The sequence below is a fragment of the Pseudomonas sp. GD04015 genome (assembly GCF_029837675.1).
Taxonomy (GTDB): Bacteria; Pseudomonadota; Gammaproteobacteria; order Pseudomonadales; family Pseudomonadaceae; genus Aquipseudomonas; species Aquipseudomonas paralcaligenes.
On sequence record NZ_JAOEEE010000024.1, the window covers coordinates 1 to 57,671 of the forward strand.

Genomic DNA, 57,671 nt, shown 5'->3' on the forward strand with positions numbered 1-57,671 from the left:
GCAACGGCGCACAACGGTTATTCCGACAAGACTCAATGGGTCATAGCCAACGAAAAAGCCCCGCTTGATGCGGGGCTTTTCGTTTCCGGACTCGGATCAGCGGGCGATGGCTCGGTCGAGGGAGAAGCGGCCGGCGCCTTCTATGACCAGCACCAGGCCAATGAGGCCGAGGATCATGGCGTACTCGAAGCCGTTGTTGGTGATGAAGAAGCCGTTGGCCCAGTGCACCGTCGCGGCCGCCACAGCCATGGTGAACACCAGTACTGCCCCCGCCGGGCGCACCAGCAGACCGACCACCAGCGCCAGGCCACCGAAGAACTCGGCGCTGCCAGCCATCGCCGCCATCAGGTAGCCAGGGGTGATGCCGATGCTTTCCATCCATTGGCCCACGCCTTCCAGGCCGTAGCCGCCGAACCAGCCGAACAGTTTCTGCGAGCCGTGGGCCGCGAAGGTCAGGCCGGTGACCACGCGCAGCAGGGTGATGCCGTAGCCGGCGTTGGAAGACATCAGGGTTTTGATCAGCTTGTTCATGTGCGCCAGTTCCTTGAGGAGGTGTTTAAGTTGGGTGAGGCACATACTATTCGAATAATCGAATACGAAAAGCGCAATATTGCGCTTATCATAATCGACAAATCAGATCATTTCTTGACACTGAGCTTCTGCTTGCGAGGCTCGAGCGACAGACGCTCGCGATCATAGGCAAGGTAGTACTTGTTCACGCTGTTGACATAGCTCACCACGCCCATGCCCAGCTGCTCCATCGCCACCCGCTCCACCTGGAAGAACCAGCGATTAGGATTCAGCCCGCGACGGCGCGCCTCCGCGCGCAGGCTCTGCACCCGCTGCGGACCCAGGTTGTAGGCGGCCAGCACGAAGGCCATCCGCTCTTCCTCGGCGATCTGCCTGCTGGAGAAGAACTCCCGGCGCAGCCACGCCATGTAGAGGGTGGCGGCCTGCACGTTGTTTTCCAGGTTCTGGATGCTGCCGACTCCGACACTGCGCGCCGCCGCCGGAGTGATCTGCATCAGGCCGGTGGCCCCCGACGCGCCCCGGGCGGCCGGGTTCAAGGTGGACTCCTTGTAGGCCACGGCGGCCAGGTGCAGCCAGTCCATCTCCTGCTTCTCGCCGTGCTTCTGCAGCACGCTGCGCACCTTCTCCAGGCGCTGGCGATCCGCCGAGGACATGGGGTTGCGAACCTTGTAGGAGCGCCGGTAGAAGCGCTGGAAGGCCGAGTCCTGATCGCCGGGTGTCCGGTATTCGGCGAGGAAGCGGTCGATGCGGGCCCGCAGCATCGGCGACTCCCGTCGCACGAACCAGCTCATGTTGCCCTCGTTGCCCACCACCAGATGACGCTCTATACGCAGCCTCGGCATCACTTTCTGCCAGCGCTCGGCGATGGGCAGTTCGACGGCGGTCCAGGGGTAGATGCCCGCCTGCACCATCTCCAGCACATCCTCCACCGCCAGACTCGGATCGGCCCACTCCACCAGGATCGGCGGCTTGCCGCGCTGGCTCAGCTTCTGGTTGACCTCGCGCAGGGCATCGCTGACGGCGCTGCCCACCGGCAGCGTCAGAGTGCGCCCGGACATCTCTTCCAGCCGCTTGTAGTGCCGGTTCTTGCGGTTGCCGACCACCACCAGCGCCACGTTGCTGCGGATCGCGGCGCTGGCGCTGACCCCGAGGCCGGGGTGGGCATCCAGCAGCTCGCCCGGCGCGACCAGGTCGCCCTCGCCTTTCTGCAGCGCGGCGATCAGCTCGTTCTTGAGCTTGGGGATGATCTTCAGGCGCAGCTCATGGCCGTCGCGGGCGTTGCGGTTGAGGTACTGGTCGAAGGCGCGCAGCCGCTGATATTCGACGCCGATGGCCTCCCCCCGGATTTCGCCCGAACTGTTGCGGCTCTGGTTGACCAGCACACGCAGTTCGCCGCTCTTGCGGATCTCGGCCAGGTCGCGCTGGTGCGCGGCATGCGGCAGGTTGCCACCCAGCCCGCTCAGCCGCGCCTGGGCCGGCATGGCGGCCAGCAGACAGAGCAAAAGCAGCAGCGCCCGCGTCATCGATCCTCCGCCAGGGGCCACCGCCCGTCCGCACCAGGCCGGACGACGGATGGTCTTCGCCAAAAGGGGGCGGAGGTTGGCACAGCCACTTTCAATCTGCCAGCCCTGGCTGACGACGGGCATCAAAATGCATGTATAACCATCTGTAATTGCTGGGTTTATTGTCAGACGACAGGCTCTGCTATGCTGCCCGGCCCGGTCCGCGAGGTAGCACCATGCAACTCATCGATATCGGCGTCAATCTGACCCACCCGAGTCTTGCCCGGGAGCGTGACGCGGTACTCGCCAGGGCGGAGGCCGCCGGCGTCCGCCAGATGGTGCTGACCGGCACCAGCCTGGAAGAAAGCGAACAGGCGCTGAATTTCTGCCGCGAGCTGGACGAAGGTGGCAGCCGACTGTTCAGCACCGCCGGTATCCATCCCCACGACGCCAGCCAGTGGAATGCCGACAGCGCACGGCATCTGCGCGCCCTGCTGGCCGAGGCGCCGGTGCGCGCCGTGGGCGAGTGCGGGCTCGACTTCAACCGGGATTTCTCGCCGCGTCCGCAGCAGGAAAAGGCGCTGGAGGAACAGCTGGCCCTGGCCGTCGAACTGGGCATGCCGGTGTTCCTCCACGAACGCGAGGCCGGCGAGCGCCTGGTCGCCATCCTGCGCCAGTTCCGCGACCGGCTGCCGGCCGCCGTGGTGCACTGCTTCACCGGCGACAGGGCGACCCTGTACAGCTATCTCGACCTGGACCTGCACATCGGCATCACTGGCTGGATCTGCGACGAACGCCGGGGCACTCACCTGCATCCGCTGATGCGCGACATTCCTGCCGGGCGCCTGATGCTGGAGAGCGACGCACCCTATCTGCTGCCGCGCAGCCTCAGGCCGAAACCGAAAAGCGGCCACAACGAGCCGGCCTTCCTCACCGAGGTGCTGCGCGAGGTGGCCGTGCACCGGGGCGAGAGCCAGGAGGCGCTGGCGGCGCACACCACGGCCACGGCCCGGGCCTTCTTCGCCCTGCCCGCGCTCGACTAGTCAAAGACCGTGGTGGTCTGCCGGCTCAGCGCCAGCAGCTGGCCATCGGCGGTCCACAGGCGTGCGGCGATGTGGCCGTAGCCGTCGAGGGCATGCTCGATCTCGGCCCGGTACAGGCACCAGTCATGGGTGGTCAGGCTGGGGATGGGATGGACGAACTCGATGGTCCAGGTCAGCGAACTGCCGGGCGCCGGCTTGCTCAGATGCGACAGCACCGCCGGTGGCCAGGCGTCGACCAGCGCCAGCAGGTGGGCCTCGGTGACCCGGTCGTGGCTCACATCACTGCGCAGGCGAACCCAGCCGCCCATGTGACGCGACCGGTTGCCGGTGAACGGCATGCCGCCCTCGCCCCAGCGCATGGCCAGGAAGCGGGTGAACTCGGGGGTGACGCCACTCACGTAGGGCAGCTCCTGGCACTGCTCCGCTGGCGGCATGGCCGGAGCGGGCACCGCCTCCACCCGCGCCGCGGACTCGCGCGAGGCGCCGAAGCTGCCCTGGGCCATGGCCACGACCCCGCCGTTCTGCACCGCCCGCCCGACCACCTGGCTGACCGACTTGCCCTCGCGCAGAACCTCGACCTCGAAGGCCACCGGCTCGCCCATCAGCATCGGGCCGACGAAGGTGATCGACAGCGAGCGCACCGGCCGGCCGGGCTGCACCTTCAGGCGCATGGCCTCGAAGACCATGGCCGCGACGAGGCCGCCGAAGGTGGCGCGCCCCTGGCCCCAGAGGGCGGGGACGACAACGTGCTGCGGATGGGTATGCACCGCGTGGATCAGTTCAGCGAAGGTCATGCGCTATCTCCTGTATGCAGACTGAAGCTTAGAGAAAAGCGCGCCACGGCGGGAGAGCCCCGCCGGCCAATTCAGCGGCGATATCGGCGGCCATTCAGCTCTGCGCCGGGCCTTGCGGGTAGTGCTCGAGCAGCGCGGACAGCGCCTGGTCGGCCTCCCGCTCGGCTCGCGCCAGGTTCTCGCGCCAGAGAGTGGCGCAAGATTGCAGGTCCGGCTCGGTCTGCGCACGCTGCAGCCACTGCCAGTGGTCGTGCCAGTCGCCCAGGGCGCTCTGGGCCTTGCGTAGCGCCTTGAGTTCCACCTTGTCGACCGAGACGAGACTCGGCCAGGCCTCGGCGCAATAGCGCACGCGCTTGATCAGCAGCCTCAGCCGATGGCGGTCGTGGGCCGGATCGCACAACGCGTCGGCCAGCTTTTCCCGCTGCTTCTCCAGATACCTGGCCACTGCCCGGCCTCGTACCCGCCACTCGCCATCGCTCACGGCTCGACGCTGATCCTCGGGCCAGTCATCGAGCAGAATCCCCAGGCGCTGCATCGGCACGCCTCCAAGCAACCGGGCATAGCCTTCGGCCAGCCAGGCACGCCGGAGCCTGGCGGCCACCGGGTGGCCGCGTCTGTCCAGTTCGCTCGCCAGCACTTCCAGGTCCCGCAGCGGACCGCTGGCACTGCCCACAGCGGCGGCGGCCCGCTCCAGGGCCTCGCACAGCGTTTCCTTGCGCAGCGGACGCAACAGGCTGCGCAGTCGGCGCAGGGCGATGCGCAGGTCGTGCAGCGCCTCGTCATCGGTCTGCATCTGCAGCCTGGCGCTGCAGGCGTACAGGCGTACCTGCAGTTCGACGATGCGCTCGCGAAGCTCGCGCCTGAATCCAGCCATCACTGTTCCTCCCGTCGTGTACGCCAGGGCAGTTCGCGGCGCAGGCGCCGCAACAGACCGCGCAACTGCTCGGTCGATTGCGTCTGACCACCGTAGCGCTGGGCCTCGAAGGCCTGGGCGAAGTCGGCTATCGCCCGGGCCTGGTCCGGCATCAACACCATCGCTCTTTCAGCGAAGGCCCTCACGCCCTCGCCCCGGTTGCGGCGCAGGCCATGGCGGGCCAGCAGCGACTCGTAGCGGCGCAGCAAACGCTGCTGCGGATCACGCTCGCGCCGCCAGGGCTTGAACAGCCACAGGGCGAGCAAACCGAGCATCAGGCCGCCACCGCCGATGATCACCAGCGCCATGCGCGTCCAGTCGAGCGTACCGAACCAACGTTGCAGGAAATCCAGCTGCTGCTCGCCCCGATAGCCCAGCACCCAGCGCTGCCAGCTGTAGTTGAGATTCTCCCAGGCCATCCTCAGTCCGTTGATCCAGCCCACGTCGCGGTAGCGCAGCGGCGAGAAGGGCGAATCCTCGAGGAAGCTCTCATCGGCGGCGAAGGCGTCCTGCGCGCCTCGCTCGATCCGCTCCGGCGCCACCTGGAAAGTGGGGTCGACGCTGGTCCAGCCTCGACCTTCCTCCCAGTATTCCACCCAGGCATGGGCATCGAGTTGACGCACCGCAAGGTAGTTGCCGGATGCGTTCGCCTCCCCGCCCTGGTAGCCGGCTACCACCCGGGCAGGTATCCCGGCGGCCCGCAGGACGAAGACCATTGCCCCGGCGTAGTGGGCGCAGAAGCCCTTGCGCTGCACGAACAGGAAATCGTCGACGCTGTCGGCGCCCATGGTCGGCGGCTTCAGGGTGTAGCTGAACGGCTCGCGGTTGAAATGACGCAGCAGTGCATCGACCAAGGATCGATCGTCCGCATGTTCCTGCCTGAGTCGGGCGGCCCATTCCCTGGTTTGCGGATCGCCCTGCTGGGGGAGTTGCAAGGTGATGCGACGCACCATGGGCGGCAGGGCGGCCGGCTCGCGCAACGCCTGCGGCCAGGACTGCGCGCTATATAGCCAGCTCTGTGTCACCGGACGACGCGCCTGTAGGCGGAAATCGCTCATCTGGGCCACATTGGCTTCGTTGACCTGCCCCACGTCCAGAACGAACAGCCATGAGCGACCACTCGGCTGCATCACGACCTCGTAGCGCAACGCCTCGCCTCGGGGCGTCCACAGCGGCTTGCTCTTCTCCTGAGCACCCCAGGACTGGGACCAGCGCCGCCCATCGAAATGCTCCAGCGTCAGGGCACGCCAGTACAGATTTCGCCGATCCGGCGCCGGCCCCTCGAAGCTGACACGGAACGCCAGCGCCGAGGAGCGGCTGAGCTCCGCCACATCCCCAGGGCTCATGCTTTCGGAAAGTCCCGTGGTGCCCTTCTGCGGATCAGGCAGGCTCCACAGCGGGCCAAGGCGCGGAAAAAACAGAAACAGCAGCACCATCATCGGCACGGCCTGCAGCATCATTGAGGCCGCCAGCCTGGCGGTGGCCGCCGGTCGCTCGGCCAGGCCACTCTGTTGCATGCCGATCAGGGCGGCCAGCAGCGCCGTCACCGGCAACAGGCTGTAGAGGGCGGACAACAGGCCGTCGTCGAACAGGTAGCTGGTGACCACCACGAAGAAACCCAGGAAGATCAGCACCAGCGCATCGCGCCGGCTGCGCAGTTCCACCAGCTTGAGGATGAAGGCGCAGACCAGCAGCAGCACGCCCCCATCCAGACCGATGAGCGTTCCCCGGGAGAGGAAGACGGCGGCGGCAGTCGCCAGCAACAGGCCCGCCCGCTCCAGCCCGGACGGATAGCGCGCACGCATGCGGAATACCTGTACCCGCCAGCCGGCACAGAACAGCCAGAATCCGATGATCCACAGCGGCAGGTGCAGGAGGTGCGGCAGGATCACCAGCACCTGGGCGACCAGCAGCCAGGTCAGGGCGATGCGGGGAATCGGTTGCGGGGCGTTCATGACCGGTCACCATGGAGCGCCAGCGCACGAAGGCAGGCCTCGCGATGGGCCTCGCCAAAGTCGGGGGCCAGTTCGGTGCCAGGCAGGCGGAGGCCATAAGGTTGCTGGCGCGCATCCAGCTGCAGTACCCAGTAGCACAGCCGGGAAAGCCGCTCCTCGGCATCGCCGCCCAAGGCCAGGAAGTCCAGCCACAGATCATGGCCGGCCAGCGCGGCGAAATCCTTGACCAGCAGCCCCTGCCCGCGGGAGAACGCCTTCCAGTGCAATCGGCGCCTGGAATCCCCCGGCTGGTAGCTGCGCAGCCCCTGGTAGTCGTCGGCGCCCTGCCCTGCGGCTCGCCGACCTTCGTCGTTCTCGTCGGCAACACCATCCACGGCCAGCGGCAAATCGCCTTCCAGCGGGCGTGGATAGACCAGCACGGTCTGGTCCAGGTCGACCCAACTCCAGGCCACCAGGATGCCCAGCGGGAAGTGGCTTTCCACCCGCATCCGTTCCGGCCGCAACCAGCCACGGCGCAGGGCCGGCAGGCTCAACTCGCACTCGCGCTGCCCCAAGGGCGGCACATCCACGATCTGCAGCGGCTGCGGAGGCCAGCCCAGGCCCACCGCATGGTGAGCGCGACCGTCACTCTCCAGGCGCACCTTGAAACGCGCCTGTTCGCCGGCGAACACCGCACCACTGACCCCGGCCTTGAGAATCAGTCCCGAGAAGTTGCGATAGGTGTGCAGGATCGCGATCACGAACAGCGCGGTCAGCAGGAAGGTCAGGCCGTAGGCCAGGCTGTTCTCGTAGTTGATGCCCGCCAGCAGCATCAGCACCAGCACCACCGCGAACGCGGCACCGACTCGGTTGGGCATGATGAAGATGCGCCGCTGGTTCAGCTGCACCTGGGCTGCCGCGGGGATTCGTCGCATCACCCAGCGGCGCCAGCGTGCCTTGATCGACATCGGCGACCTCACACCGCCGACACTTCGCGCAGCAGCCACTGCACCAGCGCACCGCCGCCATGTCCGGCCGGGTCGGCGCGCTCGCGCAGGCGATGGCCGACCACCGACGGCAACACCGCCTGTACATCCTCGGGAATCACATAGTCGCGCTCGGCGAGGAAGGCCCAGGCCCGGGCCGCCACCAGCAGCGCCAGGCTGGCCCGCGGTGAAAGCCCCCAGGCGAACTGCGGCTCGCTGCGAGTCGCCTCCACCAGGCGCAAGACATAATCGATCAGCGCATCGCTGGTGCGCACCTGCGGGATCAGCGCCTGGATGGCCGCCAGCTCCGCATGGTCGAGAATCGGCTCCAACCGGGGCAGGATTTCCCGACGCGCCTCGCCCAGCAACAAGGCCTTCTCGGCGGCGCGCGCCGGGTAGCCCAGCGACAGGCGCATGAGAAAGCGGTCCAGTTGCGACTCCGGCAACGCGAAGGTGCCCCCGGAACTGACCGGATTCTGCGTGGCGATGACGAAGAACGGCTCCGGCAGCGGCCGGGTGGCGCCCTCGATGGTTACCTGCCCCTCCTCCATCGCCTCCAGCAGCGCGCTCTGGCTCTTCGGCGTGGCCCGGTTGATCTCGTCGGCCAGCACCAGCTCGGCGAAGATCGGGCCGGGGTGGAAGACGAACTGGCCGCTGTCCTTGTCGAACACCGAGGTGCCGAGAATGTCGCCCGGCAGCAGGTCGGACGTGAACTGGATACGCTGGAAGCTCAACCCCAGCACCCGCGCCAGGGCGTGGCTGAGGGTTGTCTTGCCCATCCCGGGCAGGTCCTCGACCAGGAGGTGCCCCCTCGCCAGCACACAGGTCAGGGCCAGGCGCACCTGCGGCTCCTTGCCCAGCAACACCTGGTTCACCTCATGCAGCACCGCTTCGAGTTTCGTCCGCATTCTTCGCTCCTGTTCCAGTCCGTCGATGCTACTGGGCGCTCCAGTCCGGGCAAAGCGTTGAGAAACAGTTGCTCACGAAACTGTGCGAAGGATCGAAGGCTCGACCTGATTGGACAACCCGATTCGTGGGAGCAAAAGGGCCACTCCGCGATGGGAAGCAGCAAGCCTCGCCTGACTATTGGACCGTCGAGGGCCGTGGCGTATTTCAGTTAAATCCTCGGTGGCTCAGGCTCCCGTCCTTCCCTGCCGATGAAGCCATGAAACACCCAAGAATGTAGCCACTTCTGCAGTCGACACTCGCCGCACCTCTAGATGAATGCAGCGCAAAAGCTGCCCAGCCGATTAGCGCTCATACCCGAGCCTTATTCGTCGAGCACCCCCACAGGGCTCAAGAAAGCCACCATGCAGTCACAAATTAGACTCTGTATAAAACATGCTGCCATAGACACTATCTCTGAGACCGAAACCAGCCCGACACACATTTAAAACCGGCAAAAAACGCACATTCAAAAAACAAAGACAAAAGAAACACATAGAGAGTCTCTATATCTGAAATTTTCTCTATTGAGCTCGGACCGAAATAATCAATAATAACATTACAAATATCACCCAATAGCTTTGGAAAAAAATCAGGATAAGTGTAAAAGAACCTTGTGATAAATGCCGCCCCAAGCAGCAAAAAAATCAGAACAAACAATATCTTGAAAAAATCACCCTTGGAGCAAACCAACCTCACATTAGCCTCCTCTCAAACTTACAGCCATTTCTTAATACGAGCATTATATTAATAGATGGAATACACAAACCCAGGTAAACATCCCCAATCAAGCAAAAAAGCAAACCATGCATAGTTACCTTTAGGATTATTTGGGAAAAAGAAGAAACCCCAAAAAAGGCATACTCCACCAAGCAAAGGAATCCATGACGGTGAATTTTCCCTCTTAACAAATCCCACATAAAAGCAGCGCCAATTCAAGAACGCTAACCACATACCAATCACAAGCACAAATACGCACAAAGCAGCTATCATTACAGCATCCAGCACATCAATATCGAAAAATAAGCAATTCCACCTTGCCACCCAAGCGAAACAACCCTGCTTTAAAGCCGCAGACACTATGCACGGCCAGCTCATAATAAAACAAATTTCTCCAATCGAGTTGAACTCACTATCCTTCAGCGACCACCAACTCAACCTACACAATCAATATAATAACGAACCTCTACATCCAAATACCCCCGATATATTTATCGCACCTTCCCCTGTCAACTTCACCACAGCCAATCCCTGACTCCTCAAAGATCATTCTTGTCATGCATTCTTTTTACCCATGGATTAATCCACCTGTAAAACAGAAAGCTGTGAGCAAACCCAGGAACACAACCAAAATCAAAGAAAAGAAACAACCACCAAAATGGATTTTGAAGAAGGTACAGCCCAAGCGCAGAGGCCCCTCCTCCAACAATCGGAATCCACGATATATTTTCTTTTCTTACAAAAATTCCGTAGAAAGCATAGCAATTAAAAACAATAAAAGGGACTCCTAAAATTATCAGCATCAGTCCCATCACGACTTGCATCAATTTCCCCAAAGACCATTTTTACACTGGACACTCAAAAAATTACCCAGAATTTAAGAAAGAAGAATAAAAAATCGTCAACCTGCCACATCACCACCATTTATCATCTTGAGATTCAATCCAAAACCAAAAAGCACCTAGCAGCCCAAAGTACAGCCACCATATCCAAACCATAAATCCTTCACTGGCTCTGGCCATAAAAGAAAAAAACAGAACCCCCGCAACAAGAGCACATACGGAAACCACCCTGCTCTGTCGATGAAACTTATAAATCAGAATAGCCACACTCAAGATGCTCAATAAACCTATCAGCCCCCACAAGAAGTTAAAGAGCATAAAAATCACTCCTTATTTTTCTTGTCAGGCAGCATCGAGTATACGCCGTCGGTAACGGAAGCCCCGTCAGAGAAAATCAACGCACTATTGCTGGTTTTATAGGCCCTCACCGTCTCCCAGTGATGAAATGCTGAGCCTTTGTACTTTTCAAGAACCACAGGAATCGTATTAGCGCGCACAACCGCAGCAATACTCACAGAGGCACGCGCGATGTCACCATAGGATCTATCGCCGGTATAAAACTCTGCGGCCGAACGATAGGCCTCGCCCACGAAATCATCCGCCACGCACTGTACGGCCGGGCCATGGAATGTCCTGCTGACATTGCACATGGCTCCCAGGTAAGTGGATGCTCCATCCACCATCAGGTATCGGCCCGCAATGGCTCCACCAGGTAGCTTGCTCAGCATCCACCCCGAATAGACGCTGGCCTCTCCAAGAAGCATGTACCCGGTGTTCTTACCCACTTCCATGAGGCTTTGGCCATACCCCCTCCAGAAATCTAGATCCCCTAAAGCATCCAGAAAAGAAGGTTCTTTGTAAGGCGGCGCACTCACCGGCCTGCTCTGGGCAGGCACACGATTCGCAGAGGGATGAGGCGCTATGGGCGGAGCACAGGTAGGCTGGTCGTCCCCCACTCCAAGCGGTCCTGGCCGGCGATAACAGGTCATGCTGCGTCTCCTTGGTGGCTATTGGCGAGATGCTCGCCTTTCCCTGATTGCGCTCTTTCGGTGGCGTGAAGCCTTCCCTACCCCTGCTCTACCCGAGCGGCAAACAGCTGCCCGAACAGCTCCACATCCGGTTGTCCTCGGTGGCTGATCTGCAGGAAGGGGCGGTCGTGGCGCAGCACTGCCCACCAGGCGGAACCGTTGCCCTGCGGCTGGAAGCGTTCGAGCACGGTCGGTCTCGAGGGCGGGATGTCGGGTGACCTCCAGGCCAGCTCGTTGAGCTGCTCGGCGAAGGCGTCCGGGGACGGCAGGTCCCTGAGTGCCGATGGCAGGAACTGGCTCAGCGCCCGCAGGTGCGCGCAGAGCCGGGGATGGTCTTTCGCCAGGTCGTCGTCCAGGTCGGCGAGCACCATCAGGGGAAAGTAGCGTCCCACCCGGTCGACGCTGGCCATGAGTGCGCCGCAGCAGGCCTGTTCGCCCCACAGGCCAGCCGGCACCGAGAAGCACCAGACGGGCGCGACCAGGTAAGCGCTCAGCCAGTCGGCCTCGCCCTGCTGCAAGGCACCGAGGCCTCGCTGGAACCAGCCGTCGACGACCTCTATCCGCGCCCTGTCGAGGCCTCGCGAGACGAAGTCGCCGACCGATGGCAGCTTGCCGAAGAAGCCGTACTTCGGCGCCGGCCGCTCCGCCACCGGTATCGGGAAATCCTCCATCAGATCTGTCCCGGGCAGGAGAAGCTGGCGAGCTCGGCCAGGCGGAACGGGTTCTGCACGCTTCCAGCGGTGACTTCCAGCACCACCTTGCGGCCCTGGACCATCAGGGTGCTGACGAAGCGCTCGGGCCCGGACACGGCCCGGTTCTCGCCCTCGTCGAACAGGCGCATGGCGGCCCAGGGACCGTTTTTCACCAGATAGCCACTTGGCGCACCGCTGTTCATCAGCTCCAGCCGCACCTGCTGGGTGCCCCGCGGCCCCGGCCACTTCACCTGCTGGGGCACTTGCGGGCCGTGGGCGTACTGGAAGACCTGGCCGTCGAAGTCCAGGCTCAGCTGGCTGATCGATGCATCCATTTCCAGTACCCGGATCGAGAAGGACATTTCCGGCGAGCGGGCTCCGTAGGGGAAGAACACGTCGCGAATCCGCGCCGCCCGCTGGAACGAGGTCAGCGGCACCTCGACGCCACCCGGCTGACGCAGCAGCCAGGTCCTGCCGGACATGTCGGCCAGCGGCGCGAGGTTGTCCTGGAAGAAGCTGTCGAACATGCCGCCGTAGGCGAACAGGCGGGAGAAATCGGCCAGGGTGACGTCCTTCTCCGACGAGCGCCGGAACGGATAACGACCGTTGATGGCCTGGCGACAGAAGGCCCCCAGCGAGCTGTCCAGCTTGCCCCCCAGCATGACCCGCATGCTGCCGCCCGCCTGGGCCGTGCCGGCGTCGGCCAGCGCCTCCAGCATGGTGCGCAGCGGCGCCGGCAGGTAGGCCGCCTCGGCGCGGATACGGTTCAGTTCCGTCAGTTGCGGTGTGCTGGCCAGCGCGGGTGATGCCCCGCTGCGCAGGGCCGAGTCGGCGCTGGAGAGGTTCATGTACATCTCGTTGAACAGGCGCAGCACGGCCTGTATCGGCGCGTTCCCGCCATCATTGGTGACGAGCCGGCGGATCGGCTCGAACCTGTCGTCGACGATTCTCTCCAACTGTTCCGCATTCGCGGCCGGCCGGGTGAGGCCGGACGGACCGAACACCCGCTCCAGATCGGCGGCCGCGGTCTTGACGCGCTTGCCGGCCTCCCCGACCACCGAATACTGGGAATCGGTCTTGGGATCGACCTTGAGCAAGGTGGTCTCCCGCGCCACCGCGCGCAGGAACTGGGCCAGCGGCGAGTCGGGGGCCGACAGGATGCGGGCCACTTCCATGCCCTGGGACATGGACGGCGTCTCGATCAGGCGCACGTCGGCCAGGTATTCGTCCCACAGGCGCACGTACTCGTGCAAGTAGAGGCGTTTGATGTCGCGCAGGGTGGCGCCGTCCACCAGACGCGTCGCCTGGTCCGTCAGCGGCCGTTGCGGGCGACCCAGCACCCAGTCCTCCTCACGCTCGAGCAGGCCCAGGATCGAACCGGCTTCCGGCAGGAAGACCTTGTGGTAACCGTCGTGGGTGAACAGCGCCGGGATGCCCTGGGTCAGCGGCTTGCCGCTGGCCCGGGTGAAGACCAGAGCAGACTGCGGCCCGCCCGCCTCCGCCACGGTGAAGTCGACGCGGCTGCCATCCATCAGGCGCAGCTTGAGGCGGCTGTAGGCACGATGGGCAAGGGAGAAGGTCGCCAGTTGCTCGCGCTTCTGCCGCACCAGTTCCTCGTCCTGCGGATAGGGCGAGGCGACGGATTTCTCCGCCAGCAGGTTGTGCAGGTGGCCGAACAGCTGTTCGCGCTGCTGCTGCGACACCGAAATCGGCAGGCTGCGCTCCCACTCCATGCGCACGAAGGCTTCCAGCGCCTCGCCATCGTAGTGCGACGGATCGTTGAGCATCAGGTAGGACTTGAGCACCTCATAGGTGAGTTCGAGGTTGTCCTCCGGCGTGGTCTGCAGCAGGAACTCCAGGCGCCGCACAATGCGCGGCAGCAGGGCCCGCTCCAGCGCGGCCTGGTAGGTGCGCTGGGCCGACGCATCGAGCTTGCCGCCCTGGTAGAGGCCGTAGGTGTAGCCGATCGGCGGCTCCGAGGCGGGGAAGTCGGGGCCGGCGGCCAGGCCGTTCAGCTCGGTGAGCACCGGCACCAGTTCCAGCAGGCTCTCGCCCTCGGAGGCGGCCAGGGTCTGCAACTGGCCGGCCATGCGCTCGGTGCGACCGTCCACCAGGTCGATGTAGCGGCTGTTGTTGCCGAAGCTCAGCGTCCAGGCGCCCAGCGCCAGGACCAGCAGCAGGGCGACGGCGCCATGGCCGGCGATGCCGAGCAGGCGCTCGCGCCGCTCGGCGCGCTGGTTGCGTCCGGCCAGGTGGGCCTCGGGGAAGATCACCTTGCGCAGCACGTCCTGCAGGAAGTAGCTCCTGCCCGTCCCGGCCGGCGAGGAGCGCAGGGCGACCCGGGCGTCGAAGCCCAGGCTGCGGCCCAGCCCGCCGAGCACGCGGTCGAACGGCGTGCCTTCCTGGGTGCCGCTGGTGAAGTACAGGCCCCGCATCATCGCCTGCCGGGCGAAACGGCTCTCGGCGAACACGTCCTGCAGCAGTTGCCGCAGCACCGGGATCAGGGCGTGGAAGTGCTGCGGCAGGGCGTAGGCACAAGCCCGGCGCGCGGTGTCGTGCTCGGCGAGCATCAGCTCGGGCATTTCGTCGAACAGGCGGTGGGCCAGCAGTTCCAGTTCGCCCTGCAGGGCCTGGCCGAGCGCCTCGCCCTGCAGGCCGCCATCGGGGCTATAGGGCAGCGTCACGCCCCAGACCTGGGCCCGCTCCTCCTTGCTCAGCGTGGCGAAGTATTCGTTGAAGCCGCCCAGCAGGTCGGCCTTGGTGACCAGCACATAGACCGGGAAGGAGATGCCGAGGGCGTCGTGCAGTTCGTTCAGGCGCGCGCGCAGGCGGGCGGCGTGCTTGCCCCTCTCCGCCTCGCTGGCGCCGAGCAGGTCGGAGACCGAGACAGTCAGCAGCGCGCCGTTGAGCGGTTGGCGCGGGCGGAATTTCTTCAGCAGGCCGAGGAAACCTTCCCACTCCGCCTTGTCCGCGGCGGCATCGCTTTCATGGGTGGTGTAGCGGCCGGCGGTGTCCAGCAGGACGGTCTCGTCGGAGAACCACCAGTCGCAGTTGCGCGTACCGCCCACGCCCTTGACGCTCTCGCGGCCGAACTCCTCGGCCAGGGGGAAGCGCAGGCCGCTGTTGATCAGCGCGGTGGTCTTGCCGGAACCGGGCGCGCCGATGAACACGTACCAGGGAATCTGGTAGACGTACTTCTGCCGCAGCCGGGCGAACCAGCCCTGCTCGCGGTCCTGGAAACGGACCTGCTTGAGCTTCTCCAGGGCCTGCTCGAAGTTGCCGCGCAGTTCTTCCAGGGCGGCGTCGGTCGGCTGCTCGGGCGTCGCCCCCGCGCGGGCATTGGCGATGGCGTTGAGCAGCCGGGCATTGACGTGCTGCCGGCGCCAGAACAGCACCAGCAGGCGCAGGGCGAGCAGCCCGAGGACGATGCCGATCGTCCACAGGCGGGCCGGCACCGGCTCCAGCGGGCGCCAGTCGGCGAAGGCGAACAGCGGCCCGAGGAACCAGATGACCAGCACCAGCGCGAGCAGGCCGAGCGCGATGAAGACGTAGCGGTTGAACAGCAGGGAGAACAGCCAGCGCATTTATCGGATCTCTTTCTGCAGGTCGGCGGCGGAGGCGAAAACCGTGATGTCGACGCGACGGTTGAGCGCACGGTTGGCCGGCGTGTCGTTCGGCGCGACCGGCTCGGCCGAGCCACGCCCCTGGGCGGACACGCGCCCGGGCTCGCGGATGTGCTCCTCGAGCATCGCCGAGACATTGCCGGCCCGCTCCATGGACAGGTGCCAGTTGGACGGGAAGCGCAGGGTGCGGATCGGCACGTTGTCGCTGTGGCCGACCACGGTCACCTTGCCGTTGACCTGGTCGATCTCCTCGCCGATACGGCGCAGGATGGCGTGGAAGCGCGGGCGGATGTTCGGGCTGCCGGAGTCGAACAGGCCGTCACCGAGGATGGAGACCGTGCTCTGCTCCGGCGCCTCGCGCACCGAGACCAGGCCGGCGCGGATTTCCGGTTCGAGGAAGCGCGAGAAGCGGATCGGCGGCTCGCTGCTGCGCGTCACTACCGGCATGTCGGGCAGCTTCAGCGCACCAATGGCAATGAAAGCGCTGTCGGAGCGGTCGGCCAGGTGGAAGGCGAGCAGCATGTAGACGCCGAAGCCGATCAGCAGCGCGGTCAGCGCCGACACCCACACCGGCAGCACGCGCCAGACCGCGGGCAGCTCGCGGGTGATGCCCTCCCAGTGCGGCGAGAGCGCCTTGAGCCGATCGCCGCGCACCTCGCGGATGATCTCCGCCAAACGCCGGCGCAGGCTTTCCAGCTGGCTCTGGCCGTTGTTGACGATGCGGTAGCGCCCCTCGAAGCCAAGGGAGATGCAGTAGTACATCAGCTCCAGCAGGTCGCAGTGCTGGCGCGGCGACTGGGCCAGCTTGCTGAGCAGCTGGAAGAACTTCTCGCCGCCCCAGGTCTCGTTGTGGAAGGTCACCAGCAGGCTGTGCCGCGACCACACCCCGGAGCCGCCCCAGGGCGTCTGCGCCGCGGTCTCGTCAAGCACCGTGCACAGGCAGTAGCGGGCGGCGATCAGGGTTTCGTGGGAGATGCCTTCGTGACGCGCGCGGGTCTCGAAGTTGCGCACTTCCTGGGCGAGGTGGTCGCGCAGGCGCTCCGGATCGGAGTTATGCACCAGGGTGCGGATCTGGTAGATCAGGTTGAGCAGCGGGTTGGCCGCCGCCACCAGCGGGTTGCTACCCGAGTGGATGTCGGGCAGGTCCGCCAGGGGCGCCGCCGCGTTCATGGCACCCATGGCGGGCGCCTCGCCGCCCGGATTCGGCATCACGAAGGTGCGATCTTCTCCGGACGAGGGGTTGAGTGCGTTCAGATTAACCATGAGTCATGCGCTTCTGATTGGGAGCGGGCTCAGCGACGAATCGCCCAGCATTCGAGCTCGATGTCGGGGAAGTCGCCGGCGATGTGCAGGGCCAGCGCGCCGGACGCCTGCAGCTGCGTCCACAGGTCGCCGACGGTGTCCATCTCGAAGTAGTGATAGCCGGCGTGGTACGGGATCTGCCGCGGCGCGATCGGCAGCGAGCGCAGCGCGATACCGGGCAGGTGCAGGTTCACCAGATCGCGGATGCGATCCACCGGGCCGATCTTCACCTGGCTGGGGAAGCGCGCTCGCAGGGTCTCGGGCGCGATGCTGGAATGCACCGCCAGCACGAACTGGGCGTTGCGCAGCAGCTCGCCATCGGCCACCTGGCCCACGCGGACGCCGTAGTTGCGGTCGATCAGTTCGATCTGCACGGCGTTCTGCTCCAGCACCGAGGACAACGCATTGCGCAGCGCCACCATCAGCGGCGGCAGGCAGCGCTGAAGATCGTCGTGGCTGTACTTCGGCCACTCCGGTGGGCGCCGGTCCCGCTCGGAGAAGGTCGCCAGCTCGCCCGCCAGTTGCGCCAGGGCGACGTAGAAGCGCTCGGGATGCACGCCCGGCGCCGCGAGCATGTGGGCCAGCAGCGGCTGCGCCCGGTTGAGCAGTTGCAGGAGGAGGAACTCGCCCACTTCGGAAACGCCGCCGCGCCCCGGCTGGGACAGGCGCTCGGCGAGCACGTCGGCCCGCTGGTTGACCAGCCCGTGGGCCTCGTTGAGCATCGATACCAGGCCATGGCTGGCATGGCAGGTCACCACGGGCGGCAGGTAATGGTTGTCCAGAACCAGTTGCCTGTCGCTGCGGCATTCGACGACGCGGGCCACGCCGACGCCCAGCCAGGCATCGGTCATGTCCCGCTCCAGCATCAGGCGCAGGCGCGGCTCGGCCAGCTGCAGCTCGGCCGGCTCGCCCGCCACCGAGTTGACGTCGCCGACCAGCGCATCGTGGACGGTGTAGCGGGCCAGCGAGCGGGGCCGCTCCTCGAACAGGACTTCCTCGGTGCCGGGCCGACGCAGCGGCAGCGCCAGGTAGACCATCTGCTCCACCACCCCCTCGGTGAAGTCCAGCGGCTCCGGGCATTCGCATTGCAGGGGGAACGAGAAGGGCGTGCCATCCGGCAGCAGGCCTTCCGCCTCGACGATGGCCAGCTTGCCCAGGGCGAGCGCCGCCAGGTCGAACTTGAGGACCCTCGCCCCCCAGAAATAGGGCTCTCCCGCCAGGTTTCGGCTGTGCGAGAAAAACTCCAGATAACGCTCTTGCTGCTGGAAGTGCTGCGGGCGGAGGAACATCCCCTCCGACCACACCACCCGTTGATAACCCTTGCTCATGTCCCCTCCTGGACCAGATTCCCTGACGGCCACCGCTACTGCGCGGCGGGCGCCGACAACTTCACCTCACTGGCCTCCAGGCGGATCGCGTAGTCCAGCGACTTGCGCGACCAGCGCAGGAATTCGGGCAGCTCGAACCAGGGCGCCTTCGGCTCCGGGATCGCCGCGACCTGGCGCCAGACGCTCGCTTCCAGGTCGCGATACCCCACCAGGACTGCCAGCGCGCGGCCGTCCAACTCGACCTGGTAATCACGGACCGCCGACTCGCCCGGGCTGATCATGAACGCCTCGCGGTGCAGCAGGTCGCCGGCCAGTACGGCCTCGTCACGCTCGGCGAGCGTGAAGTAGTCGGTCGAGGAGAAGGTCGCCGCGTCGCGCAGCCGGAACAGGCGCACGGCGACCGGCGAAGGCCGCCCGTTGATGTCCGGGTTGAGCGTCTCGGACGCGGAAAGCTCGACCCGGATGGACACCGGCTCGGGCGGCTTGGGCGTGGAGGAGCAACCGGCCAGGCTCAGGGCGGCGAGCGCCACGCAGGCGGCGCCCATGCACGCGGGCCTCGCGCGGCGAGCGCCCGGCCGGCGCGGTTCGATGGGCGATACGACGGATACTTTCATTCGACATCCATTGGCAGACAGCTGTGACTTGTTTCAGGACTCGCTCATGGCCGGGACATGCGCTTCCCAGCGCACGGTGATCTCGTTGGGGTTGCCGATCCACACCGCCAGCGCGCTGTAGTTGTCCTGGTCCGGCGAGCCCTGATCGACGATCAGCTTCTCCATCCGCACCAGCCACTCCTCCGCCGCGTTGGCGTGAAGCAGGGCCTCGCTCATCTCGTATTCGCGCACCGCTTCCCAGAAGCCGTCGGTACAGATCAGGAAGGCGTCCCCCTCCTCCACCTCGAACGGCGTGTCGAGTGCCTGGGCCGGCAGCTCGTCGCCCACGCCCAGCGCGGCGAACAGCAGGTTGCGCTCGGCGTGCCCGCGGACCATGTCCTCCTGCAGCACGCCGGCGTCGACGAAGCTCTGCACGACACTGTGGTCCTTGGTCAGCTGCCGGCAGCCCCGACGCCGAAACAGATACAGACGGGTGTCGCCGACGTGGACCCACTGGGCCTGGCGCGCGGCCTCGTCGAGAAACAGCGAAGTGACCGTGGCGCTCATGCGCCGCAGCGGGCTGGACAGGCCCTGTCCGTAACGGATGGCGGAGTCGGCCTGGGCCACCAGCCGCTCGATGCTGTCCCGCGTCAACGAGGGCGCCGAGGAATAGGCGCTGAGCATGGTCCGCACCGCCGTTTCCGAGGCCACCTCGCCGCCACCATGGCCACCCGCGCCATCGCACACCACGAAGCAGGCGCCGTTGGCGGAGGTCCAGTAGCCGCAGGCATCCTCGTTCTGCTCCCTGCGCCCCAGCCGGGACAGGGTAGCGAACTCCACGCGAGGACCACCGGCGGCCACGTAGACGGTCATTGCTCCCTCCCCGCGTAGATCTGTTCGATCTCCTGTTCGTAGGCGCGGGCGAAGGCGTTCTCCAGCAGGGTTTCCAGCTCCTCGCGGGCAGCGCCGGCGATCTCGGCGAAGTCGGCGGCGTACAGCGACCAGAGCCGCGAGCGGCGCAACGCCGGCAGCATCGACTCCAGCGCGGAGGGCTCGCTGCAGCGGCGCTCGATACGCTCGGGACTGAAACGCCCCACCAGTTCGTACATGGCGCTGCGGGAACCGGCCAGCAGCGCCACCTGGTGAGCGGCTAGGTCGTCGAAGGCATCCTCGATCGCCCGCTGCGGCGCCATGAAACCGGGGAAGCGGGTGCCCAGCAGATGGACGATCGCGGACTGCCCGTCGGGAGAGAACTTCAGCGGGTTGTTGCCCTGGGTGGCGATGATGGTGACGCCCGCGCGCATCTCGTGCTTGGCGGCGGAGCGGGCGTGGATGAGGCGTACCGTGCCGGCCGTCATCTCGGAAAAGAGCCGGCCCAGATTTTCCATGAACTCGGTGGAGACCGCGGGCAGCGACGAGGGGGCAACGCCACACCCCCTGGCGAAGGCGGCGCGCAGATCATCGTCGCCCGCTTCGGCAGCAGGCTCGTCCGGGCGCTCGACGGGGCGCGGTTTCACGAGTTGCACGGGTGTGCTTTTCTCGGGCTCGACCGGTGCCGGTTGCTCGACCATGGGCTCGGGCTTCGGCGGCTCACTGGCGACGGGCTCGATGACGAGTTGCGGGGCAGCCGGGCTGGGCACGGGCTGTTGTTCGGCAACGGGAATGACCACGGACGGCGCATGGAACAGCGCATCGACTTCCAGGCCGTGGTCGAGCGCCAGGCTGCCTTCGACCAGGGCCATATCGCCGACCTGCCCACCGAGCAGCACCAGCGGGTCGACGTTGCGCGAGGTGTCGAGCATCGGCGCCTGCTGTTTCGGGCTGGCCAGCGGATCGTCGATGGTGATCTCGCCGCGCAGCGGCAGCTCCGCGATCATCGACGGCGCATCGGCGGCGACGAAATCGGCCAGGGACAGTTCTTCGGGGGCATGGCTGCGCTCGTCCGGCCGCTGGGGCACGGCGAATACGTCGAAATCGGCGGGAATGGTCGCCCTGGCGACGGGCTCGGCGGCGGGAGCGACGGCAGCCACTTCGGCCACGCCGCGCAGGCCCAGCACGTAGCGGCCAAACACCGCGCGCCCGCTGCTGCGCATGACCGCGGACTCGCCGGGACCGATGCTGACGCCGTCGATCAGGATGGCGCTGCTGGAGCTGACATTGGCCACGCGCACCGCGTCGGCGCCAACTGGCGCCAGCTTCGCTTGGAAGCGGGAGACGAGGCGTTCCGGGTCCTGCAGGACCAGGTGATTGTCCGGGCTGCGCCCGACCGTCAGCTCGCCGGCCCCCGTCACGCATCCGCTCAATTCGGATGCCAGTGGCTTTCCATCGTACGAAAGAACGACCAGTTCGATCCCTGATCCAGGCATGCCTACCTCCCTGTAGCAAAGCATCACCGCGACAAAAAACGCCGGGCGGACGTCCCTTTATGGAAGCGTCCGAGCGATGTGTTTTCCGTGTGCCATCCATGTCATTCCGAATGCATCGGATGGAACACCGTTGTTCGCGGCGCAGACGATAACCTCTATCCGTTCCGGTTAAAACGACCTAAAACGAGAACCTACGCGCAAACCGAGCAACACATTTGAATTAAAGTCCGCGGCAGTTTTTCCTCAGCACCCGACGAGAAGCAATTCGGCATGGACGCCACCGCAAGCAACTACACTTCCCAGAATCCCTCTCGGGTCCGCCAGGACGATTCCCGCCCGGCCGGCGCACTTCCCTCAGGCACCCAGCTCTACGAATTCACCCTCACCTCGACTCTCGGCGAAGGCGGTTTCAGCATCGTCTACGCCGCGCGGGACAACCGCCTGCACCGCGACGTCGCCATCAAGGAATACATGCCGGCGGCCTTCGCCAGCCGCAGCGACAAGGCCAGGATCGAGGTGCGTTCGGAGCGCCACCGCTCCGCGTTCGATACCGGCATGCACAGCTTCATCGACGAGGCGCGACTGCTGGCCAGGTTCAAGCACCCGGCCCTGGTCGAAGTGCTGCGCTTCTGGGAAGACAACGGCACCGCCTACATGGCCATGCCCCGCTACAGCGGGCAGACGCTGCGGCAGATCCTGCGGGACAACGGCGGGCAGTGCGACGAACAATGGCTGCGCGGCATCGTCGCGCCCATGCTCGATGTGCTGGAAATGCTCCACGCCCACGACATCTTTCACCGCGACGTGGCGCCGGACAACATCATCATCCAGAACGACGGCACGCCGGTGCTGCTCGACCTGGGCTCCGCGCGGCGTGTGCTCGGCGATGCCAACCAGGCGCCGACGGTCATCGTCAAACCCGGCTACGCGCCCATCGAACAATACGCCGAAGACCTCTCCACGCCCCAGGGGCCGTGGACGGACATCTACGCCCTGGGCGCGGTCCTGCACCTGGCGGTGACCGGCATGGCACCGTCCGCCTCGGTCTCGCGCCTGATGAAGGACAACCTGGAGCCGCTGTCGGGCCGCGACTTCCCCGGCTTCTCCGAGGCATTTCTCCGCACCATCGACCACTGCCTGGCACTGCAGCCGGGCGACCGCCCGCAGGCCATCGCCCAACTGCGCGAACTGCTGGGCATCGACGGGACCGTGCAGGCGCGCCCGCTGCCCACTCCGCCGACGACACCACGCGCCCGGCCGGCCGTCGCGGCAGACGACGCGAAGACCATCATCCTCTCCAGCGAGCAGATGGCCGACCTGATGGCCCAGGCCGTCGGCGGGCAGGCCGCGCCGCAACTGCCGGACCCGTTCCAGCTGCCCTCCGCCACCGCCAAGCAGGAAGCCGAGGAAACCAGCTTCCCGGAGATGGAAGAACTGCTCAACGGCGACGCGAAGCGCAACGCGGGGAAAGTCGCCGTGCCCTCCGTCACGCACGCGGCTCCCGCACCGTCACCCGCTCGTGCCGCGCCCGCCGCCAAGTCGCGGGCTCCGCTGATCGGTCTCTCGGCAGCAGCCTGCCTGCTCGTCGCCGGCGCGGTCGGCTGGGGACTATGGAGCGGTCGTGACGACGCGGACACGCAAACGGCCCTGGCCCAGGCGACAACGACAACCGTCCCCGAACCCGTGGCCAAGTCCGAGATCGTGACGCCACCTGCCGTACAGCCCGTTGAGGAGACACCGGCCGCGAGCGACCCCGCCTTCATCGAGACGCCTGCGTCCGTCAGTGAACCGCTGCCGCCCGTGCACGCGGTCGCGCCGGAGCCAGTACCCGTACAAGTCGTGGAACCGATACCGCAGCCGATACCCGAGCCGGCACCGGCACCGCAGGTCGCCGTGGAAACCCGCCCCGCCGCCACCGCGCGCGCCAGCGAAGCGACTCCGCCTCCGGCGCCCGCCCGTTCGCGCCAGCAACAGGAGGCGGTCGTCGACACCGGCACCGTGCAGATCAACGTGCAGCCCTGGGGCGAAGTCTGGGTCGACGGCAAGAACCACGGGGCCAGTCCGCCGCTGAAGAAGCTCGACCTGCCCGTCGGCGAATACCGCATCGAGCTGCGCCGCCCGAACCAGCCGGCTCTGGTACACAAGGTCGTGGTCGAGAAGAACGCCACCATCACCCTCAACCAGGGCGTCCAGACCAGCGCCAAAGCCACGCAGAAACCCACCGCTCCGGCCGCCGCAGCCCCTGCCGCCGCGACCAAGCCGGCCGCCCCGGAGAAAGGCGGCAAGGGCACCCTGGCCCTGCGCATCCAGCCTTGGGGAGAGATCTGGGTCGACGGGGTCAAGCGCGGCGTCAGCCCGCCTCTGCAAGAGATCCAGCTACCGGCTGGCGCGCGCACCATCGAGATCCGCAACCCCAGCTTCCCCAGCCAGAGTCGCAAGCTCGACGTGCCCGCCAACCGTCGCGTGACGCTGCAGCACAGTTTTCAGTGAACCCGCTTCCCCAAGAGTCGTAACGCATGAAGATGACCCGCATCACCACCGCCTCGCTCCTGATGGCCGTCCTCGCCTCCACCCTGGCCGGATGCGCCAAGGAAAAGCCTCTGCCGCCGCCCCCGCCGACCGCGGAGGAAATCGCGGCCCAGCAGCGTGAGGAGCGGGGCAAGCAGAGCCTTATGGAAGGCATCCGTCTGTACCAGGGCGGCAACTACTTTATGGCCGAGAACAAGTTCCTCGCCCCGGAGATCTGGGAAGCCAGCACCGGTACCCAGCTCCAGGCCCTCAAATACCTGGCCTTCAGCTACTGCGTCACCGAGCGCAACGCGCAATGCCGGTACGCCTTCGAGCGCGCCCTGCAGATCGACCCTTCGTTCAGGCTGGACAGCGCCGAGGACGGCCACCCCCAGTGGGGACCGGCGTTCCAGCAGGCCAGTGAACGACCGGTCAAGCCGTCCCACCCCTGATAGCCGGGCTTTCGCATGAACCTCGACATAGATGCGCTGCTGGCACCAGTCGCGACCGACCAACCGGGCGGCAGGCCACTCGACTACGACAACGACTTCCTCGAACTCGAACGGGAAATGCAGGGCACGCCGGAACAGCAGTACGGCGATACCCTGATCCCCGCTCAGGAGCCCGACTGGTCGACGGTCCTGCAGGCGGCCAGGTCGCAGCTGTCGCGCAGCAAGGACTTCCGCCTCGCCGTCGCCATCACCCGCGCCCTCACCCGCCTGCATGGCCCGCGCGGCACCGCGGAGGGACTGGCGCTGGTCATCGAGATGACCCGGCGATACTGGCAGGATGGGCACCCGGTTCTGCACGAGGACGGCGAGGAAGACCTGCTGCCCCGTGGCAATGCGCTGGCCGGCCTCGCGGCGGCCGGCGGGCTGCCCAGCGACCTGCGCTGCGCCGAGATCGGCAGCCGCCAGCTGGGCAAGCTGGCACTGGGCACCCTCGAACGCATCGCCCTGTCCCGGGAAGACGTCTCGGGCGAACCGCTGCAGCGCGACCAGCTGCCCCGTTTCCTGCGCGACGAGCTGGAATCCGGCAACCAGGACCTGCTGGCGCTGCCCTGCATCCGCGAGCGGGTCCAGGAGCTGCGCGGCCTGCTCTCGCCGGCACTGGGCACCGAACATGCACCGGACTTCGCCAGCATCCTCGGGCTCACCGAACTGCTCGCCCCCTCCTCGGCAAGCACAGCCGAACAGGCCAGCGACGAATCCTCCGAGCCGGCGACGACCGACGCACCTGCCGCTCCCCGCCTCGGCCCCGCCGGGGCGACCAGCCGCAGCGATGCCATCGCCATGCTGGACGCGGTCTGCGAATTCCTGGAAAGGAACGAGCCGGCCAACCCCGCCCCTCTGCTCATCCGCAGGGCGCGCAACATGATCGGCCAGGACTTCCTCGCCATCCTGCGCGACCTGGCGCCGGCCGGCCTGCAACAGGCAGAGCTGATCGCCGGCCTGAGCAGACAGGACTGACTCCCCCACCCCCTGAACCTAGAAGTTTCATGGAGAGAAACCAATGAGCAATCCACGCCACGAGACGGTTAACCGAAAGAGCAGCCAGAAGTTCATTGCACGCAACCGCGCTCCACGCGTGCAGATCGAATACGACGTCGAGCTGTACGGCTCGGAGAAGAAGATCCAGCTGCCCTTCGTCATGGGCGTCATGGCCGACCTGGCGGGCAAGCCGAAGGAGGCCCTGCCGGCCATCGCCGACCGCAAGTTCCTGGAAATCGACATCGACAACTTCGATGAGCGCATGAAGTCGCTGCAGCCCCGGGTGGCATTCGCCGTGCCGAACACCCTGACCGGCGAAGGCAACATCGCCATCGACATCACCTTCGAGAGCATGGACGACTTCTCCCCGGGCGCTGTCGCCAGGAAGGTCGACGCCCTCTCCCAGCTGCTCGACGCGCGCACCCAGCTGAACAACCTGCTGACCTACATGGACGGCAAGACCGGGGCCGAAGAGCTGATCGGCAAGGTGCTGCAGAACCCGGCGCTGCTGAAGACCCTGGCCACGGCACCACGCGCCGAAGCCATCGAACCAGAAAGCAGCGAAGCCTGATCAAGGGAGACCCGACATGACGGCCATTCAAGCCAGCAACCAGCAGCAACTGGAAGCGCTGCACGGAGACGACTTCTCCGCGCTGCTGCAGAAGGAATTCAAGCCCAAGACCGACGAGGCGCGGGAGGCGGTGCAGAACGCCGTCCGCACGCTCGCCGAACAGGCCCTGGTCAACTCCACGACCCTGAGCAACGACGCCTACAAGGCCATCGAGGCGATCATCGCGGAGATCGACCACAAGCTGTCGGAGCAGATCAACGCGATCATCCACCAGCCCGACTTCCAGCAGATCGAGAGCGCCTGGCGCGGCCTGCACCACCTGGTGAACAACACCGAAGTCGACGAGATGCTGAAGATCCGCGTGCTGCCCATCTCCAAGAAGGAGCTGCACCGCACCCTGCGCCGCCACAAGGGCATCGGCTGGGACCAGAGCCCGATCTTCAAGAAGGTCTACGAGCAGGAATACGACCAGTTCGGCGGCACGCCTTACGGCTGCATCGTCGGCGACTACTTCTTCGACCACTCCCCGCCGGACGTGGAGCTGCTCAACGAGATGTCCAAGATCGCCGCGGCCTCGCACTGCCCCTTCATCGCCGGCGCGGCGCCCTCGGTCATGCAAATGGAATCCTGGCAGGAGCTCGCCAATCCGCGCGACCTGACCAAGATCTTCGAGAACACCGAATACACCGGCTGGCGCAGCATGCGGGCCTCGGAAGACTCGCGCTACATCGGCCTGGCCATGCCGAGGTTCCTCGCCCGCCTGCCCTACGGCGTGCGCACCAACCCGGTGGATGAGTTCGACTTCGAGGAAGATACCGACGGTTCGGATCACAGCGGCTACTGCTGGGCCAACTCGGCCTACGCCATGGCCGTGAACATCAACCGCTCGTTCAAGTACTACGGCTGGTGCACCTCGATTCGCGGCGTCGAATCCGGCGGCGCCGTCGACGACCTACCGACCCACACCTTCCCCTCGGACGATGGCGGCGTCGACATGAAATGCCCGACGGAGATCGCCATTTCCGACCGTCGCGAAGCGGAGCTTGCCAAGAACGGCTTCATGCCGCTGATCCACCGCAAGAACTCCGACATGGCCGCCTTCATCGGCGCCCAGTCGCTGCAGAAGCCGACCGAGTACTACGACCCGGACGCCACCGCCAACGCCAACCTGGCGGCGCGCCTGCCCTACCTGTTCGCCTGCTGCCGGTTCGCCCACTACCTGAAGTGCATCGTCCGCGACAAGATCGGTTCGTTCCGCGAGCGCGAGGACATGCAGCGCTGGCTCAACGACTGGATCATGAACTACGTCGACGGCGACCCCTCGAACTCCTCCCAGGAAACCAAGGCGCGCAAGCCCCTGGCAGCGGCCGAGGTGCAGGTCGAGGAAGTGGCAGACAACCCCGGCTACTACACCTCCAAGTTCTTCCTGCGCCCGCACTACCAGCTGGAAGGCCTGACCGTATCGCTGCGCCTGGTCTCCAAGCTGCCATCGGTGAAGAACGCCACCAGCTGACGGAGCGCCCCGGCGGCCCTGACCGCCGGGTGTTGCCCAAGCGCACCGGACACCACCACTTCAATTTCCAGACAGAAGGCAGGACGACTCAAGCAGAAAAGCGACAACCCCAAAAAGCCAACCACCACTAGGCCGAATGGCGGCCAATCAACATCCATTTCAAAAGGAATATAGAAATGTCTTCACTCCAGGACTTCTTCATCAAGATCGACGGCATCCCGGGCGAGTCCAAGGACTCCAAGCACTCCGGCCAGATCGACGTTCTCCAGTGGGGTTACTCCGTCAGCCAGACCTCCACCTCCCACACGGGCGGCGGCTCCGGCGCGGGCAAGGCCAACTTCGGCGAGCTGCACTTCACCCACTACGTGGACAAGGCGACGCCCAACCTCATGAAGTACTGCGCCAGCGGCAAGCACATCCCCACCGTCGAAGTCTCCTGCTGCAAGGTCGGCGACGGCTCGCAGGAATACATGAAGATCACGCTGAACGAAGTGCTCATCACCCACGTGAGCCCGATGGGCTCGACCAGCGACCCCCGTGTCACCGAGTCGGTCGGCATGTCCTACGGCAAGGTCAAGGTCGAAGTGAAAGAGCAGAACACCGACGGCTCCATGGGCGCCACCGTCACCGGCACCTGGGACGTCAAGCAGAACAAGGAATAAGTTCGTGCGACGGGCTGGAGGGAAACCTCCGGCCACGTCAGAAGTGGTCGATCCTGCCTCCAGTCCGATACACAGCTGAGCGAGTGAAGCCAGCCGAACTGACGTAAGTTCGACACGCCTCATCCGGATTGCAAACATGAATGTTGTACAGAAGATCCTCTTCATCCTTCTGATGGCTGGACTCGTTACAGGGGCACATCGCACCCGTCGTGACAACCCTTTCCTACAATGGTCTCTTCAAAACGTGGACAAGCTCGAAGCAGGCTCATTCGAAGAACTAATCAATGGACTGGAAGATATTGCATATCAGAAAGTTCATTAGAAAAATACAACTCAAAGAATAGCAAGCATTCATATAGATCAACCCTATACCCCAACGGGCTTACTAGATAACCACACCAATCACAGCAAACATAAAGCCCAGTATAGAAAACATGCAAATGCTATCAACTCAAGAAAAGAAAGAATTAAAGCAAGAAATAAAATCAAATCAACATGAAGTTTTCGTAATATCCATTGAGGAAATGGATGCTATTGTACGCTCCTCGCCCAAGGGGACGATGCCCCACATTAAGAGCACATGGCAAAACTTCAAGGGGAAAGCTGAGGCCGGTGCAAGCTACTATGCATCAGCAGATGACTTAAGAACTTTAAGCAAACTCGTTGGAGACCTTGGAGGTTTTTCCACCAAAGCCTACGTCAAAACATATGGTGGAAAGGCACACATCATTCTAAATGGACATCCTGGGTTGCGACGTGTTCTGACCGGAACCAAGTATGGTATAAAAAATCCAAAAGTTATAACCATGGGACTCGGGAAAGCGGGGGCGGTACATGCAGCAAAGTCTGGCGGTATTCTTTCTATAATCCTACTGTCTGCTTATAGAATTGCGGACTACGTTTTGACAGATCAAGCGACATTAACCCAGCTTATTGGTTCTTTAGCCACTGACATAGTGAAAGTTGGAATTGCCACGGGCGCCTCCATAGCAGCAGCATCTGCAATTGTCGCAATGGGATTTACGATAGCCATAGGGCCAATCGCGGCGGTCGTCTTGGTCGGCATTGGAGTCTCGATGGCTCTGAGTGCACTAGATGAACATTATGGAATAACTGATCGAGTTATTGCCGGCCTGGATGATATTGTTCAAGGTACTGACAGGGGATATGAGGCAGCAAAGCAGGCCCTGTATCGAAATGCAAGCGAGCTAGCAGACTCTGCTTTTGATTATACCGTTGACTCTGCCAGAGCCATTTTGATTAATATCACGATGCACGCCATAGATAGATTTATTTCCACAAGACCGAGACTTCAATAATGGAAGATCGGCCACTTACTTCGATATCGAAAAAGCTATTCAGCATTGCATTTCTTTCAATATTGACACTCTCTTCGCTTGCGTGGTTTATCACCAGCATAAATCTACTTGTATCTCAATTTCACACAAGCAGCCCCATAGTAGGATTCGACAAGGGCTCCATGTATATGCTGGGAATCGGATTCGGACTCCTATTTCTGACTGTTGGAGGGGTGACTCAAGGCCTGCTGCAGAAGAAACTCACCCCCAGGCACGAAGCTTTTTTCACAAAAGTCCTGATTATAAGTTTATTGGTAACGATAGTTTTCCCTCAATTAGCTCATTACACAGTAGCCAGCTACGCACAAAAACAAGGTTACAATACGTGCGACGACTTCACTTATCGCTGGCTCCTGTACAGCAAATCCTACTATGCAAAACATGAAATATTCTGCAGTAAAATCATCAACAACAAGCCAACCATAAAAAACCAACATAATCATTGAGGGGCTTTAAGGGTCACTCCAATAAACCACCTTCACTTGCATTACATACTGTAAATATTTTGCTTTCCCCCAAAAATCAAGAACGACTTATCCGTCAATTCAAAGCAATTAACTGAAACAATGAAAGCAATAACCCATATTAAAGATCAGAAATCCATGAATATTGCCTTACCATTCATATTATTTTCATTGATTGGTTGCGCAGCCTTCTACTACCTGCCTACCAGGCTACGCAAGTGGATTGGAGTTCTCTTTTTCGTGTTCGGCTGGACAACAGTACTCATGGGCTCATCTATTGCGATGACAAATTTTGATATTGGCGTGTCAGGGATTTTTCTAGTCGCTCTGGGCAGTGGACTTTTTTACCACTCCCCCAACACACCATAATACCCATGCCATGGAGAATCAGGGGCTCTTATCGAGCCAGCAGTGAAGCCTTCATTAAAACTCATATGTTTTTCGGCCTAATCCTTCAGCATAACTACTCTTGGTCATACTCACTTCCCGCCAAAGCACCAGCTATTATTGAGACGCATGGCGAAGGCAATAAAGAGAAAACGCAGTGGCAATAAAATTCATTAAATACCTATTTATCGCCTGTATCTCCAACTCATGTCTGGCAGAGGAAAACCCACTCGTCCAGGCTTATCTGGACAATGACTATGAGGCGTTTGCCTCACACTATGAGAAGGTCATAGATAAAAACGAGACAACCCTCAGTGGCGGATCACCCTTTTCCTTTCTCATTTACAGCTTCTTAGTAGATGACCCTCGCTTCTTTAATCTGGTGATCCAGCACGCAGACCCTAATCACACTGATCGCCCGGGCCTCACCGCAATCTTTGAAGTCGTGCGCAAATGCGACATAGAGCGGGCCAAAAAGCTTGTAGAGAAGGGAGCAAAAGTCAATCATCGCAACACAAAAGGAAGTACGGTGCTGCACTGGGTGGCGGAAAGCAAGTGCTATGACCTCGCCAAATATCTGATCGAATCGGGAGGCGACGCATATACATCGGATAATGATGGCATTACACCGCTGGACATTGCCAAATCGAAGAAAGACAAACATATGATAGAGAGCATGCAGAACAGCAAGGCAGCACTCCAATAACCACACACGGATGATGGTTTAGCATGAAGCTCATTGCTGCTTTAACTCTAGTTTTCCTAGGACTGCTAGCAATATTATTGCCCATGCCATGCGCCCATAGAATCAGCAATTTCTATCGCCGATATCCGTTGATTCGCCATGCCCCAGCGGCTCAATTCAAACTGCATCCGCACTATATACGTATATTGGGGCTTACAACTTTCATAGCTGCCGCTACGGTGCTTATGTTGGATTGAACAGCTACAGGAAAGCTAAAGAATGAAACCCTGGTTTAAAGGAATTCCCTGCTTTTCTGGCCACTCCCATGCCTAGCAGCGAAAAGCGCGTGCATGATTGCCACCATCCATCCCTGATTTAACAAACTCTATATCTCCGAATTAGGCACACCAGCCAAGGATAGGCATCGATGAACCAGCCCATCAGCTCCACCCTGTTCCACACCCCGCTCGACGAGCAGGTCGCCCAGCTGACCCAGCTGATTCGCCGTGCGCCGGCGGACGCCAGGCTGCGTGTCCACTACGCGCAGCTGTGCATGGTGAAGGGCGACTGGGAGCGTGCGGTCGCGCAGTTGCAGACCGTCGCGCAGCTTGATGCCAAGTGCATTCCCATGGCCCAGGCCTACCGCGAGGCTATTCGCTGCGAGCGCGCCCGCGAGCGGGTGTTCGCCGGGGAGGTCGAGGTCAAGAGCATCGGCCAGCCCAACGACTGGCTGCCGCTGCTGGCCCGGTCGCTGGCTTGCCGCGCCGGCGGCGATGCGGTGCAGGCGGCCGAGTTGCACGCCCAGGCGTTCGAGCAGGCCGGCGAAACGTCATTCCTCATCGATGGCGAACGGGTCGAGTGGATCGCCGACGGCGACTCCAGGCTCGGTCCGGTCTGCGAACTCTTCCTCAACGGCCAGTACTACTGGCTGCCGTTCGAGAACATCCAGCGCCTGGAGATCGACGCGCCGACCGACCTGCGCGACCTGGTCTGGCTGCCCGCTCGAGTGACGCTGAGCAACGGCGGCCAGCATCCCGTGCTGCTGCCTGCCCGCTATCCCCTCAGCCATGCCGAGGGCCAGGACGCGCTGGCCCTGGCCAGCTTGACCGAATGGCGCCCGCTCGGGGACGAGCTGTGGGCCGGCGTCGGGCAGCGCATGCTGGTCAGCCCCGCCGGCGAGCATCCGCTGCTCGCCGTGCGCGAGCTGTCCTCCCTGGCCGGCCAGCCATGAAACCGCACAGCGTACGCAGCAACCGGCTGATGCCGGCCCTGCTGGACCGCCTGACCGACCACGCGCCGCAGAGCAGCAGCGAGGCGCCCCACGAGCGTCTCATCAGCCGCTCCGACTTTCGCGAAAGCGTCCTGCGCGACCTGTCCTGGCTGCTCAACACGGTGAACGCGGAGTCGACCACCGACTTCGAGCAGGCCGAGCGCGCCCGCGTGTCGGTGGTCAACTTCGGCATCCCGGCGCTTTCCGGCCGCCAGCTGGCCGCCGCCGACTGGAAGGAGGTCGAGGCGACCCTGCGCACAGCCATCGCCACCTTCGAGCCGCGGATACTGCCGGAATCACTGGAGATCCGCGTGCTGCCCCCGGTCGCCGGTCTGGCCTCGCGCAACCGCCTGTCCCTGGAGATTCGCGGGCAGCTCTGGTCCGAGCCCTACCCCATGGAGCTGCTGCTGCGCTCCCACGTCGACCTGGAGTGCGGCCAGGTGTCCCTGGAAAACGTCGCGAGGTCATGACATGGACCCCAGATTGCTGGACTACTACAACAGCGAACTGGCCTACCTGCGCGAGCTGGGCGCGGAGTTCGCCGGGCAGTATCCCAAGGTCGCGGCGCGGCTGGGCATGCGTGGCACGGAAGTGGCGGACCCTTATGTAGAACGCCTGCTGGAAGGGTTCTGCTTCCTCACCGCGCGCATCCACCTGAAGATGGATGCCGAGTTCCCGCGCTTCTCCCAGCGCCTGCTGGAGGTGGTCTACCCCAACTACCTGGCGCCCACGCCAGCCATGTGCATCATCCAGTTCACGCCCGGCGAGATGAGCGGCAGCCAGGAGAACGGCTTCGTCATCGAGCGCGGTACCCGGCTGAAGGAGCCCCTGCAGGGCGAGCGCAAGACCCAGTGCGAATTCCGCACCGCCCACGCCGTGGAGCTGTGGCCCCTGACCCTGGCCAGCGCCCGCTTCGAGGCCGCGCCCGCCGACATCCGCCTGCCCCGCGCCACGCTCGGCAGGACGGTCAAGTCGACCCTGCACCTGCGCTTCGACTTCACCAGCGCCCACAACGGCCGTGCGCCGGGGCTCAACCGCCTGTCACTGCACCTGCGTGACAGCGGCCAGCTCGCCTCGCACCTGTACGAACTGCTCTGCGGCCACCCCCTGGGCGTGGCCGTGCGCCCCATCGATGCCAGCGGCTGCGGCTGGACGCTCCTGCCGGCGAGCGCGCTGCAGCCGGAGGGGCTGTCCGAGGAAGAGTCGCTGCTGCCCTACTCCGCCCGCGGCTTCCAGGGCTACCGCCTGCTCCACGAATACTTCGCGATGCCGGCGCGCTACCACTTCGTCGCCATCGAGGGGCTCGGCCCGGCGCTGGAGCACAGCAGCGCGGCCAGCGGCTTCGAGGTGCTGATCCTGCTCGACCGCGATGCCAGCGAATACGAGACGCTGGTCGGCCCCGAGCACTTCGCGCTGTTCTGCACCCCGGCGGTGAACCTGATCGACATGCGCTCCGACCGGGTCCCGGTGGCGGACAACCGCAACGAGTTCCACGTGGTGCCGGACCGCGCCCGGCCGATGGACTACGAGGTGTACAGCGTCGCCCTGGCCGAGGGCTTCGGCCAGGACAACGCGGTGGAGGCCGAATTCCGCCCGTTCTACACCTGCGTCGCCCAGGACCGGGGCGAACACGGCACCTACTTCTCCGTGCGCCGCGAACCGCGCCGCCCCTCCGACAGCACTTTGCGCAAGGGCGCCCGCACCACCTACATCGGCTCCGAGGTGTTCCTCAGCTTGGTCGACCGCAACGAGGCGCCCTACGCCGGCACCCTGCGCCAGCTGGGCGTGCAGATGACGGTCAGCAACCGCGACCTGCCCATGCTGATGTCGGTCGGCAGCAACCAGGACCTGATTCCGCTCGGCTCGCTGCCGGTCTCCGCGGTGCGCATCATCGAGGGACCGACCAAGCCGCAGCCGGCGGCGCCCGAGGGCGAGCTGACCTGGCGCCTGATCAGCCAGCTGGGACTCGGCTACCAGACCCTGACCGACCTGACGCCCGAACAGGGCGCCGAGGCCCTGCGCGAGCTGCTGACCCTGTACGGAGCCCTGGGCGACGCGGCCATCGCCCGCCAGGCGCGCGGCCTGCTCGGCGCCAGCCTGACGCCGGTCACCCGGCGCCTGCCCGGTCACGGCCCGCTGGCCTTCGGCCGTGGCGTCGCCATCGACCTGAAGGTCGACGAGGCCCAGTTCGCGGGCAGCAGCGCCTATCTGTTCGGCGCCGTGCTGGAGCGCTTCCTCGCTCGCCACGTCGGCCTCAACACCTTCATCGAAGTGCGCCTGGACAGCGCCCAGCGCGGCCGCATCGGCCAGTGGGCGCCGCGCTTCGGCACGAGGCCGGTGGCATGACGGGCACCACAGACTTCTGGCAGCGGCTCGGCGAGCGGCCCTACGACTTCGACCTGTTCGCCGCCCTGCGGCGCATCGAATCGCTGCACCCGCAGAGCCCGCGCCTGGGCCACTCGCAGCGCCCGCAGCAGGACCCCATCCGCCTGGGCCAGGCGCCGTCCACCTCCTTCGCCCCCGCCACCCTGGCCGGCCTGGATGAACGCCGGGCGGCTGCCAAGCTGCGCATCTTCAGCTTCGGCCTGTTTGGGCCCAACGGCCCGCTGCCGCTGGCCCTGACCGAATACGCGATGGAGCGCGCCAACCACCACGGCGACGAGACCCTGTCGGCCTTCGCCGACATCTTCCATCACCGGCTGATCCAGCTGTTCTACCGCGCCTGGGCCTCGGCCCAGTCCACGGTGAGCCTGGACCGCGATCAGGACGACAGCTTCACCCGCCACGTGGCGAGCCTCGTCCACCACGGCCTTGAATCCCAGCGCGAGCGCGACTCGGTGCCCGACCACGCGCGCTGGAACCACGCCGGCCACCTGGTCCGCCAGGTGCGCAACGCGGAAGGGCTGGAGCGCATCCTGGCCAACTTCTTCCGCATGCCCGCGCGGATCGAGGAGTTCGCCCGGCACTGGCTGCCCCTGCCGGACGACCAGCGCACCCGTCTCGGCGGCGCGAGCAACGCCCAACTGGGCGTCGACGCCGTGGCCGGGCAGGCCGTGCCAGACCGTCAGCACCGCTTTCGCATCCGCCTGGGCGCCATGGGCCTGGCCGACTACGAGAACCTGCTGCCCACCGGCCGCGGCCATCGGCAGTTGCTCGACTGGGCGCGCAGCTACATCGGCATCGAATACGCCTGGGACGTGCGCCTGGTCCTGCGCGCCGCCGAAGTGCCGCGGGTATCGCTCGGCGGCGTTACCCGCCTGGGCTGGACCAGCTGGCTCGGCGCCAGCGCCGCCACGCAGGACCGCGACGACCTGGTCCTCGACCCCGAACACATCGCCGCCACTACCCATTCATACCGTCCGCAGCGAACCGCGGGCTCCCCTTCATCCGAACCAACGAGGTCCCATCCATGAACCCCTTCCGCATCCTCCACCGTCCCCTGCTCTGCGTGGCCCTGCTCGGCTTCACCCTGCCCGGCCACGCCAGCGTGGAGGCCGACATGGCCTTCGCCCTGGACAGCATCTGGCGCATGGAGCGCCCCTCCGTGTCCCTGGCGAGCGAGTCCTTCACCAGCAAGGCCTCCAAGACGGGCACGACGTACCAGGCGAAGGTGAACAACTCGCCCGTCTACCTGATGACCGGCGAAGAGTCGGCCAGCGTCGAGTTCGGCCGCAAGCGCTTCCCCGCCACCGAGAGCCCGTGGGGCGCCCTGCCGCGCCTGGACATGGAGCACGCCCGCCTGCTGGAACTGAGCACCCCGAAGAAGCGCTACTTCGCCTTCGTCGGCCAGGGCAAGGGCCTGTTCTCGGTCGGCGACTGGCAGCGCTACAGCTTCCTCCACGTCGTCGACGTCACCGCGCGCCACGCCCCGGTGTACTACCCGCTGTTCTCCGACGCCTACCTGGGCGAGCGCGTGCTCGGCCGCCTACCGGGTTCCCCGGTGCTGAACTTCGCCCGCCTGGTGCCGTCGAGCTGGTCCTCGCGGAACGAGCCCAGCGCCTACGAGGTGTCTCTCTACGCCCTCAACCCCAAGGGCCCGGAGCGGGTCATCGAGGAAGGCCGTCCCCTCGCCTACTCGCTGCAGCGCCAGGGCGGCACCTGGAAGATCGAGCGCATCCGCAAGACCCCGGTCACCGACGCCCAGGACCAGAACAAGCGCTCCTTCACCGCCCCGAACCTGACCGCCGTTTCGGCCCGCTGAGCAGACGACCATGAGCAACATCAGCCGCGCCGCCCTGTTCGGCAAACTCAACCCGATCCTGTACAAAGCCATCGAGGGCGCCACCGTCTTCTGCAAGCTGCGCGGCAACCCCTACGTGGAGCTGGCGCACTGGCTGCACCAGCTGCTGCAGCTGAACGACAGCGACCTGCACCGGATCGTCCGCCACTACGAGCTGGACGAGGCTCGCCTGAACAGCGACCTGGTGCGCGCGCTGGATCGCCTGCCAGCGGGCGCCACCGCCATCAGCGACCTCTCCGAGCACGTGGAGAACGCCGTCGAGCGCGGCTGGGTCTACGCGACGCTGCTGCTGCAGGAAGACCGGGTGCGCGGCGCCTCGCTGCTGCTCGGCATCCTCAAGACCACCCACCTGCGCAACGTGCTGGCCACCGTCAGCCGTGAGCTGGCCAATCTCGACGCCGACGCCCTGACCCGCGACCTGCCGCGCCTGCTGCGCGGCTCGCCGGAGGACGACCTGGCCGCCAGCGACGGCAGCCATGTGGGCGGCGAGCCGGGCGAGGCCAGCGGCGCCCTGGCGCCGAGCGGCAAGCAGGACGCCCTCAGCCGCTTCGCCGTCGACCTCACCGCCCGGGCCGCCCAGGGCGAGATCGACCCGGTCACCGGGCGCGACGAGGAAATCCGCCAGATCACCGACATCCTCATCCGCCGCCGGCAGAACAACCCCCTGCTGGCGGGCGAGGCCGGGGTCGGCAAGACCGCCGTGGCCGAGGGCTTCGCCCTGCGCCTGGCCAGCGGCGACGTACCGCCGCAGCTGCGCGGCGTGTCGCTGCTGATGCTCGACATCGGCCTGCTGCAGGCCGGCGCCAGCATGAAGGGCGAGTTCGAGCAGCGCCTGCGCCAGGTGATCGACGAAGTCCAGGCCAGCCCCAAGCCCATCATCCTGTTCATCGACGAGATCCACACCCTGATCGGCGCCGGCGGCGCAGCAGGCACCGGCGACGCCGCCAACCTGCTGAAGCCCGCGCTGGCGCGCGGCACCCTGCGCACCATCGGTGCTACCACCTGGAGTGAATACCGCCGCTATATCGAGAAGGACCCGGCCCTCACCCGCCGCTTCCAGGTGATCCAGGTGGGCGAACCCGACGAGCCGGCGGCCATCGACATGGTCCGTGGCATCGCCGGCGCGCTGGAAAAGCACCACCGGATTCAGGTCCTCGACGAGGCCATCGCCGCGGCGGTGCGCCTGTCGCACCGCTACATCCCCGCCCGGCAACTGCCGGACAAGGCCATCAGCCTGCTCGACACCGCCTGCGCGCGGGTCTCGGTCAGCCAGCACACGCTGCCCGCCGAGCTGGAGCAGTGCCAGCGCCGCATCGAGATGCTGGAGACGGAGCAGGCGATCATCGGGCGCGAAGGCGCCATCGGCCTGGACGTGGGCGAGCGCGAAGGCAAGTGCCTGGCGCAACTGGACCAGGAGCGCACCCGCCTGGCCCTGTTGCAGGGCCGCTGGGAAAGTGAACGCAGCGTCGCCGAACGCCTGCTGGAAGTGCGCGAACAGCTGCGCGCGGGCGACCTGGCGGACAGCGAGCGTGCCACCCTGCTGGCCGAGCACGCCGGGCTGCAGTCCGAGCTGGCGACGTTGCAGGGCGACTCGCCGCTGATCCTGCCGGCCGTGGACGAGGCCGCCGTGGCCTCGGTGGTCGCCGACTGGACCGGCATCCCGGTGGGACGCATGGTCCGCGACGAGATCGCCGCCGTGCTGGGCCTGGTGGACACCCTGGAGAAACGGGTGATCGGCCAGCGCCACGGGCTCGAACTGATCGCCCGGCGCATCCAGACCGCCCGCGCACACCTGGACAACCCGGACAAACCCATCGGCGTGTTCATGCTGGTCGGCCCCTCCGGCGTGGGCAAGACGGAAACCGCCCTCACCCTCGCCGAGACGCTCTACGGCGGCGAGCAGAACCTCATCACCATCAACATGAGCGAGTTCCAGGAGGCGCACACCGTCTCCAGCCTCAAGGGCGCACCGCCGGGCTATGTCGGCTATGGCGAGGGCGGCCTGCTGACCGAGGCGGTCAGGCGCAAGCCCTACTCGGTGGTGCTGCTGGACGAAGTGGAAAAGGCCCACCCGGACGTGCACGAGCTGTTCTTCCAAGTGTTCGACAAGGGCTGGATGGAGGATGGCGAGGGACGCCAGATCGACTTCCGCAACACCGTGATCCTGCTCACCTCCAACGTCGGCACCGACCTGGTGATGAACCTGACCCGCGACCCCGAGCTGGCCCCCGAGCCCGAGGCGCTGGCCACGGCCCTGCGCGAACCGCTGCTGCAGGTGTTCCCGCCGGCCTTCCTCGGCCGCCTGAACGTCATTCCCTACTACCCGCTCAGCGATGAGACCCTGGCCAGCATCGTCCGCCTGCAGCTGGAGCGCATCCGCAAGCGCGTCGAGGAGCGCCACGCCATCGCGTTCGCGTACAGCAACGCGGCGGTGGCGCTGGTCATCCGCCGCTGCACCGAGGTGGAATCGGGCGGGCGGATGATCGACGCGATCCTCACCCAGACGGTACTGCCGGTCATCAGCCGCCATTACCTGCAGAGCCTGGCCGACGGAGAGAAACTCGCCGATATCCGGCTCGATGCCAGCGAGGAGGATTTCGTCTACCACTTCGACGGGAAGCCATGACGAGCATCCTGGGTGTTCGTTCAAGCGCGCGAGCGCGGGCCATGTCCGCGATTCGCGAGCGGGAACACACCCAGGGGCCAGCAGCCAAGGCAACATTACGGCACTAGACTGCCACGATCCGACAACCACCACCCGCCCCCTTACACGAGCCCGCCATGTCCGAACTGCTGCGTGAAGACGATGCCTTCTATGCCTTCCTCGATCATGTGATCGCCGTTGCCCGCGGCGAAGACCTGCTTCCGAGCGCCGACGAAGACGATGAGCCCGAACTGAGCGAGGCCGAGCAGGTCCAGGCCGTGGCACGCGCCCGCGAGCTGCTCGCCGCGCAGGCGCTGGCGCCCGACGACATGACCGCGCTGGACCGCCTGTTCCGCCTCTGGATGTGGCTGGATCGCCCCGATGCGGCACGCGCCGCCCTCGACGCCCACGAAGCGCGGCTGCTGGACGACCTCGCCCATGCCGAACGCCTGGAAGCCGCCGAAGCCTGCGCGCGCTGGCGCATCAGCGCCGCCACGCGCGAGGACGGCATGTCCGCCGTGCAACTGCAGGCCCTGTTCGAGGCCGCCACCGACGCCATCGGCGCCTGCCAGGCCCTGCCCGAGCACGACGACCGGAGCCTGCAGAGCTGGTACAACCTGATGGACGAGGCCCTGAGCGCGCGCCAGCCCGACACCTACGAACGCGGCACCCGCGAAGTCCACGCCATCTACCTGCGCCAGTCCCATCGTCGGCACTGGCGCTGCTTCGACGAGGCCACGCTGCAGCTGCGCCTGGCCCTGACCAGCGAGCTGCGCGGCGACAAGGACGGTGCCGCCGCCCTGGCGCGCAAGGCCGCCCAGACGCTGGCCACGCCCGGCCCCGATCAGATCGTCGAGGAAGATGACTGGTGGCGCCTAGCGCACGACCTGGTGCGTCTGGCGCCCGACACCCTGGCGCAGGTATGCGAAGGCGCGCAGCGGGCGCTGGGCCAGGATGCCAGTCCCGCGCTGCGGCGTGACCAGGCCGTCAAGCTCGCGCGCCTGACCGCCGGCGTGCAATGGGCGCAGGGAGACCACACCGCCGCACTGGCCACCGCGCGGCAAGGGCGCTTCATGCTGGTCCAGGACGAGGAAGACGGCTTTACCGCCACGGTACTGACCTGGCTGATGCAGACCGGCCAGGAGGAACAGGCCGCCAGGATGGCACTGGAAGCCTGCTGGCACTCGCGCCCGATCTCGAGCCGGCGCGCCGTCGAACTGGCCCTGCAGCGACTCAGCGCCGAGACCGAGCATACCGGTCTGTGGACGCTGGCCCTGGCCTCCGCCGCGCACGAGGAAGCACTGAACGAGGACGATCTGCTGGCACTGGGCCACGCCACCGTGGCTGAAGCGCAGCATCGCCTGATCGATCGCGCACGCGCCCTGCTTCCCGGTCATCCGCTCCCCGACGTGCTGCAGGGCATGCAGCTGGCCAATCAGGGCCAGCACGAACAGGCCCTGCCGATGCTGGAGCGCCTGCTGGAACGGCCCGACATGGCCAACCAGGGCTGCGCCAGCCAACTGTGGTACACGCGCATGCGCGTGCTGGGCGCCGAGCAGGCCGTGGACCAGCGCTTCGTCGAAACCGGCGCGGGCAACTGGAGCTACGCTCTGGGCGTGATCTTGTCCACCCCCAACGAGGTGATGGACAGCATAGAGCTGCCCGCCGAACGGCGCAGCGGCTTTCCGCGCGATGCCCTCATCGCGCTGTCCACGCGCTACTACGAACTCGCCCTGGCGCAGTTCGAGGCCTTCTTCGCCACCGGCGAAGGCAACGTGCGCGACGGCGATATCCACACCTACTCGATGAACTGCAACAACCTGGCGATCCGCTACCGCCATGCTTCCCGCGCCGAAGAAGCTTTGGTGCTGCACCAGAAAGGCCTGGCCTCCAGCCCATTCGCCGAACACAAGCACGGCGCACTGAACTGCCTAGATGACCTGAAGCGCTACTCCGAATACATCGATGCGGCCGAGCAACTGTGGCACTTCGCACTGGAGCAGGGCTACAGCCGCCACGATCCCTGCGACTACTTCGGTGACGTGGCCTGGGCGCTGCAGCATCTCGATCGCGCGCACGAGATCGAGATCTGGCTGGACCGCCTGCGCCAGTGGCGCGGCATGCTGAGCCAGAGCGACCTGCAAGCCCAGCAGCCCAGGCTGCTGGGCGCAGAAGCCGCCATCCTCGATTTTCTATACCGCAGCAAGCCCGAGGACACCCTCGCTCGCATGCTGGCCATCCGCCCCGAACTCATGCGCATCGGCCGCACCTGGGGCCTGCGCCGCCTGGGAGATGGCCTGCTCGACGCTGGCGAGGCGCAAGCGGCGCTGGAAACCTACGAACGCGCCGTCGCCGTCTTCGATCCCGACCTGGACAGGGAAGCCGCGCGCGCCAGTGCCCTGGAGGGCATCGACAAGGCCAAGGCCGCCATCCGCAAGCAGAAGCCGTTCTGGCGTCGATGGTTCTGACATGATCCCAGCCCTGCCCAACGACCGCGGCAGCGCCGCGCAGGCCTACGGCGCGCGCGACGTCGCCAACGCCACCCAGATCAAGGCCGCGATCGCCGCACGCAGCACCGCACGCGGCGACAGCGCCGAAATCGGCGCCTGGATGAGCAGCCATTTCTTCCGCTTCGTGATCGGCAACCTGAGCGCCGAGCCGCCGGCCATGGTGGTGCTGGACAGCCTGGAGCTAGCCCGGCAGAAGCTGGGCAACACCCTCCCCGCCTGGATCGACCAGCGCCTGAGCGGACACCGCAAGAGCGACGCGCCCCACGCCACCCTCTGGTGGATCGATCCGGAGTCACCCGCCGTGCGCGACGTGGAACAGCGCCTGCTGGAGTTCCTCTCCACCCGCGCGGGCACGGCACTGGCCGGCAAGCTCCAGCGGGTCAATGCGTTGCAGGCGCTTGCCCAATGGGAGCAGGAACACCGGATGTTCGAGGCACGCCAGCTGGCCGGCTGGCGCGAGCACCAACCCGACGCCGTGCGCACGCTCTGGCGCGCGCCCAACGACGCCGGCGAGTTCGTTGAATTCCTGCCCGACTCGCCCCATCTGCGCGAGGAGCTGGCCTTCGAGAGCCAGTGCATGCGCCATTGCGTGGGCCAGTTCGGCAACCGCCGCAAGCTGGTCGGCGGCTATGGCGAACACTACGCCGCCTCGTGCGAACAAGGACGCATGCGCCTGTTCAGCTACCGCACCGGCCAATCCCAGCCGCGTATCACCATCAGCGCCCTGGTGCGGCCCGATGGCCTGCTCGAGATCGAGCAGATCAAGGGCAAGCAGAACCGCCCGCCCGTGGATAAATACCACCTCGACGTGCTGGCCTTCCTGCAATCGCTGCCTACCACGGAGACCACGCCGCCCGACGCGCTGGCCATCGACCTGGTGCGCCTGCCCGGCGGCTGGACGCGCGTGGCCGAGATTACCGAGGAAGCCGACCAACTGGCCCTGTTCACGCGCCACCCGGACAAGCTGGTGCGGGTCGCCGCGCCCAGCGCGCTGGTGCAATGGCTGAGCCTGGCACGCACGCCCCACCAGGTGCATGCGCCCGCCGACAGCGCCCTGGCCGCTGCCCAAGCGCTGGCCAGCATCGCGCCCGCCGCTCGGCCCTCGCAAGAAGACCAGGGGGCCGCGGCATGAACATCATCCTGGGAGCGGTGTTCTTCTGGCTGTCCTACTGGCTGCTGAGCCGGTTCTTCAGATGGCTACTGTCGCCCTGGCGCCGGCGCCAGGCGGCGCGGCGCAAGGCCGGTCGCGTGCGCGACTACCGCCTCTCGCCCGAACAGAACCATGCGCTCGCCCTCGCCCACCCCATGGCCTTCCACACCCTGGACGGCGGCTTCGCCGACCGTCCCATGGTGAAGCTCGGGGACGATCTGGCGCAGAAGCTGCGCCCGCTCACGCTGCATCACTTCGGCCTGCGCACCGATCTGGCGGAGTCGGATATCCACCAGCAACTGCCGCACCTGGTGAAGACCCGCTGGTTCAGCCTCGACCTGGATCAACTCACCCCGGCCGACCAGCCACGCGACGCCATGGCCTTCGCCTGCGCGCGTATCGCATTCTTCGTGCGCAGCGCCGCCCTGCTGGGCTGGCTGCCGCCCGAGCTGCAATGGCAGGTGCTGCACCTCAACGCCGCGCGTGCCAGTGCCTGCTTCGGCAGCTGGGCCGACTTCGCCCAGGCCTACGCGCGTGGTCGCCAGCAATGGGTCAACGCCGGCCGCGGCGACAGCCTGGGCCAGCGCATCCAAGAGGCCGAGCAGACCAAATGGCTCAGGTCCCGCTGGCACCCCTGGGGCAAATGGCGCTGGATCGGCCAGCAGCGCTGATCCGCTACACGACCGGTTCGTCCCGAGCGAATTGCTTCTCGATTCGCCTGTCTTGATCCAGAGCAACACCCCTGCCCGGCCATCGCCTAGGATGGCCGACATGAAAACGACCGGGAGCCAAGCGACGTCGCCACAGAGCGATCGCCCGGCGCACAACGAATCGCCATGCCAGGCGTGCGAACCCCGAGTCCATTCACAAGAGGTTTGCATGAGCACCACATCGTCCGCCATCTGCGCCGCCGCCGACGCCCTGCAGGGTCTGGTCGGCTTCAACGCCAAGAGCGGCGCCCACATCGTCCGCTTCAGCGAGGACTCGTTCGGCCTCGACGTGCCCGAGGACACCATCCAGCCCTGCGCCGAATTCGTCTGGCAGCCGCTCAAGGGCGAACTGATGACCCTCAGCCGCGAGCGCCTGGGGCTGCTGCTGGAGCAGCGCATCGACGACCGCCTCAACATCTCCGAACCCTTGCGCGTCTACCTTCGCCGCAGCGACCTGCCGGAGATCATCGCCGAACGTCGCAAGTCCTGAGGTCGGCTAATGGCCGCGGGGCTGGCATAATCGGCGACGCTCGCGATTCGAAAGGATTTCAATCGATGCCATTGTGGCGCCTTCCCTGGCTGCTACCCCTGCTGCTAATCGCCTGTGCCTGCCCGGCGGCGGACGAGGTGGTGCGCTATCCGCGCGCCATGGTCGGTGGCGACTTCCGCCCGGCCTACCCGCTGGCGCAACTGCAGCTGGCGCTGGACAAGGCCGGCAGCCCCCTGCGCATCGTCCCCTCCGACTACGCCATGGAGCAGGACCGTGCGCTGCTCAGCCTGGAGCAGGACAAGGTGGTCGACGTGGTCTGGACCATGACCAGCCGCGAGCGCGAACGGCGCCTGCTGCCCGTGCGCATTCCCCTCGACCGCGGCCTGTACGGCTGGCGCATCGCCCTGGTGCGCGACGACAGCAGGCAGATGCTGGCGGACGTGCACGACCTGGCCGGGCTGAGCCACTGGCGCGCCGGCCAGGGCCACGACTGGCCGGACACCGGCATCCTGCGCAGCCACGGCCTGAAGGTGGAGACCAGTTCCAGCTACGCGAGCCTGTTCCGCATGCTCCGCGCCGGTCGCTTCGACTACTTCCCGCGCGCCGTCCTGGAAGCGCGCGGCGAACTGCAGCACACCACCGCGCAAGGGCTGGTGCTGGATGAGCACCTGGCGCTGCGCTATCCCGCGGCGATGTATTTCTTCTTCTCGCCGCACAATCCGCAACTGGCGGAAACCGTGCGCCAGGGCCTGGAGGCCGCCCTGGCCGACGGCTCCTTCGAGCAGCTCTTCCAGCAGTACCACGGCGCCGACCTGCGGGACGCCGGGATGGAGCGGCGCCGGGTCATCGAGCTGAACAATCCGCTCCTGCCAGCGGAAACGCCGCTGCAGCGCAGCGAGCTGTGGTACCGCCCCTGACCTATCCGCCGGGCAGATTGCCTCTCAGCGCGTTGCGACTGTGGGCGCCGAAGTGACGGAACAGCTCGACCAGCATCCGCTCCAGCTCGGGGTCGGCCTCCACCGGCTGCAGCACGTTGCCCTCGCTGAAGCCCTTCGCCACCGTGCCGCGCTGCGCCGCGACCCTGGCCATCCACTCGCCGATCAGCGCATCCAGTTCGTCGGCGCGGGCGTTGGACTCGGCCGCCACCACCCCGGCCGCGTAGTCCTCGTCGAAGGCCGGATAATCCCCGTCCGCGTCGCGCTCGCCGTAGGCCAGCAGCAGCGGGTGGCGGGCCTCGCCCTCGTTCAGCAACGCCTGCATACGGTCGAACTGGTACTGCTCGATGGCCATGTGGCGGTCGGCGACGCGCTGGATGGCGGCCTCGCGGTCCTCCGGGAAGCCGACCTGCTCCTTGGCCGCGATCAGCACCATGCCGGCGGTGCTCACCCCGGGCAGCACGCTGGCGTGGTAGGGCTGGGTCAGGTCCTGCAGGTAATGCATGGCCCAGCCGAGGAAGCGGTAGCCCCAGTAGGGATGGCCGCTGGCGAAGGCCAGCCGGGCCAGCCCACTGTACTGGTAGACCCGCCAGTGGGGCAGCGTCTGCGCCAGGTAGGGCGCGGCCGCGAAGATCAGCGCGGACTCGTGGTAGTAGCCGATATGGAAGGGAGCCTGGGAGGAATACTCGAAACGGGCGTCGCCGAACGGCTGCGGGCCGAAGTTGTAGCGCTGGCCGGCCTGCCCCGGGTTGTCGCTGAACAGGTTGATGTCGTGGCCGTAGTCCGGCTCGTCCGCCGCGCTGGCCAGTACCTGCAGCGCCGCGACCCGCTCGCCCGGCTGCAGCGCCAGGTAGCGCCAGTGGGTCCAGGGGCCGACCTTGTGGAACACCAGCACCTCCTCGCCCCGCAGCAGCGGCCGGCCGCCGGACGCCTGCCCCGGCAGCTGCTGGATGAAGCTGGCCAGCCGGATTTCCGGGTTGATGCGCAGGGCGGCGAGGAATGCGGCGCGGCGGTCGCCTGCCGCGTCCGCCTGCCAGCGCAGTTCGTCCGGGCGCGGCGGATAGTAGGAGAAATGCTCGCGGGCATGGCGCTCCTGCTCATCCAGCAGGCGCTCGATGGCCGCGGCCTGGTCGTCGAGGAAGCTCTCCAGCGGTTCCACCGTCACCTCCTGGCGCAGCTCCGGCACCTCGCGCAGGGCCAGCAGGCTGCCCAGCGAGTGGTTGGACCAGGCCAGGGCGTGGGTGGAAAGGCCGGCCAGCAGGCCGGCACCGAACAACAGGGCAAGGGACTTCACAGGCACTCCGGGTCAGCGACAGTCGGCCAAGGCTACCGCCGGCGCGCCGGCGAAGCACTGTCAGGGCGCGACAGCCGCACTCACCGATCGGGCTTCAGTAGTCGGCGTAGCGCTGCTCGATCTGCAGGTACTGGCCGCTGGCACGGATCAGCGCCAGGCCGCGGTCGAAACGCTCGGCCTGCGCCTTCAGACGAAAACCGACGCTGTAGGCCGTCGGCGGGAACAGCAGGTACTGGGTCACCGGCTGGGTGGTGTCGACCTGGTCGGCGACCTCGCGGTTGAAGTAGCGCAGGATGCGCGGATCGCCCACCGCGACCTCGACACGCCCGCTGTACAGCAGGCGGTTGCGGTTGATCTGCAGGGCCTCTTCCCGGTAGCGGGGATTGGCCTCGGCCATGGCCTGGAACTCCGGCCCCAGCAGGTAGCGGGCGCGCTGGAAGGCGCTGATCGAATAGTGGCCAAGGTCGGCGATGCCGGTGATCCGGTATCCCCTCGACGACAGCGCCAGGGCGACGTTCTGGCAGTGGATGTACGGCTGCGAGTAGTACGCCTGGACCCCGCTGAAGGCGTTGGTGGTGGCGATACCATCCAGCTCGCCGCGCACGATGGCCAGGTGCAGCCGCTCCATGGGCGCGTAGCGCGCATCCAGCTCGTAGCCGGCGGCGCTCACGGCGGCGGCCACGATGTCGTATTCCAGGCCGCGGCTCTCGTTCTCGAACACGTAGGGCGGCTTGTGCGTGCCGAAGCCGATGCGCAAAGACTCCGCCATCACGGCCGGCGCCAGCAGCATCCACAACCACGGCCAGGCGCGTGAAGGCATGGGGTTCCCCTTGGTCAATCGGCCAAGCATAGGGCCTGGCGAGGGGGCCGCGCCATCACCCGCGCGTATGCCGGGCGATTCATCCCACGGCGGCGTCTTGGGTCTAGACTCAGCGCTCTCAGACGATGGAGAACCGCCATGCTCAAAGCCGAATACCAACACCGCGGCAAGGTTCCGCAGGACGTGATCGAAGCGGTCCCGCTGGAGCTGCCGCCGCTGGCCGACGGCCAGGCACTGATCAAGGTGCTGGCCGCACCGATCAATCCGTCCGACGTGCTCACCCTGACCGGCGAGTACGGCATCCTGCCACCGCTGCCGGCCATCGGCGGCAACGAAGGCGTCGGCCGCGTCGAGCAACTGGGCGAAGGCGTGAGCAACGTCAAGGTCGGCCAGACCGTGCTGCTGCCGGTCGGCAGCGGCACCTGGGTGACCCACCTGCAGGCCCCCGCCGCCAAGCTGATCCCGCTGCCGGACGCCGACCCGCAGCAACTGGCGATGATGACCATCAACCCGCCGACCGCCTCGCTGCTGCTGAGCCAGTTCGTCGACCTGCAGCCGGGCGACTGGGTGATCCAGAACGCCGCCAACTCCGGTGTCGGCGGCTACCTGATCCAGCTGGCCAAGCTGCGCGGCTTCAAGACCATCAACGTGGTGCGCCGCGAGGCGGCCGTGGCCGGCCTCAAGGCCGAGGGTGGCGACGTGGTGCTGGTGGACGGCCCCGACCTGCACAAGCGCGTGCGCGAGGCCACAGGCGGCGCCAAGGTGATGCTCGGCATCGACGCCGTCGGCGGCGCCGCCACCGACCACGTGGCGTCCTGCCTGAGCGAGGGCGGCACCCTGGTGAACTACGGCCTGATGAGCGGCGAGCCGTGCCAGGTCTCGGCCGCCTCCTTCGTGTTCCGCGACGTCACCCTGCGCGGCTTCTGGCTGGCCAAGTGGTTCCAGAAGGCCACCCCGGCCGAGCAGATGAAGGTGTTCGGCGAGCTGACCCAGCTGATCGCCAGCGGCAAGCTCAAGGCACGCATCGCCGCCACCTACAAGGTCGACCAGATCAAGGAAGCGGTGGCAGCCGCCGCCAGCGGCGAACGCGACGGCAAGATTCTGATCGTGCCGTGAGTCTCGATCCACGGAGGGTGCGCCATGCGCACCCGATGGATCACTGCGGGTTGGTGGAGCGCACGACTTGGGCGGCCCCGCGCACCCTACCGGCGCCGCTGCCAACTCCGTTGCCTGGAGCTACTGGATTTCAGGCAACTTCTTGAGCACTTTATTCACATCAAATGGCTCTGTACCGAATATGCTCTCCAGATGTCGGCGGGCAGGCTCGGCAAGCTTGAGATATTCAAGCTCTATTTCGATATAATCGGCGCTAGGAAATGCAAGTTTTGAAAGGGCTTCGAGAATGTTGGCCGAGGGTTTTCCATACGCCTCGTGAATACGCTCTTTCAGCGCTACCGCAAAAACAAGCTCCTTGAGCGCCGGCTCGCTACACGCATATCCATTACGAAGACTCAGGTAGAACAGCGCGTTCAGCAACTCGTTGCGCGACAGATTCAGCCCCCTGACATCTTCGAATGAAACCGAAATGTCAGCTGCTTCCCTCTTATCACTGCAAGTATCGGCGGCGTCTCCCAACTCGATGAGTTTCCCTGCCACATCAGCATCTACCTTGGATATCACGCCTTGATTAGCAAAGGTAAATGTAGAGATAAAAATACCCACAAGCACAAGAAAACTAGCCGACTTACCTACAGCCATTGGCAATCCTCTCCCAAAACCTGGCAAGTTTCCGTTCATTCGCCATCATATAATGAAGCTGCACACCCACAGCATCCTTCACTATACTCTCTCGCGCAACTTTAGGAATGGCACCAACTGCTTGCTTATACAAGCCCCGGTCAGCCTGGATAATATTATAAGAGACCGCAGGAAGATTACTCTTGGTAAAAATGCTCGACACCATACCCACCGATAAAGCCGTAGAGAGATATGCCGAGAAATCTTTCCTCTGATTTATTTTGGCAAGAGCTTCTTTGCTCTTCTCATCGAACACCAATCCTTGGAGAGGCTCACAAAGCGCCATAAACACCGATCAATCGAGATGAGAATAATAACTTCCAGATGTGCAGGAGTAAGGGACTTAGCTCTCAAAAACCAGGCCTTTTCTTCCTGCCTCCAAGCCGAGAAATCGAAGAGCAGTTAAAGACCGATCCCTGTTTCACTCGCCCATAGTCATCATTCGAATGATCGGTCCAACCGGATTGCTATTGGCATCGCCATGAGCACAGCGCACCCTACGTTTTACTCCGCCGCCGGCTTCTTGCGCTTCAGCGGGGCCAGGCCGTCCTGGCTGACCAGGCCGGAGGGTGCCTTGGGAGCGTTGGGTCGGCGCTTGGGCGCGGCCTTGGTGGCCGGCTTCTTGGCGGCGTCCTTCTTGTCGATCTTTTTCTTCTTGACGCCGGCGGCCTTGCCGGAAGTCTTGACGTTCTTCGGGCCCTGGTAGCTGCCCTTCAGTTCCTTGATGGTACGGCGCTCGAAGCGCTGCTTGAGGTAGCGCTCGATGCTCGACATCAGGTTCCAGTCGTTGTGACAGATCAGCGACACCGCCAGGCCATCCGCGCCGGCGCGACCGGTGCGGCCGATACGGTGCACGTACTCGTCGCCGGAGCGCGGCATGTCGAAGTTGATCACCAGGTCCAGGCCCTCGATATCCAGGCCGCGAGCCGCCACGTCGGTGGCCACCAGCACCTTGGTGCCGCCCTGCTTGAGACGGTCGATGGCCAGCTTGCGATCCTTCTGGTCCTTGTCGCCATGGAGCACGAAGGCCTTGTAGTCGGCCGCCACCAGATGCCCGTAGAGACGGTCGGCCTGCACCCGGGTGTTGGTGAAGACAATGGCCTTGCGGTAGGTCTCGTTGCTCAGCAGCCAGTGCACCAGACGCTCTTTGTGGCCCGGATCGTCGGCGGTGATGATCTGCTGGACAGTGGTCTCGCTGAGCTGGTCGACGCTGTTGAGCTTGAGGTGCACCGGCTCGCGCAGCACCTTGGCGATCATCTCGCGCAGCACCTTGCCGCCGCCGGTGGCGGAGAACAGCAGGGTCTGCTGGCGGTTGGCGCATTCGTGGGTGATCCGCTCGATATCCTCGGCGAAGCCCATGTCGAGCATGCGGTCGGCCTCATCCAGCACCAGCACCTCGACGCCATTCAGCTTCAGGCTGCCGGCGTTGAGATGTTCCAGCAGACGGCCGGGGGTGGCAATCAGCAGGTCCGGCTGGCGACGCAGCATGGCTGCCTGTTCCTTGAAGTCCTCGCCGCCGGTGACCAGGGTGCCGCGCAGGAAGGTGAACTGGGAGAAGCGCTCGACTTCCTTGAGGATCTGCTGGGCCAGCTCGCGGGTCGGCAGCAGGATCAACGAACGCACGTCGGTGCGCTGTTTCGAGCTGGCATCACCGAGCAGACGATTGAGCAGCGGCAGCAGGAAGGCCGCGGTCTTGCCGCTGCCGGTCTGCGCCGTCACCCGCAGGTCGCGCCCCTCCAGCGCCGGCGGAATGGCCGCCAGCTGCACCGGCGTCGGCTCGGTGAAGTTGAGCTCGGCGACGGCCTTGAGCAGGCGTTCATGCAGGGCGAATTGGGCGAACACGGGGCATACCTCGGAATGGATCGGAAAACAGGCTGCATAGGTTAACGGTTCTGCCGACCAAAAGCCCGACCGACGCGGCGGTTTGCCAGGGCAATCGGGTAAAGCCCCATGCCGGCAGGAAATCCCGTCATTCCCGCGCAGGCGGGAATCCATGGGGCTGGTCCTGGCCTTCTGTATCTGGGTCCCTGCCTATCTGGGTCCCCGCCTTCGCGGGGATGAGGTGCCGGGAGGTTTGCCAGGAGAGCGCCGCCTCGCATAAGATGCGAACAAATCTCAAATGCACTTATTTCCGGTACGCAGCTCGATGTCGACCCTCGACAAGTCCTATCGCCAGCAGGTGGAGCTGTACTACGCCGAGCACCACGGCTGGGTGCGCGCCTGGCTCAACCGCAAGCTGGGCAACAGCAGCGACGCCGCCGACCTCGCCCACGACGTATTCCTGCGCCTGCTGAGCAAGCCGCGCCGTTTCGACAGCGACAACCACGCCCGCGCCTACCTGAGCGCCATGTCGCGCCACGTGTGCGTCGACTTCTGGCGCCGCCGCCAGGTCGAGCAGGCCTGGCTGGAAGTGCTGGCCAGCCGCCCGGAAGACTGCGCACCCTCCGAGGAACACCGCGCGCTGATCCTCGAGGCGCTGCAGCAGGTGCACGGCATGCTCGCCAGCCTGCCGGAGAAGGTCGCCGAAGCCTTCCTCCTCGCCCAGCTGCAGGGTCTCAACTACCGCTGCATCGGCCAGCGCCTGGGGGTTTCCGAACGCACTGTGACCAAGTACATGGCCCAGGCCATGTACCAGTGCCTGCTGCTGGAAGCCGAACTGGACACGGTGCTGGACCGATGAGCGCAACCCGTCCCGACCACGCCACCCTGCAGCAGGCCGCCCAGTGGTATGCCCAGCTTAGCGCCTCGCCGCCGGACCAGGCCATGCGCCAGGCCTGGCGGCAGTGGCACGAAGAGAGCGACATGCACCGTCAGGCCTGGCAGTACGTGGAGCGCATCAGCCAGCGCTTCGCCCCCCTGCAGCAGGACGCCGAGACCGCCCTGCAGACCCTGGGCGGCGCACGCCGCAACGCGCGTTCGCGGCGCCAGGTGCTGGGCACGCTGGCGCTGCTCTCGGGCGGAGCGCTACTCGGCTGGCTCGGCCTCGGCAGCGCCCAGCTGGGCCGCCCGCTGCTGGCGCTGCGCGCCGACTACCGCAGCCCGACCGGCGCGACCCGTCGCTTCGACCTGGCCGACGGCACACGCATCTGGCTGAACAGCGCCAGCGCCCTCGACGTCGACTACCAGGCCGGTCTGCGCCTGCTGCGTCTGCTCGACGGCGAGGTACTGATCGAAACCGCCAGGGACCCGCGGCCGCTGGTCGTGGAGACCGCCGAGGGACGCCTGCGGGCGCTGGGCACGCGCTTCAGCGTGGTCCAACACGCGAACCACACCCAGCTCAGCGTGTTCGACGGCGCGGTGGAAGTGCGCAGCGCCGATGGCGCAGCGCGGCTCTCGCGGGCCGGCCAGCAGTTGACCTTCGACCGCCAGCGGATCGGCGACAGCTCGCCGGCGAACGATCTGCGCCAGGGCTGGCGCGATGGCATGCTGCTGGCCAACGACATGCCGCTGGCGGACTTCGTGGCGGAGCTGACGCGCTACCGCCACGGCCACCTGGGTGTCGCGCCGGAGATCGCCGGGCTGCGCGTGATGGGCACCTACCCGCTGCACGACACCGAACAGGCCCTGGCCATGCTCGAAAGCGTGTTGCCGGTACACGTGCGCTACACCCTGCCCTGGTGGGCCACCCTGGAGCCGCGCTGAGCACGGCGTGCCCGCTGGCACGCGAAATAATTGTCCCAATTGAGTGTTACCGGGCGAGCGCTGTGGGCCCGTGGGAGCGGCCTTGGCCGCGAAGCTCTTGCGTCAGCCCCTGTTCGCGGGCAAGCCCGCTCCCACAAGGGCTGAGCCCATCTACAACAGTTAACTCAGACATAGCCAAATAATTTCGACATCGCGCTTCCGGTTTTCCCTTCTCATCCGAATTAGCAGGTGACAACCGCTTTCTGCCAACCGGAAGATCAAGGAAAACCCATGTCACCACGCACTCCGCGCTTTTCGCTGCGTCCCCTGGCGCTGGCCGTTCCCCTGGCCCTGGCCGGCGGCCTCGGCCTGTTGCCCGCCACCGTCGCCCAGGCCGAACAGCGCCAGCCCCTGAGCTACGACATTCCCGCCGGCCCGCTGACCAGCCAGCTCAACCGGTTCGCCGCGCAGAGCGGCATCTACCTGGCCGGCGACGGTAGCCTCACCGCCGGCAAGACCAGTCAGGCGCTGCGGGGCGAATACACGGTGGCCGACGGCCTGAACGCCCTGCTGGCGGGCACCGGCCTGGCCGCGGTACAGGGCGAAGACGGCAGCTGGTCTCTGTACCCGATGGCGGAACAGAGTGGCGCGCTGGAGCTGTCCGGCCTGAGCATCTCGGGCAAGGCGCCGGGCTCCATCACCGAAGGAACCGGCTCCTACGGCACCGGCTCGACCAGCAGCTCCACGCGCCTGAACCTGGCGCCCAGGGAAACGCCACAGTCGATTACGGTGGTTACCCGACAGCGCATCGAAGACCAGAAGCTCGACAATCTGCCCGATGCGCTGGACGCCACGACCGGCGTCATCGTCAAGCCCTTCTCGATGGGGGCCGATGCTCCGCAGGTCTGGGCGCGGGGCTCGACCATCAACAACTTCCAGATCGACGGCGTGCCGACCTCGTCTTCCCTGGCCAACTACCTGCAGAGCACCATCGCCTATGACCGCATCGAGGTCGTCCGGGGCGCGACCGGCATGATGAATGGCGTAGGCAGCCCATCAGCGACCATCAACATGATTCGCAAACGTCCCACATTCGACCCACAGGCCTCGGTCAGCGTCGAGGCCGGCACCTGGGATCGCTACGGTACCGGCATCGATATATCCGGCTCCCTGACCGAATCCGGGAACGTACGCGGCAGGCTGGCGGCGGACTACAAGACCCAGCATGCCTGGACGGACAACTACGAGCAGGAGAACACGGCGCTCTATGGCATCGGCGAGATCGATCTCACGGAAAACACGTTACTGTCCCTGGGGTTCAACCACATCAAACGCTACACGGACTCAGCAACCCGGCTATTCCCCATTGTCGATATCAATGGCCGCAGAATTTCCACCGATCCATCCGATAACGACTCGCCCGACTGGTCCTACTACGACCATACGCTGAGTAGCGCATTCGCCTCGGTCGAACACAGGTTCGACGGAGGCTGGAGCCTGAAAAGCGAGCTGACCTATTCGAAGTATCACTATGATGCGTTTGTCTCGGCCTTCATGGGCAACGTCGACCTGTCGACCGGCACCGGCGGCAGGGTTCAATCCAGCCACTGGGGTGGGACCGCCGATCAGCACAGCCTCGACACCTACATCACCGGCCCGTTCTCGCTGCTGGGGCGCGAGCATGAACTCATCACCGGCGTAACGCTTGCGACGCTGGAGGCAACCAACCCCAGCTATACCCAGACTACGCCGACCCACTACATCCCCAATTTCTGGGATTGGTCGAAGACAAGCCCTGTACCGGCTTTCCGCAGGACCGGGGAAACCGAGTTGCACGAGTACCAGTACAGCGCCTACTTGAGCTCGCGCTTCAGCCTCACCGACGACACGCGCCTGATCCTGGGTAGCCGTGTCACGGACTGGAAACAGAACCGCGACACGCACAACACCGTAACGGACGCCAAGGAGAAAACCAGGAGCCGGGAGAGCGGTGTATTCGTTCCTTATGTCGGCGTGACCCACGATCTGGACGACACATGGACGCTGTATGCCAGCTACACGAAGATCTTCAATCCCCAGCCTTACTACATCCGGGATATCAATGATCAGGCCTTGCCACCGGAAGAAGGCACCAGCTACGAGGCGGGTATCAAGGCGGGCTTCAATGAAGGACGTCTGAACGCCAGCCTCGCGCTGTTCAAGACCGAGCAGGACAGCCTGGCCGTATGGGACGGAGCGACCCGTAGCTATTCCCTGGAAAACGGTACCGACACAGAGGGTGTCGAGCTTGAGTTCAATGGCGAGCTTGCCGAGGGGTGGAACCTCAGTAGTGGTTATGTCTACAGCGTCACCCGCAACGCAGAGGACCAACGTATCGTCACCCGCGCGCCACGGCACAGCCTCAAGACGTTTACCACCTACCGCCTGCCCGGCGCTCTGGACAAGCTCACGGTTGGCGGAGGCTTCAACTGGGAAAGCAAGACCGGCGACAACCTCAAGGTCTACACCCAGGAGAGCTATGCGCTGTTCAGCCTCATGGGGCGCTATGACATCAACCAGAACCTCTCCATCACGGCGAACGTCAACAACCTGTTCAACAAGGAGTATTACGTCGCAACCAATGGTTACTGGGGCGTCCACGGCGCTCCACGTAACGTCATGACGTCGCTGAAGTACAGTTTCTGATCCATCAGCGACCGAAGCGCCGTGCGCCGAAAAGTGCGCACGATCTGGACGGCCCCGCGCACCCTACGCGCCCCCGGCCCGTACATAAGTGCGGGCCACCTCTTGTCAGCCGGCCACGCACACGGCGTCTCATCTCTGTACAATGCGCGCCGCCGCTCAATCCCGGGCGCCATGGGTTCCCTAACCCCATCCATCAAAAAGGTGCCGTCATGACTCCGCTCTCCGAGCCGCGCCAGCGTCTGGCGCTGGCCGCCCTGATCGCTTTCCACATCCTCGTCATCGTTGCCAGCAACTACCTGGTGCAGCTGCCGATCACCCTGTTCGGCTGGCATACCACCTGGGGCGCGTTCAGCTTTCCATTCATCTTCCTCGCCACCGACCTGACCGTGCGCCTGCTCGGCAAGGGCGCGGCGCGCCAGGTCATCGGCCGGGTGATGATCCCCGCCCTGCTGGTGTCCTACGGCGTCTCGATGCTGTTCCAGGAAGGCCGCTTCCAGGGGCTGGCCGCGCTGGGCCAGTTCAACGAGGTGGTGCTGCGGATTTCCGTCGCCAGCTTCCTCGCCTACGTGGTCGGCCAGCTGCTCGATATCCAGGTCTTCGACCGCCTGCGCCGCCTGAGCCAGTGGTGGGTCGCGCCGACCGGCGCCATCGTGGTCGGCAGCCTGGTGGACACCTTCGTGTTCTTCTCGGTGGCCTTCTGGCGCAGCGCCGACCCGTTCATGGCCGAGCACTGGGTGGAGATCGCCACCGTGGACTACGGCATCAAGCTGGCGGTCAGCCTGATGCTCTTCGTGCCGCTCTACGGCGTGCTGCTGAACACCATCCTGCGACTGCTGGCGGGCCACCGCCCCGCTACTGCCTGAATCCATCAGCGGGTGAAGCCTACGTGGGTGCCGCATCCCTGGCGGATACCCGCGGGTTGCACCCGCCCTACTCAGGGCTGCCTATACGGCAGTGAAGGTGATGTACACAAGCGGAGATATGACGAATGTTTCTGAGCTGCCTATACGGCAGTGAAGCGTCTTGAACTCCTCCAGCACCTTCTCGGCCTTTTCTGAGCTGCCTATACGGCAGAGAAAATGGGCGCCAAGCCCCGTAGGGCGGGTGAAACCCGCGTAAATGCCGCACCATGAGCGGCACTCGGGTTTCACCCGCCCTACAGCGCCTTACTTCACCTCGAACGACAGGGTCGCCACATGGGTCACGCTGTCGTACGACTTGCCGTCCACCGTGGCCGAGCCGTTGATCTGCGCCGCGACTTCCAGCACGTAGCGTCCGGGGAACGGGGTGTCCAGGGTGACACCACCGTCTGCATCGGGCTTCAGCACCTTGGTCCACTGGGCGCCGGTGTGCACGTTGACCTGGGAGGCGGACACCACCGTGCCCTTCCAGTGCAGCTTGAACACGTTGCCGCCGGGCGTGGTTGGCACCAGCTCCAGGTCGTTCTTCGCCGTCGTCTCGCTGCGGCCCTCGCGCGCTTCGAACAGGGTCAGCGTCTTGCCGTCGGCGCGCTTGGCCAGCATGCGCAGGTCGCCCGTCGCACCAGCCAGGGCGAAGGCGTCGCCGGAAGCCGTCAGCGCCTGCAGGCGGCCGTCACCCAGGCGCTGCTGGGGCTCGGCCAGGGTGGCCAGGCTCAGGCGCTCGGTGGGCTGGTAGTCGCTGAGCACGGCCTTGGCCGAGGCGTCGGCGCCACGCTCGATCCAGAGGTATTCGGCCTGGGCCAGCGGCGCGGCGCCAATCGCCAGCGCCAGCAGCAGCGCGCGGCGTGCAAGGGAAGCGGACATGGAAACTCCTTGTGTGGGTGAAGAGGAAGGACCTCCCGAGGGAGGCTCTGTAGATAAAGACGAACGAGCGCCGAAAACCCTGCACTCCGATTCACGTTTTTTACAGTCCTGGCAAGGATTTACCCATTCTTGACAGTACTTACCTCCGCCTTACCCACAGTCGACGGCGTGCCCCCTATAGTGGCGACCTCCGAATCCGCCACGTACACGTCCATGCCCAGACTACGCCCCCGTCACCTGATACCCGCCCTCGCCGCCCTGCTCATCGGCGGCTACGCCCTGAAGACCTGGCTGATTCCCGCGCCGGCCGGCGAAGGCCTGCTGACCGCCGAGGTGCGCAGCGCCGACATTGAGCAGACGGTGATCGCCACCGGCACGCTGGAGGCCTACAAGCAGGTCAGCGTCGGCGCCCAGGTGTCCGGGCAGATCACCAGGCTGCACGTCGACTTCGGCGATCAGGTCAAGCAGGGCGACCCCATCGCCGAGATCGATTCGATGACCCAGCAGAACGACCTGGCCAACGCCAAGGCCGCGCTCGCCAACGCCAAGGCCCAGCGCGCGGTGCAGGCGGCGGCGCTGAAGAAGGCCCAGCTGGCCTTCGCCCGGCAGAAGTCGATGCTGGCGCAGAACGCCACCTCGCGGGAGGACTACGAGACCGCCGAGGCCGACCTGGACACCGCCAGGGCCCAGGTCGCCGCCCTCGACGCACAGATCCAGCAGGCGCAGATCCAGGCCTCCACCGCCGAGGTGGACCTGGGCTACACCCAGATCACCGCGCCCATCGACGGCACGGTGGTCGGCGTGGTGGTCAAGGAAGGCCAGACCGTCAACTCGGCGCAGTCGGCGCCGACCATCGTCAAGGTCGCCCAGCTTGACCGCATGACGGTGAAGGCGGAAATCTCCGAGGCCGACGTGGTCAACCTGAAGCCCGGCCTGCCGGT

The 57,671-nt window shown here is 65.2% G+C and carries 49 protein-coding genes (1 of these 49 running past the window's edge); 27 read left to right on the plus strand and 22 right to left on the minus strand.

Translation table 11 applies throughout. The annotated features are described in order from the left end of the window. Positions 1-96 precede the first annotated feature (96 nt). Positions 97-531, minus strand: a complete 435-nt coding sequence (locus N7640_RS18045; RefSeq protein WP_279902084.1) for a DoxX family protein — start codon at positions 529-531, stop codon at positions 97-99. A gap of 107 nt (positions 532-638) precedes the next feature. Further along, a complete protein-coding gene (locus N7640_RS18050) occupies positions 639-2,054 on the minus strand; it encodes a transglycosylase SLT domain-containing protein (protein ID WP_279902085.1) in 1,416 nt (471 codons plus the stop codon). A 215-nt stretch (positions 2,055-2,269) separates the two neighbouring features. Between N7640_RS18050 and N7640_RS18055 the strand changes: the two genes are divergently transcribed. After that, complete coding sequence (locus N7640_RS18055; protein WP_279902086.1) at positions 2,270-3,076, plus strand: TatD family hydrolase; 807 nt, start codon at positions 2,270-2,272, stop codon at positions 3,074-3,076. Here N7640_RS18055 and N7640_RS18060 read toward each other — a convergent pair. From N7640_RS18060 to tagH, 15 genes are all read right to left on the minus strand, one after another. Beyond that, positions 3,073-3,870, minus strand: a complete 798-nt coding sequence (locus N7640_RS18060; protein WP_279902087.1) for a thioesterase family protein — start codon at positions 3,868-3,870, stop codon at positions 3,073-3,075. The two genes, N7640_RS18055 and N7640_RS18060, sit on opposite strands and share 4 nt — an antisense overlap. Before the next feature lie 94 nt (positions 3,871-3,964). Then, on the minus strand, positions 3,965-4,744 hold the full coding sequence (locus tag N7640_RS18065) for a CHAD domain-containing protein (protein ID WP_279902088.1): 780 nt from the start codon (positions 4,742-4,744) through the stop codon (positions 3,965-3,967). Further along, on the minus strand, positions 4,744-6,738 hold the full coding sequence (locus N7640_RS18070) for a DUF3488 and transglutaminase-like domain-containing protein (protein ID WP_279902089.1): 1,995 nt from the start codon (positions 6,736-6,738) through the stop codon (positions 4,744-4,746). Before N7640_RS18070 ends, N7640_RS18065 begins: the two co-directional genes overlap by 1 nt. Next, positions 6,735-7,685, minus strand: a complete 951-nt coding sequence (locus N7640_RS18075) for a DUF58 domain-containing protein (protein ID WP_279902090.1) — start codon at positions 7,683-7,685, stop codon at positions 6,735-6,737. Before N7640_RS18075 ends, N7640_RS18070 begins: the two co-directional genes overlap by 4 nt. A gap of 8 nt (positions 7,686-7,693) precedes the next feature. Further along, on the minus strand, positions 7,694-8,611 hold the full coding sequence (locus N7640_RS18080; protein WP_279902091.1) for a MoxR family ATPase: 918 nt from the start codon (positions 8,609-8,611) through the stop codon (positions 7,694-7,696). Between the two features lie 1,296 nt (positions 8,612-9,907). After that, positions 9,908-10,192, minus strand: a complete 285-nt coding sequence (locus N7640_RS18085; RefSeq protein WP_279902092.1) for a hypothetical protein — start codon at positions 10,190-10,192, stop codon at positions 9,908-9,910. A 90-nt stretch (positions 10,193-10,282) separates the two neighbouring features. Further along, complete coding sequence (locus tag N7640_RS18090) at positions 10,283-10,528, minus strand: hypothetical protein (protein ID WP_279902093.1); 246 nt, start codon at positions 10,526-10,528, stop codon at positions 10,283-10,285. Positions 10,529-10,533: 5 nt separating this feature from the next. Further along, on the minus strand, positions 10,534-11,085 hold the full coding sequence (locus tag N7640_RS18095; RefSeq protein WP_279902094.1) for a hypothetical protein: 552 nt from the start codon (positions 11,083-11,085) through the stop codon (positions 10,534-10,536). Between the two features lie 191 nt (positions 11,086-11,276). Beyond that, complete coding sequence (tagF, locus tag N7640_RS18100) at positions 11,277-11,909, minus strand: type VI secretion system-associated protein TagF (protein ID WP_279902095.1); 633 nt, start codon at positions 11,907-11,909, stop codon at positions 11,277-11,279. Continuing rightward, positions 11,909-15,514 (minus strand): type VI secretion system membrane subunit TssM, encoded by a 3,606-nt coding sequence (tssM, locus tag N7640_RS18105; protein ID WP_279902096.1) that lies wholly within the window; start codon positions 15,512-15,514, stop codon positions 11,909-11,911. The genes tagF and tssM overlap by 1 nt, the downstream gene beginning before the upstream one ends. Then, entirely contained in the window at positions 15,515-16,816 is a 1,302-nt protein-coding gene (locus tag N7640_RS18110) for a DotU family type VI secretion system protein (RefSeq protein ID WP_192319221.1), read from the minus strand. Positions 16,817-16,845: 29 nt separating this feature from the next. Next, positions 16,846-18,183, minus strand: coding sequence for a type VI secretion system baseplate subunit TssK (tssK, locus tag N7640_RS18115; RefSeq protein ID WP_279902097.1), 1,338 nt, complete (start codon positions 18,181-18,183; stop codon positions 16,846-16,848). Between the two features lie 35 nt (positions 18,184-18,218). Further along, positions 18,219-18,797, minus strand: a complete 579-nt coding sequence (tssJ, locus tag N7640_RS18120; protein WP_279902098.1) for a type VI secretion system lipoprotein TssJ — start codon at positions 18,795-18,797, stop codon at positions 18,219-18,221. Positions 18,798-18,830: 33 nt separating this feature from the next. Then, positions 18,831-19,649 carry a PP2C family serine/threonine-protein phosphatase gene (locus N7640_RS18125; protein WP_220813224.1) on the minus strand — a complete coding sequence of 273 codons (819 nt, stop codon included), beginning with the start codon at positions 19,647-19,649 and terminating at the stop codon, positions 18,831-18,833. Continuing rightward, the gene (gene tagH / locus N7640_RS18130; protein WP_347815570.1) at positions 19,646-21,166 is read right to left on the minus strand and encodes a type VI secretion system-associated FHA domain protein TagH; all 1,521 of its coding nucleotides are present in this window, start codon (positions 21,164-21,166) and stop codon (positions 19,646-19,648) included. Before tagH ends, N7640_RS18125 begins: the two co-directional genes overlap by 4 nt. Positions 21,167-21,412: 246 nt before the next feature. Between tagH and N7640_RS18135 the strand changes: the two genes are divergently transcribed. From N7640_RS18135 to N7640_RS18230, 20 genes are all read left to right on the plus strand, one after another. Further along, the gene (locus N7640_RS18135; protein WP_279902100.1) at positions 21,413-23,632 is read left to right on the plus strand and encodes a serine/threonine-protein kinase; all 2,220 of its coding nucleotides are present in this window, start codon (positions 21,413-21,415) and stop codon (positions 23,630-23,632) included. A 26-nt stretch (positions 23,633-23,658) separates the two neighbouring features. Next, a complete protein-coding gene (locus N7640_RS18140) occupies positions 23,659-24,102 on the plus strand; it encodes a TssQ family T6SS-associated lipoprotein (RefSeq protein WP_220813227.1) in 444 nt (147 codons plus the stop codon). A 15-nt stretch (positions 24,103-24,117) separates the two neighbouring features. Beyond that, entirely contained in the window at positions 24,118-25,119 is a 1,002-nt protein-coding gene (gene tssA, locus N7640_RS18145; RefSeq protein WP_279902103.1) for a type VI secretion system protein TssA, read from the plus strand. Between the two features lie 43 nt (positions 25,120-25,162). After that, positions 25,163-25,711, plus strand: coding sequence for a type VI secretion system contractile sheath small subunit (gene tssB, locus N7640_RS18150; RefSeq protein WP_220813229.1), 549 nt, complete (start codon positions 25,163-25,165; stop codon positions 25,709-25,711). A gap of 16 nt (positions 25,712-25,727) precedes the next feature. After that, positions 25,728-27,224 (plus strand): type VI secretion system contractile sheath large subunit, encoded by a 1,497-nt coding sequence (gene tssC, locus N7640_RS18155; RefSeq protein WP_220813230.1) that lies wholly within the window; start codon positions 25,728-25,730, stop codon positions 27,222-27,224. 176 nt (positions 27,225-27,400) lie between these two features. After that, positions 27,401-27,886, plus strand: coding sequence for a type VI secretion system tube protein Hcp (locus N7640_RS18160; protein ID WP_220813231.1), 486 nt, complete (start codon positions 27,401-27,403; stop codon positions 27,884-27,886). 136 nt (positions 27,887-28,022) lie between these two features. Then, on the plus strand, positions 28,023-28,208 hold the full coding sequence (locus N7640_RS18165) for a hypothetical protein (RefSeq protein WP_279902105.1): 186 nt from the start codon (positions 28,023-28,025) through the stop codon (positions 28,206-28,208). 112 nt (positions 28,209-28,320) lie between these two features. Further along, positions 28,321-29,205, plus strand: a complete 885-nt coding sequence (locus N7640_RS18170; protein ID WP_279902106.1) for a hypothetical protein — start codon at positions 28,321-28,323, stop codon at positions 29,203-29,205. A gap of 1,047 nt (positions 29,206-30,252) precedes the next feature. After that, complete coding sequence (locus tag N7640_RS18175) at positions 30,253-30,801, plus strand: ankyrin repeat domain-containing protein (protein WP_279902107.1); 549 nt, start codon at positions 30,253-30,255, stop codon at positions 30,799-30,801. Between the two features lie 406 nt (positions 30,802-31,207). Continuing rightward, positions 31,208-32,011, plus strand: a complete 804-nt coding sequence (locus N7640_RS18180; RefSeq protein WP_279902108.1) for a type VI secretion system accessory protein TagJ — start codon at positions 31,208-31,210, stop codon at positions 32,009-32,011. After that, the gene (tssE, locus tag N7640_RS18185) at positions 32,008-32,520 is read left to right on the plus strand and encodes a type VI secretion system baseplate subunit TssE (RefSeq protein WP_220813235.1); all 513 of its coding nucleotides are present in this window, start codon (positions 32,008-32,010) and stop codon (positions 32,518-32,520) included. Before N7640_RS18180 ends, tssE begins: the two co-directional genes overlap by 4 nt. Before the next feature lies 1 nt (position 32,521). Further along, positions 32,522-34,396, plus strand: coding sequence for a type VI secretion system baseplate subunit TssF (gene tssF, locus N7640_RS18190; protein WP_279902109.1), 1,875 nt, complete (start codon positions 32,522-32,524; stop codon positions 34,394-34,396). Continuing rightward, entirely contained in the window at positions 34,393-35,463 is a 1,071-nt protein-coding gene (gene tssG, locus N7640_RS18195) for a type VI secretion system baseplate subunit TssG (RefSeq protein ID WP_220813237.1), read from the plus strand. Before tssF ends, tssG begins: the two co-directional genes overlap by 4 nt. Beyond that, positions 35,460-36,251 carry a hypothetical protein gene (locus N7640_RS18200; protein ID WP_279902110.1) on the plus strand — a complete coding sequence of 264 codons (792 nt, stop codon included), beginning with the start codon at positions 35,460-35,462 and terminating at the stop codon, positions 36,249-36,251. The genes tssG and N7640_RS18200 overlap by 4 nt, the downstream gene beginning before the upstream one ends. 10 nt (positions 36,252-36,261) lie before the next feature. Further along, positions 36,262-38,916, plus strand: coding sequence for a type VI secretion system ATPase TssH (tssH, locus tag N7640_RS18205; RefSeq protein WP_279902111.1), 2,655 nt, complete (start codon positions 36,262-36,264; stop codon positions 38,914-38,916). A 155-nt stretch (positions 38,917-39,071) separates the two neighbouring features. Further along, on the plus strand, positions 39,072-41,402 hold the full coding sequence (locus N7640_RS18210) for a hypothetical protein (RefSeq protein WP_279902112.1): 2,331 nt from the start codon (positions 39,072-39,074) through the stop codon (positions 41,400-41,402). 1 nt (position 41,403) lies between these two features. After that, positions 41,404-42,576 carry a hypothetical protein gene (locus tag N7640_RS18215; protein WP_279902113.1) on the plus strand — a complete coding sequence of 391 codons (1,173 nt, stop codon included), beginning with the start codon at positions 41,404-41,406 and terminating at the stop codon, positions 42,574-42,576. Then, positions 42,573-43,265 carry a DUF1266 domain-containing protein gene (locus tag N7640_RS18220; protein ID WP_279902114.1) on the plus strand — a complete coding sequence of 231 codons (693 nt, stop codon included), beginning with the start codon at positions 42,573-42,575 and terminating at the stop codon, positions 43,263-43,265. The genes N7640_RS18215 and N7640_RS18220 overlap by 4 nt, the downstream gene beginning before the upstream one ends. Before the next feature lie 208 nt (positions 43,266-43,473). Then, positions 43,474-43,794 (plus strand): DUF2025 family protein, encoded by a 321-nt coding sequence (locus N7640_RS18225; protein WP_279902115.1) that lies wholly within the window; start codon positions 43,474-43,476, stop codon positions 43,792-43,794. Between the two features lie 65 nt (positions 43,795-43,859). After that, a complete protein-coding gene (locus N7640_RS18230) occupies positions 43,860-44,711 on the plus strand; it encodes a transporter substrate-binding domain-containing protein (RefSeq protein WP_279902116.1) in 852 nt (283 codons plus the stop codon). A gap of 1 nt (position 44,712) precedes the next feature. On the opposite strand, the gene N7640_RS18235 is transcribed toward N7640_RS18230, so the two are convergent. Together N7640_RS18235 and N7640_RS18240 are read right to left on the minus strand one after the other, a co-directional pair. Further along, the gene (locus N7640_RS18235) at positions 44,713-46,008 is read right to left on the minus strand and encodes a phospholipase (RefSeq protein WP_279902306.1); all 1,296 of its coding nucleotides are present in this window, start codon (positions 46,006-46,008) and stop codon (positions 44,713-44,715) included. Between the two features lie 109 nt (positions 46,009-46,117). Then, positions 46,118-46,843: a transporter substrate-binding domain-containing protein gene (locus N7640_RS18240; RefSeq protein WP_279902118.1), complete on the minus strand. Its 726-nt coding sequence runs from the start codon at positions 46,841-46,843 to the stop codon at positions 46,118-46,120. A 138-nt stretch (positions 46,844-46,981) separates the two neighbouring features. Here N7640_RS18240 and N7640_RS18245 point away from each other — a divergent pair, with 138 nt between their 5' ends. Further along, the gene (locus N7640_RS18245) at positions 46,982-47,959 is read left to right on the plus strand and encodes a zinc-dependent alcohol dehydrogenase family protein (RefSeq protein ID WP_279902119.1); all 978 of its coding nucleotides are present in this window, start codon (positions 46,982-46,984) and stop codon (positions 47,957-47,959) included. A gap of 120 nt (positions 47,960-48,079) precedes the next feature. Here N7640_RS18245 and N7640_RS18250 read toward each other — a convergent pair whose 3' ends face one another. Together N7640_RS18250 and N7640_RS18255 are read right to left on the minus strand one after the other, a co-directional pair. Further along, entirely contained in the window at positions 48,080-48,601 is a 522-nt protein-coding gene (locus N7640_RS18250; RefSeq protein WP_279902120.1) for a hypothetical protein, read from the minus strand. A 543-nt stretch (positions 48,602-49,144) separates the two neighbouring features. Then, complete coding sequence (locus tag N7640_RS18255) at positions 49,145-50,482, minus strand: DEAD/DEAH box helicase (protein WP_279902121.1); 1,338 nt, start codon at positions 50,480-50,482, stop codon at positions 49,145-49,147. Between the two features lie 304 nt (positions 50,483-50,786). Between N7640_RS18255 and N7640_RS18260 the strand changes: the two genes are divergently transcribed. The 4 genes from N7640_RS18260 (at position 50,787) to N7640_RS18275 (ending at position 55,809) form a co-directional block, all read left to right on the plus strand. Next, entirely contained in the window at positions 50,787-51,320 is a 534-nt protein-coding gene (locus tag N7640_RS18260) for a sigma-70 family RNA polymerase sigma factor (RefSeq protein WP_279902122.1), read from the plus strand. Then, entirely contained in the window at positions 51,317-52,282 is a 966-nt protein-coding gene (locus N7640_RS18265) for a FecR domain-containing protein (RefSeq protein ID WP_279902124.1), read from the plus strand. Before N7640_RS18260 ends, N7640_RS18265 begins: the two co-directional genes overlap by 4 nt. Positions 52,283-52,552: 270 nt before the next feature. Then, positions 52,553-54,946 carry a TonB-dependent siderophore receptor gene (locus tag N7640_RS18270; RefSeq protein ID WP_279902125.1) on the plus strand — a complete coding sequence of 798 codons (2,394 nt, stop codon included), beginning with the start codon at positions 52,553-52,555 and terminating at the stop codon, positions 54,944-54,946. 209 nt (positions 54,947-55,155) lie between these two features. Then, positions 55,156-55,809, plus strand: a complete 654-nt coding sequence (locus N7640_RS18275; RefSeq protein WP_279902126.1) for a 7-cyano-7-deazaguanine/7-aminomethyl-7-deazaguanine transporter — start codon at positions 55,156-55,158, stop codon at positions 55,807-55,809. 303 nt (positions 55,810-56,112) lie between these two features. Here N7640_RS18275 and N7640_RS18280 read toward each other — a convergent pair whose 3' ends face one another. Further along, complete coding sequence (locus N7640_RS18280) at positions 56,113-56,730, minus strand: hypothetical protein (protein ID WP_279902127.1); 618 nt, start codon at positions 56,728-56,730, stop codon at positions 56,113-56,115. 213 nt (positions 56,731-56,943) lie between these two features. Here N7640_RS18280 and N7640_RS18285 point away from each other — a divergent pair, with 213 nt between their 5' ends. Continuing rightward, positions 56,944-57,671 carry the 5' portion of an efflux RND transporter periplasmic adaptor subunit gene (locus N7640_RS18285; protein ID WP_279902128.1) on the plus strand. It continues 469 nt past the right edge of the window, so the window shows 728 of its 1,197 coding nt (coding positions 1-728); the start codon lies at positions 56,944-56,946; the stop codon falls past the right edge of the window.

Excerpts from the sequence above, each read along its gene's own strand:
- N7640_RS18055 (WP_279902086.1), top strand. The coding sequence starts at position 2,270 with ATGCAACTCATCGATATCGGCGTCAATCTGACCCACCCGAGTCTTGCC.
- N7640_RS18270 (WP_279902125.1), top strand. The coding sequence starts at position 52,553 with ATGTCACCACGCACTCCGCGCTTTTCGCTGCGTCCCCTGGCGCTGGCC.
- tssG (WP_220813237.1), top strand. The coding sequence starts at position 34,393 with ATGACGGGCACCACAGACTTCTGGCAGCGGCTCGGCGAGCGGCCCTAC.
- tssM (WP_279902096.1), bottom strand. The coding sequence starts at position 15,514 with ATGCGCTGGCTGTTCTCCCTGCTGTTCAACCGCTACGTCTTCATCGCG.
- N7640_RS18225 (WP_279902115.1), top strand. The coding sequence starts at position 43,474 with ATGAGCACCACATCGTCCGCCATCTGCGCCGCCGCCGACGCCCTGCAG.
- N7640_RS18060 (WP_279902087.1), bottom strand. The coding sequence starts at position 3,870 with ATGACCTTCGCTGAACTGATCCACGCGGTGCATACCCATCCGCAGCAC.
- tssB (WP_220813229.1), top strand. The coding sequence starts at position 25,163 with ATGAGCAATCCACGCCACGAGACGGTTAACCGAAAGAGCAGCCAGAAG.
- N7640_RS18135 (WP_279902100.1), top strand. The coding sequence starts at position 21,413 with ATGGACGCCACCGCAAGCAACTACACTTCCCAGAATCCCTCTCGGGTC.
- N7640_RS18265 (WP_279902124.1), top strand. The coding sequence starts at position 51,317 with ATGAGCGCAACCCGTCCCGACCACGCCACCCTGCAGCAGGCCGCCCAG.
- N7640_RS18280 (WP_279902127.1), bottom strand. The coding sequence starts at position 56,730 with ATGTCCGCTTCCCTTGCACGCCGCGCGCTGCTGCTGGCGCTGGCGATT.
- N7640_RS18080 (WP_279902091.1), bottom strand. The coding sequence starts at position 8,611 with ATGCGGACGAAACTCGAAGCGGTGCTGCATGAGGTGAACCAGGTGTTG.
- N7640_RS18230 (WP_279902116.1), top strand. The coding sequence starts at position 43,860 with ATGCCATTGTGGCGCCTTCCCTGGCTGCTACCCCTGCTGCTAATCGCC.
- tssA (WP_279902103.1), top strand. The coding sequence starts at position 24,118 with ATGAACCTCGACATAGATGCGCTGCTGGCACCAGTCGCGACCGACCAA.
- N7640_RS18050 (WP_279902085.1), bottom strand. The coding sequence starts at position 2,054 with ATGACGCGGGCGCTGCTGCTTTTGCTCTGTCTGCTGGCCGCCATGCCG.
- N7640_RS18045 (WP_279902084.1), bottom strand. The coding sequence starts at position 531 with ATGAACAAGCTGATCAAAACCCTGATGTCTTCCAACGCCGGCTACGGC.
- N7640_RS18065 (WP_279902088.1), bottom strand. The coding sequence starts at position 4,744 with ATGGCTGGATTCAGGCGCGAGCTTCGCGAGCGCATCGTCGAACTGCAG.
- N7640_RS18210 (WP_279902112.1), top strand. The coding sequence starts at position 39,072 with ATGTCCGAACTGCTGCGTGAAGACGATGCCTTCTATGCCTTCCTCGAT.
- N7640_RS18070 (WP_279902089.1), bottom strand. The coding sequence starts at position 6,738 with ATGAACGCCCCGCAACCGATTCCCCGCATCGCCCTGACCTGGCTGCTG.
- tagH (WP_347815570.1), bottom strand. The coding sequence starts at position 21,166 with ATGCTTTGCTACAGGGAGGTAGGCATGCCTGGATCAGGGATCGAACTG.
- N7640_RS18125 (WP_220813224.1), bottom strand. The coding sequence starts at position 19,649 with ATGACCGTCTACGTGGCCGCCGGTGGTCCTCGCGTGGAGTTCGCTACC.
- N7640_RS18160 (WP_220813231.1), top strand. The coding sequence starts at position 27,401 with ATGTCTTCACTCCAGGACTTCTTCATCAAGATCGACGGCATCCCGGGC.
- N7640_RS18220 (WP_279902114.1), top strand. The coding sequence starts at position 42,573 with ATGAACATCATCCTGGGAGCGGTGTTCTTCTGGCTGTCCTACTGGCTG.
- N7640_RS18200 (WP_279902110.1), top strand. The coding sequence starts at position 35,460 with ATGAACCCCTTCCGCATCCTCCACCGTCCCCTGCTCTGCGTGGCCCTG.
- N7640_RS18180 (WP_279902108.1), top strand. The coding sequence starts at position 31,208 with ATGAACCAGCCCATCAGCTCCACCCTGTTCCACACCCCGCTCGACGAG.
- N7640_RS18075 (WP_279902090.1), bottom strand. The coding sequence starts at position 7,685 with ATGTCGATCAAGGCACGCTGGCGCCGCTGGGTGATGCGACGAATCCCC.
- N7640_RS18250 (WP_279902120.1), bottom strand. The coding sequence starts at position 48,601 with ATGGCTGTAGGTAAGTCGGCTAGTTTTCTTGTGCTTGTGGGTATTTTT.
- N7640_RS18170 (WP_279902106.1), top strand. The coding sequence starts at position 28,321 with ATGCAAATGCTATCAACTCAAGAAAAGAAAGAATTAAAGCAAGAAATA.
- N7640_RS18140 (WP_220813227.1), top strand. The coding sequence starts at position 23,659 with ATGAAGATGACCCGCATCACCACCGCCTCGCTCCTGATGGCCGTCCTC.
- tssE (WP_220813235.1), top strand. The coding sequence starts at position 32,008 with ATGAAACCGCACAGCGTACGCAGCAACCGGCTGATGCCGGCCCTGCTG.
- N7640_RS18260 (WP_279902122.1), top strand. The coding sequence starts at position 50,787 with ATGTCGACCCTCGACAAGTCCTATCGCCAGCAGGTGGAGCTGTACTAC.
- N7640_RS18215 (WP_279902113.1), top strand. The coding sequence starts at position 41,404 with ATGATCCCAGCCCTGCCCAACGACCGCGGCAGCGCCGCGCAGGCCTAC.
- tssH (WP_279902111.1), top strand. The coding sequence starts at position 36,262 with ATGAGCAACATCAGCCGCGCCGCCCTGTTCGGCAAACTCAACCCGATC.
- N7640_RS18090 (WP_279902093.1), bottom strand. The coding sequence starts at position 10,528 with ATGCTCTTTAACTTCTTGTGGGGGCTGATAGGTTTATTGAGCATCTTG.
- tagF (WP_279902095.1), bottom strand. The coding sequence starts at position 11,909 with ATGGAGGATTTCCCGATACCGGTGGCGGAGCGGCCGGCGCCGAAGTAC.
- N7640_RS18110 (WP_192319221.1), bottom strand. The coding sequence starts at position 16,816 with ATGGTTAATCTGAACGCACTCAACCCCTCGTCCGGAGAAGATCGCACC.
- tssJ (WP_279902098.1), bottom strand. The coding sequence starts at position 18,797 with ATGAAAGTATCCGTCGTATCGCCCATCGAACCGCGCCGGCCGGGCGCT.
- tssC (WP_220813230.1), top strand. The coding sequence starts at position 25,728 with ATGACGGCCATTCAAGCCAGCAACCAGCAGCAACTGGAAGCGCTGCAC.
- N7640_RS18240 (WP_279902118.1), bottom strand. The coding sequence starts at position 46,843 with ATGCCTTCACGCGCCTGGCCGTGGTTGTGGATGCTGCTGGCGCCGGCC.
- N7640_RS18245 (WP_279902119.1), top strand. The coding sequence starts at position 46,982 with ATGCTCAAAGCCGAATACCAACACCGCGGCAAGGTTCCGCAGGACGTG.
- tssF (WP_279902109.1), top strand. The coding sequence starts at position 32,522 with ATGGACCCCAGATTGCTGGACTACTACAACAGCGAACTGGCCTACCTG.
- N7640_RS18085 (WP_279902092.1), bottom strand. The coding sequence starts at position 10,192 with ATGCAAGTCGTGATGGGACTGATGCTGATAATTTTAGGAGTCCCTTTT.
- tssK (WP_279902097.1), bottom strand. The coding sequence starts at position 18,183 with ATGAGCAAGGGTTATCAACGGGTGGTGTGGTCGGAGGGGATGTTCCTC.
- N7640_RS18275 (WP_279902126.1), top strand. The coding sequence starts at position 55,156 with ATGACTCCGCTCTCCGAGCCGCGCCAGCGTCTGGCGCTGGCCGCCCTG.
- N7640_RS18165 (WP_279902105.1), top strand. The coding sequence starts at position 28,023 with ATGAATGTTGTACAGAAGATCCTCTTCATCCTTCTGATGGCTGGACTC.